The sequence below is a fragment of the Oscillibacter sp. GMB15532 genome (assembly GCF_041020825.1).
Taxonomy (GTDB): domain Bacteria; phylum Bacillota; class Clostridia; order Oscillospirales; family Oscillospiraceae; genus Oscillibacter.
This window is the reverse complement of sequence record NZ_JBEVTO010000009.1, coordinates 1-57671: the sequence shown is the minus strand read 5'-3', so window position 1 is coordinate 57671 and position 57671 is coordinate 1. Positions and strand designations below refer to the sequence as shown.

The 57671-nt window shown below is 55.7% G+C and carries 54 protein-coding genes and 1 tRNA gene (1 of these 55 running past the window's edge); 16 read left to right on the top strand and 39 right to left on the bottom strand.

The genetic code is table 11. The features are described 5' to 3' along the window. The 9 genes from hutH (ABVS15_RS11580) to ABVS15_RS11540 all read right to left on the bottom strand — a co-directional run. On the bottom strand, window positions 1–608 hold the 5' end (the start) of the coding sequence (gene hutH / locus ABVS15_RS11580; RefSeq protein WP_369283835.1) for a histidine ammonia-lyase. It extends 901 nt beyond the left edge of the window; only the first 608 of its 1509 coding nucleotides appear in the window; the start codon lies at window positions 606–608; its stop codon lies beyond the left edge, outside the window. A 29-nt stretch (window positions 609–637) separates the two neighbouring features. Continuing rightward, window positions 638–2146 (bottom strand): histidine ammonia-lyase, encoded by a 1509-nt coding sequence (hutH, locus tag ABVS15_RS11575; protein ID WP_369283834.1) that lies wholly within the window; start codon window positions 2144–2146, stop codon window positions 638–640. Window positions 2147–2316: 170 nt separating this feature from the next. Next, the gene (locus ABVS15_RS11570; RefSeq protein WP_369283833.1) at window positions 2317–2754 is read right to left on the bottom strand and encodes a DUF126 domain-containing protein; all 438 of its coding nucleotides are present in this window, start codon (window positions 2752–2754) and stop codon (window positions 2317–2319) included. Beyond that, a complete protein-coding gene (locus ABVS15_RS11565) occupies window positions 2754–3956 on the bottom strand; it encodes an aconitase X catalytic domain-containing protein (protein ID WP_369283926.1) in 1203 nt (400 codons plus the stop codon). The genes ABVS15_RS11570 and ABVS15_RS11565 overlap by 1 nt, the downstream gene beginning before the upstream one ends. Then, window positions 3956–4864: a 3-hydroxyacyl-CoA dehydrogenase family protein gene (locus ABVS15_RS11560; RefSeq protein ID WP_369283832.1), complete on the bottom strand. Its 909-nt coding sequence runs from the start codon at window positions 4862–4864 to the stop codon at window positions 3956–3958. Before ABVS15_RS11560 ends, ABVS15_RS11565 begins: the two co-directional genes overlap by 1 nt. A gap of 165 nt (window positions 4865–5029) precedes the next feature. After that, window positions 5030–6037, bottom strand: coding sequence for an ATP-binding protein (locus ABVS15_RS11555; protein ID WP_369283831.1), 1008 nt, complete (start codon window positions 6035–6037; stop codon window positions 5030–5032). A 39-nt stretch (window positions 6038–6076) separates the two neighbouring features. Further along, window positions 6077–7600, bottom strand: a complete 1524-nt coding sequence (gene hutH, locus ABVS15_RS11550; protein WP_369283830.1) for a histidine ammonia-lyase — start codon at window positions 7598–7600, stop codon at window positions 6077–6079. A gap of 17 nt (window positions 7601–7617) precedes the next feature. Further along, entirely contained in the window at window positions 7618–8166 is a 549-nt protein-coding gene (locus ABVS15_RS11545) for a hypothetical protein (protein WP_369283829.1), read from the bottom strand. Window positions 8167–8312: 146 nt separating this feature from the next. Then, window positions 8313–10016, bottom strand: a complete 1704-nt coding sequence (locus tag ABVS15_RS11540) for a sodium:solute symporter (RefSeq protein ID WP_369283828.1) — start codon at window positions 10014–10016, stop codon at window positions 8313–8315. Window positions 10017–10432: 416 nt separating this feature from the next. On the opposite strand from ABVS15_RS11540, the gene hutH (ABVS15_RS11535) reads away from it, so the two are divergent. The 6 genes from hutH (ABVS15_RS11535) to ABVS15_RS11510 all read left to right on the top strand — a co-directional run bounded on the left by hutH (ABVS15_RS11535) (window position 10433) and on the right by ABVS15_RS11510 (window position 16560). Further along, a complete protein-coding gene (gene hutH / locus ABVS15_RS11535; RefSeq protein WP_369283827.1) occupies window positions 10433–11953 on the top strand; it encodes a histidine ammonia-lyase in 1521 nt (506 codons plus the stop codon). A 27-nt stretch (window positions 11954–11980) separates the two neighbouring features. After that, window positions 11981–12454 carry a (2Fe-2S)-binding protein gene (locus ABVS15_RS11530; RefSeq protein ID WP_369283826.1) on the top strand — a complete coding sequence of 158 codons (474 nt, stop codon included), beginning with the start codon at window positions 11981–11983 and terminating at the stop codon, window positions 12452–12454. Between the two features lies 1 nt (window position 12455). Then, window positions 12456–14717 carry a xanthine dehydrogenase family protein molybdopterin-binding subunit gene (locus tag ABVS15_RS11525; protein WP_369283825.1) on the top strand — a complete coding sequence of 754 codons (2262 nt, stop codon included), beginning with the start codon at window positions 12456–12458 and terminating at the stop codon, window positions 14715–14717. After that, the gene (locus tag ABVS15_RS11520) at window positions 14714–15673 is read left to right on the top strand and encodes a xanthine dehydrogenase family protein subunit M (RefSeq protein ID WP_369283824.1); all 960 of its coding nucleotides are present in this window, start codon (window positions 14714–14716) and stop codon (window positions 15671–15673) included. The genes ABVS15_RS11525 and ABVS15_RS11520 overlap by 4 nt, the downstream gene beginning before the upstream one ends. 139 nt (window positions 15674–15812) lie before the next feature. Beyond that, on the top strand, window positions 15813–16241 hold the full coding sequence (locus tag ABVS15_RS11515) for a hypothetical protein (protein WP_369283823.1): 429 nt from the start codon (window positions 15813–15815) through the stop codon (window positions 16239–16241). A 1-nt stretch (window position 16242) separates the two neighbouring features. Next, window positions 16243–16560: a hypothetical protein gene (locus tag ABVS15_RS11510; protein ID WP_369283822.1), complete on the top strand. Its 318-nt coding sequence runs from the start codon at window positions 16243–16245 to the stop codon at window positions 16558–16560. Between the two features lie 380 nt (window positions 16561–16940). On the opposite strand, the gene ABVS15_RS11505 is transcribed toward ABVS15_RS11510, so the two are convergent. From ABVS15_RS11505 to ABVS15_RS11475, 7 genes are all read right to left on the bottom strand, one after another. Beyond that, a complete protein-coding gene (locus ABVS15_RS11505; protein ID WP_369283821.1) occupies window positions 16941–17906 on the bottom strand; it encodes a helix-turn-helix transcriptional regulator in 966 nt (321 codons plus the stop codon). Between the two features lie 190 nt (window positions 17907–18096). After that, complete coding sequence (locus ABVS15_RS11500; RefSeq protein WP_369283820.1) at window positions 18097–18522, bottom strand: DUF3788 domain-containing protein; 426 nt, start codon at window positions 18520–18522, stop codon at window positions 18097–18099. A 191-nt stretch (window positions 18523–18713) separates the two neighbouring features. After that, window positions 18714–19058, bottom strand: a complete 345-nt coding sequence (locus ABVS15_RS11495; RefSeq protein ID WP_369283819.1) for a cupin domain-containing protein — start codon at window positions 19056–19058, stop codon at window positions 18714–18716. Between the two features lie 38 nt (window positions 19059–19096). Continuing rightward, entirely contained in the window at window positions 19097–19981 is an 885-nt protein-coding gene (locus ABVS15_RS11490) for an EFR1 family ferrodoxin (RefSeq protein ID WP_369283818.1), read from the bottom strand. A gap of 9 nt (window positions 19982–19990) precedes the next feature. Then, window positions 19991–20239, bottom strand: a complete 249-nt coding sequence (locus ABVS15_RS11485; protein ID WP_369283817.1) for a hypothetical protein — start codon at window positions 20237–20239, stop codon at window positions 19991–19993. A gap of 4 nt (window positions 20240–20243) precedes the next feature. Next, window positions 20244–20831 carry a TetR/AcrR family transcriptional regulator gene (locus ABVS15_RS11480; RefSeq protein WP_369283816.1) on the bottom strand — a complete coding sequence of 196 codons (588 nt, stop codon included), beginning with the start codon at window positions 20829–20831 and terminating at the stop codon, window positions 20244–20246. A 156-nt stretch (window positions 20832–20987) separates the two neighbouring features. After that, on the bottom strand, window positions 20988–21806 hold the full coding sequence (locus ABVS15_RS11475; RefSeq protein ID WP_369283815.1) for a class I SAM-dependent methyltransferase: 819 nt from the start codon (window positions 21804–21806) through the stop codon (window positions 20988–20990). Window positions 21807–22312: 506 nt separating this feature from the next. Here ABVS15_RS11475 and ABVS15_RS11470 point away from each other — a divergent pair. Further along, complete coding sequence (locus tag ABVS15_RS11470) at window positions 22313–23299, top strand: alpha/beta hydrolase (RefSeq protein WP_369283814.1); 987 nt, start codon at window positions 22313–22315, stop codon at window positions 23297–23299. Between the two features lie 909 nt (window positions 23300–24208). Here ABVS15_RS11470 and ABVS15_RS11465 read toward each other — a convergent pair. Next, the gene (locus ABVS15_RS11465; RefSeq protein WP_369283813.1) at window positions 24209–24412 is read right to left on the bottom strand and encodes a hypothetical protein; all 204 of its coding nucleotides are present in this window, start codon (window positions 24410–24412) and stop codon (window positions 24209–24211) included. Window positions 24413–24427: 15 nt separating this feature from the next. Beyond that, window positions 24428–25747 (bottom strand): hypothetical protein, encoded by a 1320-nt coding sequence (locus ABVS15_RS11460; RefSeq protein WP_369283812.1) that lies wholly within the window; start codon window positions 25745–25747, stop codon window positions 24428–24430. Between ABVS15_RS11460 and ABVS15_RS11455 the strand changes: the two genes are divergently transcribed. Then, the gene (locus ABVS15_RS11455; RefSeq protein WP_369283811.1) at window positions 25736–26206 is read left to right on the top strand and encodes a hypothetical protein; all 471 of its coding nucleotides are present in this window, start codon (window positions 25736–25738) and stop codon (window positions 26204–26206) included. The two genes, ABVS15_RS11460 and ABVS15_RS11455, sit on opposite strands and share 12 nt — an antisense overlap. Before the next feature lie 74 nt (window positions 26207–26280). On the opposite strand, the gene ABVS15_RS11450 is transcribed toward ABVS15_RS11455, so the two are convergent. Next, window positions 26281–26356: transfer RNA gene (locus tag ABVS15_RS11450), tRNA-Pro, on the bottom strand. A 162-nt stretch (window positions 26357–26518) separates the two neighbouring features. Here ABVS15_RS11450 and ABVS15_RS11445 point away from each other — a divergent pair. The 7 genes from ABVS15_RS11445 to ABVS15_RS11415 all read left to right on the top strand — a co-directional run bounded on the left by ABVS15_RS11445 (window position 26519) and on the right by ABVS15_RS11415 (window position 32082). After that, on the top strand, window positions 26519–27583 hold the full coding sequence (locus ABVS15_RS11445) for a M23 family metallopeptidase (protein ID WP_369283810.1): 1065 nt from the start codon (window positions 26519–26521) through the stop codon (window positions 27581–27583). Beyond that, on the top strand, window positions 27567–28166 hold the full coding sequence (locus ABVS15_RS11440; protein WP_369283809.1) for a site-2 protease family protein: 600 nt from the start codon (window positions 27567–27569) through the stop codon (window positions 28164–28166). Before ABVS15_RS11445 ends, ABVS15_RS11440 begins: the two co-directional genes overlap by 17 nt. Before the next feature lie 152 nt (window positions 28167–28318). Beyond that, window positions 28319–28795 carry a transcription elongation factor GreA gene (gene greA / locus ABVS15_RS11435; RefSeq protein WP_369283808.1) on the top strand — a complete coding sequence of 159 codons (477 nt, stop codon included), beginning with the start codon at window positions 28319–28321 and terminating at the stop codon, window positions 28793–28795. Window positions 28796–28805: 10 nt separating this feature from the next. Then, window positions 28806–30305 carry a lysine--tRNA ligase gene (lysS, locus tag ABVS15_RS11430; RefSeq protein WP_369283807.1) on the top strand — a complete coding sequence of 500 codons (1500 nt, stop codon included), beginning with the start codon at window positions 28806–28808 and terminating at the stop codon, window positions 30303–30305. A gap of 399 nt (window positions 30306–30704) precedes the next feature. Further along, complete coding sequence (locus ABVS15_RS11425) at window positions 30705–31193, top strand: glutathione peroxidase (RefSeq protein WP_369283806.1); 489 nt, start codon at window positions 30705–30707, stop codon at window positions 31191–31193. Window positions 31194–31222: 29 nt separating this feature from the next. Further along, the gene (locus ABVS15_RS11420; protein ID WP_369283805.1) at window positions 31223–31642 is read left to right on the top strand and encodes a flavodoxin family protein; all 420 of its coding nucleotides are present in this window, start codon (window positions 31223–31225) and stop codon (window positions 31640–31642) included. Continuing rightward, on the top strand, window positions 31639–32082 hold the full coding sequence (locus tag ABVS15_RS11415) for a MarR family winged helix-turn-helix transcriptional regulator (RefSeq protein WP_369283804.1): 444 nt from the start codon (window positions 31639–31641) through the stop codon (window positions 32080–32082). The genes ABVS15_RS11420 and ABVS15_RS11415 overlap by 4 nt, the downstream gene beginning before the upstream one ends. A gap of 298 nt (window positions 32083–32380) precedes the next feature. Here ABVS15_RS11415 and ABVS15_RS11410 read toward each other — a convergent pair whose 3' ends face one another. Together ABVS15_RS11410 and ABVS15_RS11405 are read right to left on the bottom strand one after the other, a co-directional pair. Continuing rightward, a complete protein-coding gene (locus ABVS15_RS11410; protein WP_369283803.1) occupies window positions 32381–32965 on the bottom strand; it encodes a uridine kinase in 585 nt (194 codons plus the stop codon). Window positions 32966–33064: 99 nt separating this feature from the next. Then, window positions 33065–33757 (bottom strand): hypothetical protein, encoded by a 693-nt coding sequence (locus ABVS15_RS11405; protein WP_369283802.1) that lies wholly within the window; start codon window positions 33755–33757, stop codon window positions 33065–33067. A 265-nt stretch (window positions 33758–34022) separates the two neighbouring features. On the opposite strand from ABVS15_RS11405, the gene rsmH reads away from it, so the two are divergent. Continuing rightward, complete coding sequence (gene rsmH / locus ABVS15_RS11400; RefSeq protein ID WP_369283801.1) at window positions 34023–35060, top strand: 16S rRNA (cytosine(1402)-N(4))-methyltransferase RsmH; 1038 nt, start codon at window positions 34023–34025, stop codon at window positions 35058–35060. A 294-nt stretch (window positions 35061–35354) separates the two neighbouring features. On the opposite strand, the gene ABVS15_RS11395 is transcribed toward rsmH, so the two are convergent. From ABVS15_RS11395 to grdC, 18 genes are all read right to left on the bottom strand, one after another. After that, a complete protein-coding gene (locus ABVS15_RS11395) occupies window positions 35355–36794 on the bottom strand; it encodes an aminoacyl-histidine dipeptidase (protein ID WP_369283800.1) in 1440 nt (479 codons plus the stop codon). A 250-nt stretch (window positions 36795–37044) separates the two neighbouring features. Continuing rightward, window positions 37045–38235 (bottom strand): pyridoxal phosphate-dependent aminotransferase, encoded by a 1191-nt coding sequence (locus tag ABVS15_RS11390; RefSeq protein WP_369283799.1) that lies wholly within the window; start codon window positions 38233–38235, stop codon window positions 37045–37047. Window positions 38236–38468: 233 nt separating this feature from the next. Further along, entirely contained in the window at window positions 38469–41066 is a 2598-nt protein-coding gene (locus ABVS15_RS11385) for a DNA translocase FtsK (RefSeq protein WP_369283798.1), read from the bottom strand. A gap of 43 nt (window positions 41067–41109) precedes the next feature. Further along, complete coding sequence (locus ABVS15_RS11380) at window positions 41110–41955, bottom strand: undecaprenyl-diphosphate phosphatase (RefSeq protein ID WP_369283797.1); 846 nt, start codon at window positions 41953–41955, stop codon at window positions 41110–41112. 342 nt (window positions 41956–42297) lie between these two features. Continuing rightward, window positions 42298–42972, bottom strand: a complete 675-nt coding sequence (rnc, locus tag ABVS15_RS11375) for a ribonuclease III (protein WP_369283796.1) — start codon at window positions 42970–42972, stop codon at window positions 42298–42300. A 57-nt stretch (window positions 42973–43029) separates the two neighbouring features. Continuing rightward, window positions 43030–43278 (bottom strand): acyl carrier protein, encoded by a 249-nt coding sequence (acpP, locus tag ABVS15_RS11370; protein WP_293009202.1) that lies wholly within the window; start codon window positions 43276–43278, stop codon window positions 43030–43032. Between the two features lie 70 nt (window positions 43279–43348). After that, window positions 43349–44380, bottom strand: a complete 1032-nt coding sequence (gene plsX / locus ABVS15_RS11365; protein WP_369283795.1) for a phosphate acyltransferase PlsX — start codon at window positions 44378–44380, stop codon at window positions 43349–43351. 41 nt (window positions 44381–44421) lie between these two features. Then, window positions 44422–45729, bottom strand: a complete 1308-nt coding sequence (gene trmFO / locus ABVS15_RS11360) for a methylenetetrahydrofolate--tRNA-(uracil(54)-C(5))-methyltransferase (FADH(2)-oxidizing) TrmFO (protein ID WP_369283925.1) — start codon at window positions 45727–45729, stop codon at window positions 44422–44424. 66 nt (window positions 45730–45795) lie between these two features. Next, entirely contained in the window at window positions 45796–48294 is a 2499-nt protein-coding gene (gene topA, locus ABVS15_RS11355; protein ID WP_369283794.1) for a type I DNA topoisomerase, read from the bottom strand. A 44-nt stretch (window positions 48295–48338) separates the two neighbouring features. Continuing rightward, the gene (dprA, locus tag ABVS15_RS11350; RefSeq protein WP_369283793.1) at window positions 48339–49517 is read right to left on the bottom strand and encodes a DNA-processing protein DprA; all 1179 of its coding nucleotides are present in this window, start codon (window positions 49515–49517) and stop codon (window positions 48339–48341) included. A gap of 13 nt (window positions 49518–49530) precedes the next feature. Beyond that, a complete protein-coding gene (locus tag ABVS15_RS11345; RefSeq protein WP_369283792.1) occupies window positions 49531–50298 on the bottom strand; it encodes a TrmH family RNA methyltransferase in 768 nt (255 codons plus the stop codon). A gap of 245 nt (window positions 50299–50543) precedes the next feature. Further along, complete coding sequence (locus ABVS15_RS11340; protein ID WP_369283791.1) at window positions 50544–51266, bottom strand: hypothetical protein; 723 nt, start codon at window positions 51264–51266, stop codon at window positions 50544–50546. A gap of 128 nt (window positions 51267–51394) precedes the next feature. After that, complete coding sequence (locus tag ABVS15_RS11335) at window positions 51395–52600, bottom strand: murein hydrolase activator EnvC (protein ID WP_369283790.1); 1206 nt, start codon at window positions 52598–52600, stop codon at window positions 51395–51397. 38 nt (window positions 52601–52638) lie between these two features. Further along, on the bottom strand, window positions 52639–53526 hold the full coding sequence (gene ftsX, locus ABVS15_RS11330; RefSeq protein WP_369283789.1) for a permease-like cell division protein FtsX: 888 nt from the start codon (window positions 53524–53526) through the stop codon (window positions 52639–52641). Next, window positions 53513–54211: a cell division ATP-binding protein FtsE gene (ftsE, locus tag ABVS15_RS11325; RefSeq protein ID WP_369283788.1), complete on the bottom strand. Its 699-nt coding sequence runs from the start codon at window positions 54209–54211 to the stop codon at window positions 53513–53515. Before ftsE ends, ftsX begins: the two co-directional genes overlap by 14 nt. A gap of 238 nt (window positions 54212–54449) precedes the next feature. Then, complete coding sequence (locus tag ABVS15_RS11320; RefSeq protein ID WP_293009222.1) at window positions 54450–54743, bottom strand: hypothetical protein; 294 nt, start codon at window positions 54741–54743, stop codon at window positions 54450–54452. Between the two features lie 11 nt (window positions 54744–54754). Continuing rightward, complete coding sequence (grdD, locus tag ABVS15_RS11315; RefSeq protein WP_369283787.1) at window positions 54755–55909, bottom strand: glycine/sarcosine/betaine reductase complex component C subunit alpha; 1155 nt, start codon at window positions 55907–55909, stop codon at window positions 54755–54757. Window positions 55910–55921: 12 nt separating this feature from the next. After that, window positions 55922–57463, bottom strand: a complete 1542-nt coding sequence (gene grdC, locus ABVS15_RS11310) for a glycine/sarcosine/betaine reductase complex component C subunit beta (RefSeq protein ID WP_369283786.1) — start codon at window positions 57461–57463, stop codon at window positions 55922–55924. Window positions 57464–57671 lie beyond the last annotated feature (208 nt).

Here is a 57671-nt window from a genome sequence, read left to right as displayed (position 1 = left end):
ATCCCCTCGCCCTGACAGTTGGAAAGGATGATGGTATGCGCATCCTTTAGCTGCATCCGGCACGGAGGAACCCCCTCCCGTTCCATAGCCTGCCAGGCCTTGATGATTTGCCCCTTATAGCTGACATCCCCGTCTCCCAAAAAGGCAAGCCCCATGTGGGAGATGGTGGTAATATCCGCTTCTCCAACCGCGCCGCGTCTGGGAATACGCGGCGTAATGCCGTGGTTTAGAAAATCGCGATAGATATTGGCCAGTTCGTCCGATGCACAGGACGCGCCGATCAGCATGTTGTTGAGGCGTATGGCCATCATAGCCCGCACCTCTACATCCGTGTTATAGGGCGGAACGCCCAAAGAATGACTGCGCAGAATCATGCGGTTCTGTGTTTCAAAAAAATCTTCATCAATATTCTGGTCCTTGTTCCAGCCCACCCCGCGGTTAAGCCCGTAGATGGGCTTCCCCTGGCGGGACAAATCCTGCATGAGCTGGCGGCCCTTTTTCAGGCGGTCGTATGCCTCGGGCGCAATTTCAACCCCGCGGCCCTGATAGGCCACCTCGTACAGTTCCTCCAGCGTCAAATTACTTCCGGTTAAAATCAGAGAATCCATGTCGCTGACACTCCTTTATCAGAATAGATTTATAGCTTCCCAATCCGCTCAAGGAGTTTTCCTGAGCAAATCAGCTCATAGGAGTTGTTCATATCATCGTAAACTCTGCGCAGTTCCGCCGTTTTGGGAATTGCCTCGCGGATGGCGTCATAGGCCGCCTGCGTGCACCTGCCCAGACGGATATCGCCCCGCAGATCCACCGCCTGCGCCGCGTACATAGCCTCAAGCCCCACCAGACGCCGGAGGTTGTCCGTCAGGCGCTGTGCCTTGGCGGCAGCCAAAGGAAGATTGCTGGCATGATCCTCAATCCCGCCCTCAATCTGAAAAAAGTCTACGGAAGATGGATTAACCAGCATTCGGTTCTCCGCATCCAGCGAGGAGAAGGCGTCCTGAACAATGGCGTATCCGTGGGAACTGCCGTCTCTGGGTGCGAGATAGCGGGTCAGATGGGTGAACTCCGGAGAACTCATTTTAATCATACGATAATTGACCGCCCTTGCCATGTGTCCAAGGGCAATGGTCAGCATTTCAACACCCACGGCCAGCGTGGTGGTTTCAAAATTAGAGTTGACGTACACCTCGTCCTTTCCCGGCATAACGCAGGGATTGTCTGAGGGGGAATTCATCTGAATCTGTAAATAGTCCTTCACATAATTCACGGCGTCCACGACTGTGCCGGTGATGGTAAACCCGCCCCGGAAAGTCAGAGGGTCCTGAAGCGCCCGGTCGGGATGTGGCTCGTGAAGGTAGCTTCCCTCCAGATATTTGCGGCATCGGGCCGCACACTCGATCTGCCCGGGCAGCCCCCGCAGTGCGTTGACGTCCGCCCGGAGAGACTCAATATTTCCGTTAAGTCCTTCGTAGTCCAGGCAGAAAATCAGATCGGACATTTTGACCAGATCCTCTACCTCGTGGACCAGAATTGCCGTCATGGCCTCGCCCTGACTGTTGGAAAGCATCATTGTATGTGCATCTTTCAGTCTGAGGCGATAGGGCGCAATACCCGCTGCCTCCATGGCCTTCCGCGCGGGCATAATCTCCCCCTGATAGCTCACCTCGCCCTGACCTGTAAACGCCAGCCCCATATGCGTAACGGTGACAATATCCGCCTCTCCCACGGAGCCGCGCTGGGGCACGCGGGGCATAATCCCATGATTTAAAAAATCGCGGTACATGTTTGCAAGCTCATCCGAGGCGCAGGATGCCCCAATCAGCATGTTGTTCAGGCGAATCGCCATCATGGCCCGCACCTCCGCGTCGGTGTTATACGGAGGAAAGCCCAGCGCGTGCGCACAGACGATCTTTTGGTTTTCAAACTCCAGTTCCGCCTCCAAAACTGTCTGGTCCTTGTTCCAGCCAACGCCCCGGTTCAGTCCATAGATGGGCTTGCCCTCGTGGGAAAGGCCCAGCATCACCCGGCGGCTATCCGCCAGCCGCCGATATGCCTGCGGCTCAATTTCCACCCTGCACCCATGATAGGCAATCGCATAAAGCGCTTCAAATGTGAGGTCGTGTCCATTCAAAATGACAGGGTCCATAAATCTGCCTCCTTATAATTGTCAGCATCGTCGCTTTCAGGCCCGGTTTTAACGCCGAACCACAGTTTACATCAGATTGTATGGGAAGAACCCAACCGCGTCAACCTCTGCCGCAAAGCCCTGATCAATACCGCAAAAATTCCTGTATGCACATTGCCGCGGCAGTTCTTTTAGTTCACGGAGGGTTCCCCGCCGCTCCGTGCCTCCAGTCGCTCAATGATCTGCCGTCCGGTATCAATTCGAATGCGGTCCCCGTTTCGGATTATCCGGTAAAAGGACTCCTCAACCCGGTCCACCATAGGCAGTTCCATAATGATGGCGCTGGATACCAGCACGGTGTCCGGTTCCCGGACGATGAAGCCAAGCGGGGCGGTATGCCGCTGCTCCAGCTTATAAAGCCCGTCCATCTGAACGACGGAACTGCCTTTCCCACCGGGGAAAATCAGGATTTTATTCTTTATGCTGATTCCCTCCAGCGCGTGTCCGCGCTCTGTGATGATTCCGGTGTCCGGGTCGGTATGATAAAAAAGAATCTGATCTGCGCAAAGGAGGGCTTCTCCCTCCACAACGCCGCCGGATATCTCGCGGCAGGAGAATTTCTGGCCCATCAGCAAATCCTCCCCTTTTTGGCCCACCGAATGCAGGTGGCCATATCCCGCACGGTCAGGCTGATCCCGGCAGTCTGCATATAATAGGCCCCCTTAGGCGAATCAGTCACGCCGCCCTTTCCCGCCAAATGACCCCAGCAGCACGGTTCATCCACGCAGGTGTCGGCAATGATCTCTGCTCCCAGCGTGCGCAGCTCGTCTTCCAGCCCCGCCTCCACCGCCGCCCGCTTCACCGTGGCAGAGGTGAGGATATAGATGGGCACACGGGACGGGGACCCGTCCAAGAGCTGCGCCACCGTCTGAATCTGGCGGTAGGTGTAGTGCGGGCAGCCCAGAACGCAGTAGTAAATGTCGCCTGTCCCACCGGGCGAGAATTCCTCAAGGACCTGTTCCAGATCGCTCTGCGTCAGAGTAACCTCCCGACGGGGAGGTTTCCCGCCAAACACGTCCGGAATGCGGCGTGACTCCGCCGTTACGCCGGGAATGTGGTACAGATCGTAATTACCGGAGACATTTAGTTCGGCGCCCAGAGCAATTAGCGACTCTGTGCCGATTTCTCCGGGCAGACCCACAAAGGCGGGAATTCCCTTTCCAATCCGCTTTCCCGCAAGACCCAGCACCGCATAGTCAAAATCCCCTCGGAGAGGGGGTTCCACAAGAACTGCAATATCGGCAAACCGATTTTCCGCCAGCAGCATCCCGTATTCCGGCACGAAGCCTGTCACTGCGGCGCACAGCGCGCTGGCCGCGCTCTCCCGGTTGGTTCGTGCCCCCAGAACCGCGTTGACATAGACGGTTGCATTGGTTTCCGAAAAGGCAACAATCTCGCCGTACTGCGGCACATTGTCGGCAAGGTAGGGTGTGCAGCTATACGTCAGGCGGGCGCCCAGGGACTGATAGATTTGATGGGTGCTCTGCATATTTTGGATGGCAGCAGGCGTCAGGCGGTCCTGAAAATATTCCAGAGAATAGCCGGGATTGACCGTGGGCGCCACGGCGCAGCGTGCGCCGGCAGCCAGAAGCTTTCCCGCAAACCACACGTCCGCCTCCTGTGCGCTGAGCGCCACATGGGCGCGGGCGACCGGGACCAGACGGGGCGCGTCGAAGCACTTGCCCACGCCAACCTGAATCCGCATGGCCATGGCCTTTCCCCCGCCCTGCGCTCCCGCAAGAATTTCCCGCTGCTCGGCGGTCAGCTCCATCACTTCTGCTCTACCTCCAGATTTCCGGCCTCTGTGTCATAGTCCGAATAGAAGCCCTGCCCGGACTTCATCCCCAAATGTCCGGCATCGATCAGCTCCTTGAGCTTAGCCGGGGGCTTGTCGCGCTCGTCACCACTGGCAGCATAATAAGAATTTTCTATGTTGTAGATCGTCTGCAATCCGATCAGGTCCATCAGCTTGAACGGGCCGATGTTGGTGTTCCACTCAATCATCCACCCCCGGTCAAATTCAGCCGGGTCGGTATATCCATTGGCCCAGAGATAGAGACATTCCCGCTTGACAGCCCGCCACACGCGGTTGATGGAATAGCCCTTAATTTCGCGCTCGGTCACCACCGGCTCAAAGCCCAGCGTGTGATAATGGGCCATCGCAGCCTGCTTGGTCTGTTCCGATGTGGAGGGGTTCCACATCATCTCCAGATAGTTGTTGCGGATAGGATCGTCGTGGTCCACAGAAAAGGTCATGGTCCTGCGCCAGTCGGACACATCCCTGTAAATATCGCTCATCAGCAGCGAGGAGGTATTGGAGTTGAGGCAGCAGTGGGGCGGACACACCTTGTCCAGCTGACGGAACACGTCCTGCTTTACCTCAATCTTCTCCGGCACGTTCTCCACTACCAGATCCGCGTTCTTACAGGCGGCCTCCAGTGTCGTGGCATAGGATATCCGTCCCCGGGCAGCGTCGGCCATCTCCTGTGTCAGGCGGCCCTGCCCGACAAAGTGCGCCAGCCATTTGTCAATTTTCCTGCGGCAGGTTGCAATGGACTCCTCCGACCGGCCATAGCCGGTCACGCGCTTTCCGTAAATCGCGTTGCGGAAAGCAATCATAGACCCCTGCGTGCCAATTCCAACAATGGTAACATTTTGAATGCGATCAATTTCAGACATGAATATACTCCTTAATCTAAAAAAATAAAACCTGAAAGGCGGTCTTAACAAGCTCTGCTCTACGATTCCAAGGTCATTATATAAGGAGAGCGTTGAAAACACGTTGATCATGCTTCGATTTCTCAACGGTAAACACAGCACCGCCGTTTCCGGCGGTGCTGTGTTTTAATGGTGTATGGGTTTTGCCTGACCCTCGCAGTTTGCGCTCCCGCGGGGTGCAAGGGTGATGGCACCCTTGGGGCAATTTGCGCTGCATATGGTGCAGCCCCAGCAGAGGTCCTGATGGAAAGAAACCTTTTTGTTCTCTCCCACAACAAACGCACCAAAATTGCAGATGCGGGCGCAGGCGCCGCAATTAACGCACGTCTCCTCATTCCAGAGCATCTCATAATTAGAACGGGGGTAAATCCCCTGCGCCCCCGCCTTTCGCGCCATTTGCAGCGGATAGCAGGATTGCCCGTCGCAGTTGCAGATGGCAAAATCCTCGCCATTTTGCATCAGTCCTTGGCGATTCCAGTCACGCGTCAGCTCTTTGGCAAACTCCAGCGTGAGTTTTTCGCCGTGTCCGCGATCCGCCGGCGTGTTATCCCCGCTGTCGAAATTGATGCACACGTTACGGGGCTTCTCTGTTACATCCATCATGCATTTGCAGTTGCAGGGAACCCGGTAAATGTTGCCGCGATGCTTTTCCATCAGCTCAAATGCCTCCGGCAGCGTCAAAAAGGTGCTGTTATGGACATAGGTTTCCTCTCCCCGGATTTTTGCCTGCACATCTTTGCCGAAAACATTGTAATAGAGTTCGAAATCCCATTCGTTCAGGCGGTCCTTTTTCTCTCTGGAAAATCGGGCGTACTCCTCGTACTCAAACTGCGCGAAATAGGGGTAGCGACCATAAAAGTTGGAAATTCGGTAGCAAAGGCCGCCGTCCTCGTCCCGGACCTTGTCCAACACAGAGCGGGAATAGGCGCTTTGAATCAAGCGCTCCGGATTTTCCGCGATTCCCGCATGGGCGATCTCCTTTTTCAGGTCTTCGCTGGGAATTATATGTTTTTCCATCAGCAGAATCAGGCTCATCTCCTGCTGGGACAGCATTTTCACCGCTTCCGCACTTAAATCCTCCGGTACTTCAAAAAGGGACAGGAGCCTTTTCTTTTCCTCTGCTGTCAGTGCCATATTTTCAACCGTTCCTTTCTGTCCGCGCCTGCATCCTTTTCAGAACCGCAGCCCGCCTGTCTCCCCCTCCACCGCCTGAATATAGCGACGGTCTATAATCTGCGCCGCCACGGCTTCCATATACGGCTCCAGCGCAGTATCCGCGTTCATTTCCGGGACTTGTGTGCGCAGCAGCCGGTAGACTGCGCCGGTGGCTTTTGAGCAGGCGGGGTCGTCATGGCAATCCAGCGCCTGTCCGTCGCAGATAAGCTCCGATGCGAGAATATACTTGGCCAGATGCATCGCGTCATAGGCCTTTTTTGCCGCGTTATAGCCCATGCTGATGTAATCTTCCTGATTGGCACAGGTGGTCAGATTGTCCACAACCGCAGGATGGGACAGGATGCGAAGCTCTCCCTGCAATCCGGCTGCGGCATATTGAATCATCATCAGTCCGTTGTTGAAATCAGCGTTTTTATTCAAAAATGCCGGCAGTTCGCTGACAAGGTGATTCAGCATCCGGTCAATGCGGCTGTTGCTCATCTTGCACAAATCAGTGATTGCGATGGTCAGCGCATCGCAGGCCAGGCCCACATAGCTTCCGTCGGCATTGCAGCCCATCAGGGCCACTGCATCCTCTCCCTCTTCAAAAATGAGCGGGTTATCCACCGAGGAATTCAGCTCTATGGCCATCGTTTCCAACCCGTCCTTCACGGTCTTTTTCACAGCCCCGTGAAGCTGGGGCATACAGCGAATGGACAGGGCATCCTGCACGCGATGCCCCTGAAAACGAGCGAGAATGGGGCTATCCCCCAGAATCGCGCGGATGTTGGCAGCGGTGTTGATCTGATCCGGATGGGGGCGGGCATCCATAATCCGCTGGTCCATAGCCATCAGGGTACCCTTGAGAACCTCCAGGGAAAACGAACCGGCGATATCTGCGGTGAGGCACAGTGTCTCTGCGTCGTACATTGCCAATGCCCCAAAGGCTGTGACGGAGGTGGTGCCGGAGAGCAGCGTCAGCCCCTCCTTGGACGAAAGTGTCACCGGTTCAAGCCCCGCCCGTTTCAGCGCCTCTCCTCCATCCAGCAACTCCCCCTGATACCACGCGCGCCCCTCGCCAATCAAGACCATTCCAATATGGCCTTCCAGCGTCAGATAGCCCACAGAGCCATGTCCCGGAACCCGAGGTGTAATGCCGGCATTGAGCATGTCTCGGAGCAAGGCCAGCGTCTCCAGCCGGATGCCGGCATGCCCGACGCCGAAGTGGGCCAGCATGACGGCCATCATGGCCCGGACGCACTCCTCCGGAATCGCCTCTCCCACGGCGCAGGTATGGGCATAGATATGATTGCGCTGGATGACGGTGCGGCCCTCCTCGGGTATAAACTTTTTCCAGTTGTCCCCCAGTCCGGTGGTCAGGCCGTAAATTGCCTTTTCCTCCCGGCCAAACCGATCCACATGGGCGCGGCAGCGGTTGACCCGCGTTTCGTACTCCTCAGAAAACGCGGCCTTTGCGTGAAAGCGCGCAATGCCCACAATGTCTTTCACGGTAATCCTGCCGTCAAATACAACAGCTTCCATCTGATTCTCCTTTCTGCTTACAGCGCCCGATCAACCTTGTTTCCATCCGCGGCAATGGGAAGATAGCGCACCCGCTCTCCCATTTTCACCTCGCCGTAAAAGGCGATATAATAGGGCCGGTAAATGGAGCGTATGGAATTCAGCTCCGCGGTGGCGACCCTGCCGATTTGACGGCGGACCATCCTCAGCGCGGGCCGCTTTGCCGCGGCAAAGATTTTTTCATCCGAATATTCCGTTTTTTGCAGGGCATTTTCGTCCTTCACGTCGATTTCACAGGTCTTCAGCGCGTCCTCCGCATAGCTGGCCGTACAGCGCGTCCCCTCCACGATCATCCGAATTTTTTGAACAGCGGGACCGGAAGCGGCACCCTTTCCAAGCCAGCGCATCAAAGGAGCGGGCTGATAATGAAGGTCCAAAATGACCTCCCTGCTCTCCAGATACATCAGCTTGAGCGTAATATCTTTTCCGCCGTACAGTGCTTTTCCGATGACGTTGCCGCCGCCGCGGGCAACTCGCAGTGCTTCGGCCTCGCTCATGGTTTTTGGCGTGGCTGTAATTTTCATCATTCCAATTTCCTTTCGCGAAAAAGTGAATAGAATTCCGGCGTGCATGCGGATGCCTTTGATATTGTATACAGTCGGGATTGCCCGGAAAGGTAAATCCAAGCGGATTTACCTTTCCGGGTTTTCCATAGATCGTGCGGTGGTCCGAATTATTTTAACTGAGTCTCCCGGCTATGGTGCCCCTTGCCAAAGGAAAACACCTCAAACAGGTATCGGCCAAAGATCAGCGTCGTCATGGTAGCCGCAACAATGGGGGCCATCCATCCAATGATCCAATCCACACGGTTCAGGATTCCATAAGTATAGACACAGGCCAGTCCGGCATACAGAAGGCACAGCGCACCGTCCACGCCAAACCACTCGACCTTCGTCTCTTTCTTGTATTCCTCCATACTGATGGCGCTGGTATCAATGGCCGTCCCCATATTGGCTCCGCCGGAAACGGCAAACCCGTGGTTGAGCTCTCTTCCAAAACGGTTTCCAATGAGAAACGCCACAAAGGACAGCGGCAGCGCCACAAGGCTTGCGTCGATGGGCCCGCCCAGCGCGGCGATGGAAATGGGCTTATACGAAAACCAGATCCATGCGCCTCCACCGGCAAACATGCTGGCCAGGCCCGCCATATTGGTCTTTTTGCCCTCATACATAATGGCCGCGATGACAGGGACAAACAGGACAGACATACTCAGGCTGGTGACAAAGATCATCGCGTCATAGACCAGCGCAAACCGGAACGCAACTGCAAGTCCGATCACACCAAAGCCCACACAGGCGATGCGGGCGATCAGAATCGACTGCCGGTCGTTCAGCGGCTTTTTGCACAGCGGGCTGACAATATCGTTTGCGAGAATCTCGCCGCCAATGAGATAATAGGTGTCGACCGTGGAGATGATAGCGCCCATCATACCGAAGATAAACAGGCCGCGAAGCACCACCGGCAGACCGCTGAGCACAAGGGTGATGTAAGCCACCTCGGGCTGAACCGTCAGGAGGGGGTCCTGTGCGCGGATTACGATGGCCGTAAACATTAGGCAGGCATCCATGCTCATCCAAATGGAGAAGCAGGTCAGCATGGCCCGCTTGCCGGTTTTGGGCCCGTTGGAGGCCGTGAACCGCTGATAAAAAGCGGGGTCCTTGTAGACATTGATGCACACCAGTATCAGCATAATAGCCTTTCCCGGAGCGATTCCGCCCAGAGGCGTCATCAGGCCGGGATCAACCGCGTTGAGAATGCCCTCTACTCCCGCGAAGCCGCCCATACTGAAAAACGCTTGCGGAAAGACCAGAGATACCGACATAATCATAAAGAAGAAAAAGATCATATCGGTGATGGCAACCCCCATCAGGCCGCCGACGCAGGTGAGAAGAATGGAGATGGCAATGACGATGGCTGCCACCACAAACTTGTTGGCGCCCCACGCCGCAATCCCGACATAGCCGGTGGCGGCAATTTCAGAGATGGACAGGCAGCTGACAATCAGTACAATGGCTCCGATGAAGGAGGCGATGCGTCCGTAAAAGCGATTCAGCAGTTCGGTCATGGTGGAGTTGACCTTCACGGAAATTTTCGGCGCCATCCACAGCGCCAGGGGGAAACGGACAAGATGTGCGCCGATGGACCAGATAAAGAATGCCGCCAGACCCATTGTGGTGGCGTAGCCCACAGTGCCGATGGTCCCGTTGCCGCCGTACCAGGAAGCCGCAATCGTGCCCACAGCCAGCGACCAGGGCAAAGATTTGTTTGCATGGTAAAAGCTTTCCATGTCCTTGCTCTTTCTGCCCATGATATGGCTGATGGCAAAGACTCCAACGACGCAAAGAATAATCGTAATATTGTCGAGTGTTGTTAACATAGTTCCCTCCTACTTTTTTGGAGCGTCCTTTGAAATGACGCGCGCAGATTTTTCATACATCCTTTCCTTATTCGTTATACAGCGATGCAGCCCTGATCTCCGGTCCGTCCTTCCCCCACCGCCTCCGTCACACACGGGGCAAACCCTTTTTCACGCCGCAGAAAAACAGCGTGGGACCACTGCACCGCTTTAGTTGAGTGACAGTATAGTCATAAAACGTGGAAAAAGCGTTGAACCAATTAGTTAAATATATTTTCTTTAAAACACGCAGCATTTCTTATATCATCCGCATTTTGCAACTTAATGACAATTCAACGATTATTGGACTGTTTTATGTTAAACTTGATTCAACATTCGTCGGCCTGCGCCGCATGACAGCCGCGCGGCCGTCAATTACCGCTTTGGGAGGAATTCGCATGTGTGACACGTTGATGCTGAATGGGGTAAATCTTACGCTTGAGGATCTTTACGACGTCGTATACCGGAGAAGGCGCGTTGAAATTGACCCCGAGGTAGTTCCCAGACTCCATTCATCCCGTCAGGTGCTTTTTGATCTGGCCGCCAAGGGGGCCCCTGTCTATGGACTGAATCACGGCGTGGGCTGGAACAAGGACCGCGAGTTCAGCTCGGAATTTTTTGAACAGTATAACCGAAATCTGATCAACAGTCACTCTTTGGGTATTGCGCCGTATTGCAGCGTTGAAGAGGTTCGGGCGATGCTGTGCATCCGCCTCAATACGGCCCTATGCTGTCGGACCGGAATCTCGCCCGATATTCTGACCATGTATCAGGAATTCCTGAACCGGGGAATTCATCCCCGCGTCCTGCGCCGCGGCGCCGTGGGGGAGGGCGACGTGAGTACGCTGCCGCTGATTGGCCAAACGCTGATTGGTATGGGCGAGGCAGAGTATCACGGAAAGGTCGTTCCGTCTATTGAGGCGCTGACGGCGGAGGGACTGAAACCTGCCGTGCTGGGGCCCAAGGACGGGCTTTCCGTGGCGTCGTCCAACGCGCAGGGCGAATCCCTGGTGACGGTATTGGTCAAGGAGACGGAAGAGCTTTTAAGATTGGGCAACGCCGTTTACTGCATGAGCCTGGAAGGTCTGAACGGCGGCCTTCAGCCCCTCGGGAAACGGGTCAACGAGCTGCGGGGGCTGGAAGGACAAATCCGCTGCGCCGCGGATTGCCGGCGATATCTTGATGGGAGCTATCTCGCCCAGCCCGACCCGAAGCGGGCCTTGCAGGACCCGCTGAGCTTCCGCTGCGGCGCGGCGGTTCATGGGGCGGTTTATGACACTCTGGAGTTTGTAAAAAAATATCTGCTGATTCAGATCAACCACACTGACGACAACCCCTGCATCCTGACCGAGGAACAGACGATTTGCGTCAGCCCTAATTTTGAAACCACCACATTGGCCTTGGGCGTGGACATGCTGGCCGCCGCGCTCTGCCATATGTCCCGCAATATTGTTAACCGCCTGCTGAAAATTGTGGACCCGGTGTTTACGGGCCTTCCCCGGTTCCTGACACCACATGAGGTCAAAACCATCGGCTATTCTACGATTCAAAAGAGCTTTGCCGCGTTGGACGCGGAAAACCGCTGGCTGTCCAACACCTGCTCAACGGACTTTACGCCCTTTGCAGGGGGAATAGAGGACCATGCCAGCAATCTGCCGCTGGCCGCCATGCGCACGCTGCGCATTGTGGACAACCTGCGGTACCTGCTGGGGATGGAGGCTATGCATGCCGCGCAGGCCACGGATATGCGCGGCGGCGTGGACCTTGGGAAGGTTTCCGGCGCGGTAAAAGCCCGGTTTCGTGAGACGATTCCATATCTGAGTGAAGACCGGAATCTAAGTCTGGACATTGCCGCGGCCTACGAATGCATTCGCAGCGGAGCGCTTCTTATGGCGCTGGATGCCGCCGATTCAGAATAAATACGGCGCGGAAAGTGAGAAAACGTCATGACCATCACGGTTCGGCTCAATCATGAACTGCGCACATTCAACACCGACGCACAGGAGACGCTGCTGCACCTGATTCGGGAAAAGGCAAGGCTGACCGGAACCAAGTGCGGATGCGACCTGGGCGAATGCGGGGCCTGCACGGTAATTCTGGACGGAAGAGCAGTCAATTCCTGCTGCGTGCTTGCCGAACAGGTAAACGGCCGCGAGGTGGAAACCATTGAGGGAATCGGAACACTTGAACATCCCCACCCCCTCCAGCAGGCATTTATGGACGCAGGGGCCATCCAGTGCGGTTTCTGCACACCCGGAATGATTCTTTCCGCAAAGGCCCTGCTGGACCACACACCGCACCCCAGTCGGGCAGACATCCAAAAGGCGATGTCCGGCAACCTGTGCCGCTGCACCGGCTACACCAAAATCATTGAGGCGGTGGAGCTGGCGGCAGAGCGCATGGAAAAGGAGCGTGGGTAAGGTGGGGAAACCGTTTCAGGTGTTGAATCACGCTATCCCCCGTTTGGAGTCGATGGAAAAGGCCACTGGGAAAATCGCCTATACCGCAGACCTCGATGCCCACGGTGCGGCGGCGGCGATTGTACTGCGCAGCCCCCATTCCTGCGCCCGGGTTCTTCAAATTGACTGCTCCGAGGCGGAAAAGGTTCCGGGATTTTTGGGCTGTCTTCTTCCTTGCGAGGTTCCGGATATTTTATATAATCCGTCCGGCAATCCGCCGGCAGAGCTGCTGCTGGCAGACGCCCGGATTCTGACGGAAAATCCCCGGTACATCGGCGATCGAATCGTCTGCGTGGCGGCGGAAACCGACGAGGCCTGCCGTATGGCGGCGCAAAAGGTAAAAATCAGATACGAGGTGCACGCTCCCCTGCTCACCCTGAAGGACGCAATGGCAGAAGGAGCAAGGCCGATTCAGCCGCATCTTTCCGCAAGCAACATTGTCAAACGGAGAAATGTCTCTCAGGGCAGTCCGGACCAAAAGGGAGAGGTCCTTTTGTCCGGCCACTTTTCAACACCCTCCATGCAGCATGTGCCCATTGAGCCAACCTGCTGTATCTGTGATTTCAGCGACGGAAAAAATCTGACGGTATACAGCAACTCTCAAACTGTTTTTCAGGAAAGAAGAATCGTGTCCGAGCTTCTCGGGCTGAAAGAAAACGACGTGCGGTTTATCAAGCCCGCTGTGGGCGGCGGCTTCGGCGCCCGCCAGCAGCTTCATTCCCAGCCGGTGATCGCCCTGATGTCGAAAAAACTGGGCCGCCCAGTCCGTCTGGTCTATACCCGGGAGGAGGAATTTACCGCCACGGCTGTACGGCTGGGAACCGAAATCGACATTGAAGTCGGCGCAAACAGGGACGGCGTCTTACAGTACCTCAGCGCCTACTATCTTGCCAACATTGGCCCCTACACCATCCACGGGCCCACCATTGTGGCCGGTGCGAGCCGCAAAATTCAATACCGGATTCCCAACTACTTTTTCGATGGATACAGCATCTTGACAAATGATATCTGCGGCGGCGCTTTTCGGGGCTATGGCAATACGCAGCTGACCTTTGGACGAGAAATCATGCTGGACCGAATGGCACAAAAGCTTGGCATGGACCCACTGGAATTTCGTCTGAAAAATCACGTAAAGGTGGGCGAGCACTTTCCCTGTGTGGATGCGCCGGTCACAAGCTGCGCCATTGAAGAATGCGCCCGCAGGGCTATGGAAATCCGGACGCGCATCGATGTGGAGGAACATCTCACCTTTGACGAAGAAGTCCGACAGGCGTGGGGCGTTGCCTTTGCCTGCCATGGCTCTGGCCCTTCCTCCAGAGAGGGCCTGAGCTCCGCCATCGTCATGCTGAACGACGACGGCACCGCGCGAATTTTAGTGGGCTCCGCCGACATCGGCCAGGGCAGCGAAACCATGCTTAGCCAGATTGCCGCCGAGACATTGGGACTTTCCCTGAGCGATGTGCGTATCAAGGCGGCGGACACACTGCTCACGCCCTACGACACCGGAACCTTTGCCAGCAGCCAGACCTTTGTCTGCGGAAACGCGGTTGCTCTCGCCTGCCGCGACGCCCGGGCGAAGCTCCTGAAGCAGCTGATGGAAACGGTCCCGGAAGCAGTGGTCACGGAGGAGGACGACGGGTTTCTCATTTCCTCCGGGGATAAACGGGAACATCTCAGTGTTCAGCAGGCCGTGCGGCGGGTCGCCTTCCACCAGCACGGCGGCGTGATCATCGGCTGCGGCTCCTATAAGGCCCAGGCCAGCCCCAGCCCCTTCGTCGTCTGCATGGCAAAGGTGGAATACCGCCCAAAGCTGAACACCGTTCGGCTTCTGCACATTATCGAGGCGGCAGACGTGGGCACGCCCATCAACCGCCTTTCGGTAGAGGGGCAGTTGGAGGGCGGAATCGCCCAAGGTGTGGGCTACGCCCTTTTCGAGCGCATGGAGCGCAATCCCCGGGCACAGAAAACCGTATCCACGGATCTTCTCCACTACCGCGTCCCGCAGGCGGCGGATATGCCCAAAACTCATGTCGTGATTGCGGACAGCTATGAGCCCACCGGTCCACATGGGGCCAAAAGCGTGGGAGAAGTGGCCACCGTTCCCGTTGCGCCGGCGATTGTCAATGCCGTAAACAGGGCAGCCGGGACAGAGATCGGCACTCTGCCGCTGTGCGACCGGTTTGTAATCCTGCCCCACAGCGCGGAAAGGGGGCCTCTGTCATGAATCACTTTCCCTCATCGCTCTCACAGGCCACGGAATATCGGGATGCCATCTTTGCGGGCGGCTGCACCGATCTGATGCCGCTCTTTAAAAATCAGGTGCGGGACCACCGGAATCTCGTCTTCCTTACTCAGATTCCGGAGCTGCGGGAGATACGCCGGGAGGGCCCCGGCGTCAGTATCGGCGCTTCGGCAATCCTGGCGGACGTAGCGGAATCAGAGCTGATTCTGAATCATTTTCCCGCTCTCGCCCAGGCGGCAAACGCCGTGGCCTCTCCGCAGATTCGGAACATCGCAACCATGGGCGGCAACATCATGCAGGACCGGCGCTGCATCTATTTCAACCAGAGCGCCGGATGGCGCAGCTCGCTTCCGCCGTGCTTTAAAACCGGGGGCGATGTCTGCCATCAGATTCCAAACTCCCCCGTGTGCAGGGCGCTCTATTATTCCGACGTGGCCACCGCGCTGCTGGTCTATGATGCGCAGGCTGAATATTGGGAAAAAGGCGCACTGCACTGCGCGCCTCTTAGAGAACTGATTCATCGCCACTGCGAGGCCAACGGCACCGCCTGTCGCAACCGCCTGAATATCCTGGTTACACGGTTTTTCATGGATAGTCCACCCAAGGGAGAGCGCAGCGGCTTTTACAAATACGCGATGCGTACCAGCATTGACTTTCCACTCATCAACTTTGCACTTCGCTGCGGCAGAAGCCGATCGGCAAAACTGGTGAGCGGCGCGGCAGCGCCAGAGCCTTTAATTCTGGAGCACACCGCCGCCCTGCTGGACCATGGTGCGGCAGATGATGATATTCTCGCCGCCTGTCAGGCGGAACTGAAAACGCTGGCAATGCCTATCAGGGAAGCCTGCATTTCCCCGGCGCGCAAGCGTGACCTTTATTTACAGGTTTTCTCTCTGCTGTCCCTGCGGGAAGATTGTCCGAAGAGTACGGAACTATGAATTTCCCCGCACTTTTCGTAAAAACGACAGCCGTGCCGCAGCTTATAAAAGTCCGGCAAACGCTGGTCCTTCTGACGTTAACCCAAAACCGACAGGGCATGGGCGCAAAACATATCAAATAAACTGGGGAGGAAAAATTATGGCATGTTTTCTGGTACCGGCCACAGAAGCGATCGTGGTGACCATCGTTACAAAGGCCGTCAAGGCGAAAGAAAAGAAACCCGCTGCGTTAAAGGTCGTCACCGGCGACGGCGGCTTTGAAATACTGGAGAAGCTTCCTTTTTCCCGCAAGCTGAAATGGCTGACAAACATGCTCTGGGGCGGCGCAGCTCTATTGACTTTTGAGCATGTTTGGCACGGAGAGGTGGTGCCATGGTTCCCGTTCCTGACAGCAGCAGGCAATCCGTCAGATGCCGCCGCCATGTTGCATGAAATGTCGACGGTCGGCGTCGGCATGGCACTGCTGGTGACGGTTGTCTGGGGCTGTATGCTCTTAGCCGCAAACATGATTGAGAAGCGAGCACTAACAAATTCGATGCGCCGGCTGCCGGACACCAAGGAGGGGTAACGTGACACTGCTGATCACTGTTTTTGCTGCGCTTACATGCACTATTCTCTGGTATAAAAATGCCCCGAAAAGCACAATGAAAATCGGCATCCTCTGTTGGATGTATTGGGGCGCTTCTATCATGTGGTTCGTGGATGCGATTTTTGAGTATGTGGAATTAAAAGCAGCGTACTTTACTCCCGCTCCCGCCGATATGCTCAATGATCTCAACTTGGGGCTTTCCGTTGTTGCCTTGGGCTTGACCATCTGGCTTGTGATCCTGCTGGTAAAAGACCCCAATGGCGTTGTAAAAGCCGCCTTATTTCAGAAAAAGAAATAAGCTTATATGAAAACGAGGGTCTTGAATTTTCATTCAAGACCCTCGTCAGGCTCTATAAACACCGGGACAATTATTTAAAAAGGAAGGAACCCGCTTTGGAATATGCAGCAGAAGTCCCTAAACTGGAACTTCTGTGGGAAAGCCCCTGCACCAGTACCATCGCATCAGTAAGCAGGCTGTACTCACCAATCCGCTCCGAGCGGAGACGCCCTTCTTTCTGTATCTTGGGCAAAAGAAAGGGCGACTACTACGTGTGTGATCGCTCTTAACGATTAAGCCAAGCATCTGCCAAATTTATTTTTTCCGGGCTTGCATCATTCTCATCACAAGTAATTCAGATCTTTCGCCAAAGAGATTAGTTGATCGAAAGTCGGTTTCACTTACTTCCGCACTGGCCGGATATACTTAAAAAACCGTTCCGGATCGTGATACATATAAATGATTCTGCCGGGAGTTGTATCAAAGGAATACCCTGTGTCTGAAAAGTCAAAAGTAGACATAGCCGTTTCTATCTTTTCCTCCACACTGCGATTTTCCTGTTCATAATCGAATGGTCCGTGTTCAAAGACAAGATACTCGGCCTCGGGAATATCAATCATCAGCATTTGCGGTGGTACTTCGCCCTGATAATCAGCAGGAAGCCGCACACCATAGCATTCTGTGCGCAGAAAGCCCCAATCACAAAGCCTGCCCTCCGGGTCATTGATATACGCCATAATCTGCCCGCTGCCGCTGTTCACTTCGCTCCCGCCATCGTCATCCAGTTTCCCCTTGATACTGTCCAGCAAGCCGCAAATGGTTTCGCAGTCCTGCCCCGGAATCAAACTTTGCTTTTGCCAAAAATCCCAATATCCGTTACTCTCATAGTTTTTAATATGCAAAAACTTGTGCGCGGGAATGGTTACGAAATAAATTTTAAGCTCATTCGTAGATTTCATCATGCCAATCTCTCCAAATCCAAAAAAGTAGCGGTCGAAAGGGTTGATTTTTGTACGAAGAACCACAGGCTCAGGCTTTTCCCGGTATTTACTTGGTGTGACACCATAGGCTCCCTTAAACGCTCTTGTAAAAGCCTCGTGGGAGGAAAACCCATAATCAAAAGCAATATCCAAAAGGCTTCTTTTACTATCCCGAACCTCTTTTAGCGCAAAGGCCAGCTTTCTAAGCCGTAGATAGTCCCGAAACTGCATACCCGATATTTTCTTGAATTTTCTGGTCGTATGAAATTCGGAATAACCTAATTTGCGGGAAAGAAACCGTAATGTTAATGCTTCATCATGATAATGCCTGATACACTCGTCTATTTCATCCACGATGATTTGAATCTGCTTGTGCCACTCGTACATTCGTCTGTTCACCTCGTTTCAACCGCCCTGCATTTACTATAAAGGAATAGAGCGATTGCGGCTTGATTTTACTTGCTCTGATTCAATTTTCCGTTTATTTCAATTATAATTCAGATTTTTTTATCATGATATGGAATACAGGTTCCAACATCTACCCACGTATTATATTTATACAATGGGTGTTCCCTCTTTAATTAGTCCGAGCAAGTTTATTGGGCGCCCGCTTGATTCGCAGCAGTTTCTCCATGTCAGAAAACAATGAAGTATCTGTCAGTTCAAACATGACCCACTTTCCGTCATGGTAAGTGGTGGCTTCGTCATAAGTACGTTGTGTCTCGGACGATAACTCACTGCGAATCGCTTCCACCTTTTCTCGCTCCGCCTTGCCGAAAATAATCATAAAACCAAATACTTTTTCTTTTGCGTACAAGGCGCACAGCGTTTTACCTCCCCCGCGGTATTTATACTCGTATGTCCATTTCTTTCCACCGCTGTTCCAAAGGCAATCCATATCGTATTTTGATTCAATGAACTCAGCCAGCTTCCGCCACACTTCAAATAATGGCTGTCCAATTAACGCAATCATTTCTTCATTGGTTGGTATTTGTTCAAGCATAGCAGCCCCTCCATATATTAAAGATGTCTTCTGTTTTCAAACTTATCCATATTTTCCACTGCCAATCCACGCACAATATAGCCAGCTTTCACCACTTCATAATCCGGTCTGGACGTGAGTCTGCCATTTCATAATTAGGAGTCTGATGCTGTATCACAATACGGTTTTCACCCATATCCAAAGCGGCGGAATTAGTCCTCATATAGTTCACCACTATTTTCTTTGTTCAGCGTGCCAGACAGTTCAATCATCAAAAATTTTGTCAAATCACCCACTACAGGTCGATGCTTTGTTCCTTTGGGGACAATTACAAATTCGCCCGCATTTACTTTCATGTTCTTCTCTTCGGTTTCCAGATAAAAGCTGCCTTCAATGACGTAGAATAATTCATCCGAATGCTCGTGCACATGAAAGTCTAACGTACGGTTTTCCACTTGTACAACACTGAGAACATGCTCATTTAAAAGCCCTATTTTGTTGTAGACATATAGCTCTGAACTTTTATTGACTTCGTCCAACAAATTAATTACCTGCATAAATGTACCTTCCTGTCCTGTTGTTTATAATTTGAAATTTAAGTTTCTAAATCCATCAGATAGTTCTTGACCCCCAGCCAAAAGAATCCCACCTTTAAATCTTGAATATGCACCTGCACGTTCTGCGGAGGCAGCTGTGCGATATCTTGCAAGCAGTACCCCTCTTTTATGACAACGAATTTACAGGTTCCCGGATGCAGCGCCTTGCTTGGACAGCCATAAATGCATTTCAGGCAGAAATGGCAGCCATCACCAAAGGCTGGCTTTCTGTTCGTCATTGTGATATTACCAGCAGGGCAGTGATCTGCACACCAACCGCATTCGGTGCAGTGTTCCATCACCTTAATTCGCTTACCCCAATAATGTCCGCCTGATGTTTCCAGCTTTCCTATCGCCGAGAAGATTCTATCAATCCATAAGGGCTTTGCTTTTCTACAGATCCCGGACAGCAGTTCTCTTGTGATTTGATCGACCACGATGGGTAACGCCTGCATTAAAAGATAGGGTAACGGACTTGGGGCAGGGGCTACCCAATTGGAAGGCATGACAATCATTCTCTCATATACAACGTGGTAGCCTTTCTTAGTTAAGCGCTTGATACTTCCGAGCCGGCAGGCTGTGTTGGGGCAAATCTCACCCGCCCCAGAAACAGAGATAACCGCTGCGGAGACTTGTTCCACAGTGTCCAATCCATCTATCCACCTGTAAACTGCCTCTGGTGCGTTGAACGCATGAACTGGGAACAGCAAGAGCAGCAGGGCGCAGTTGCTTTGGTCTTTTCTGATTATGTGGGTGATTTTTTCAATCGTGCATGTACAGCCTGCCGTTTCCAGATGGCTTTGAAAGCTCTTTGCCGCCAGTTCAGTACCTCCCGTGCCGGAATAACAAGCAATCTTTACGGTGGAATAAATGTTGTTGATCATGCGTGCACCTTATCCCTTTGAAGCCACTGCCTGAGCCAGCCGGTCGACATGCTCCAGTAAAATCCAATCCTTATTTTTAGGAGAAGTGAACGGCGGAATGCCGCCAAACGATTCTATGCATAGGCAACTGTCAGCCAGCTCTTTGGGTATATTTTTCTGCACGGCCTTTTGAAACGCACCGGGATACGAATGGCATAAGTAAATCGCCGTTTTCTTAGAGCGCAGTGTCTGCCCATTTTTCTCTATAAAGCTTTTCATAGCCCTATCCATTCTTCTTTTGTTCCGTGACTGTCAAATTGTTTATCAGGTTCTCTATAAAGCGGCTTCGCTGTTCTTCATTTGACACATCTATGCCGCTGTACATATAAAACGCATCTCTATTTAGGCCGGTTACTTGAATGGGATAGAGTATTTGCAAAGCCAGTATGCGTAACTCCATATCATCTTTTTTGTCTCCGAAAATCTGCTTTAGCAGGGGAATGAGATGCAAGGGTGTCTGCATATTTCCATTCATCATGTCGCTGGATACAATGAAGCGCATCAGCTTTTCTTTTTGATCTGACAGGGCATAAAGCTCCTTCAGCATTGTCTTTAATTTTTGGATGGGTGATAAATCTGCATAACTATGGGAATCAGAAAAATCCAAAATTATTTTCGCCATTGTATCACCAATGGCAATGGAAAGCAGATTGTCTTTGCTCTTAAAATGATAATTGATAAGGCCAATTCCTACATTGGCACGTTCTGCAATTTGGCGAACCGTGATCTTTTCCACATCATCCGTTTCCTCCAGCAGGGCTTTTGCTGTATCAATCATCAGCTGCTGTGTTGCTTGTTCTTTGGAATTCATATCAATATCATCCTAACTGAAGTATAATTGAACGCGTTCAGTATAATTGGTTTTTATCAAGACGTCAATCCGGCAGATCGCTTTGCTTCAAAAAATGATTTCAGTAAACCTGCCGATTTACTTTTGAGCAGGGGCTTATATCTTGCAAAGAGTTCCTCATGATGATTTTTCTAAAACAACTGCAATTGTGGGGCTGTTTTCCGTATAAGACTTTCCTGTAACATCGCTGAACACTTCAAATTTCCCAAACCCGGCTTCACTTGCCTCTTTCAGTAGGATTTCTAAAGTAAAGCAGCAATTCCATATGCAGTATTCCCTGATCCCACTGTTGGTGATTACAGCAGTTTGTTCTAGTGTCACGTTGTCGGGATACTTGTACTGTGCTTTTAATGAAAGATATTTTTCTGCACTCCAGAACCCGCCATGTTCATGAACATTCCAAGTTTTTATTTCTTCAAAATCGTTGTACTTCACCATAGAAAATACATCTAATACAAGCTTTCCGCCGATTTTCAGAGTCTGATATATTTTCCGTAAAATGATCGCCCTGTTTTTGGTCGACAGAGCACCGTAATCGCAGTAAATAAACGTTGCTAAATCAAACATATTGCTGTAATTCATTTTCAGGTAGTCCTGATAAATATAAGTGATATCTAAATCTTGTCTATCCGCAGAATCCTTAGCATACTCGATTGACCGCCTTGAAAAATCAAGCCCCGTTACTGTGTAACCCATCTTGCAAAACCGTTCAGCGTATAGCCCAGGCCCACAGCCAATATCCAACAATCGGGGATGGTTAGAAAACGGTATGGTTTCCGCTATCCATTTTACGGACCGGTCAATAAAGCATAGCTTTCGGCTTGCACCGTCAAAATCCGGGTTAAGGTGGGCAGCGAGCATCTGCTTTGAAATATGTTTATCATTCCAGAAATTCACCTCACTTTGCTGATAGAGCGCAGGGCGCTCCAAACACATAAAAATATTGTTGTACGTAAAACCACTCCTTTAAATTAGTCAAAATAAAAAAGCCGTAGATTTTACTCTACGGCTAATCTCCTTTAGGTGAAGATAAGTTTAAGAGTAACATAAAATCAAATAGCAGGCACAAAAACAAAACCGCTAAACGGTTGCGCTTTACCTGTTGAATTGATTTTATTTACTCTTCTCCAGTCGTATCTACACCACCGATTATGTGGTATCCGACACGCCGGACATGCATCACCTTTTCATTAAATTATGTTTTATTATAGATGATATTATTTCCCATGTCAACGGACATACCATTGCGTCTTGGACGCGGCGCAGGATACTGTTAATTACCTGTATAACAATATCTCAAAAATAACTCCGTATGAGATGGGCATACATATCTCAGTATGAATGGCGAAATGCCCCACGGCCTGATTCACGCTGCCTTGTGCCACTATTATTTTTTTTGCATAAAATAATAAAAATGTATTCTGGCTTGAAAGGAGTACCATATGAAACGCTGTATTCCGCTGGAACTGCCCGCTGTTCAAGTTGCTAACGAAAGCGCCATACCGCCCCTGATCTTTCAAATCCCCCCGGAGGAAGGGCGCGAGCGTCTAAATCATGCTCAGGATTCTCCAGTATTCAAGTGCCCCGCTTCTGTTTCCACTATACAGATAGAAACTGGTAAGTACGGACTTGTGACGGTTAACTGCGTTCGACCCGAAAAGATTGTCGGTGTGCCGACAGTAATCTATTATCTGCACGGTGCGGGGTGGGTGTTCGGGAATTTTCATACACATGAAAAACTAGTGCGAGAATTAGCTTCCCGTACAAACTCTGTGCTTTTTTTCCCAGAATATAGCCTGGCGCCCGAGGCGAAATATCCCACCGCCATCGAGCAGTGCTACTTCATTCTCCAACAACTCCCCCATATCGCTGCAAAGCTGAACTGGCAAGTAAACATGAGCACGCTCACCGTTGCAGGGGACAGCGTGGGCGGAAACATGGCAACTGTAATGACAATTCTTTCTAAATACAGGAATGGTCTGAAGATACATAAGCAGCTGCTCTATTACCCCGTTACAAATGCCGATTTCAATACCTGTTCATACCGCGAATTTGCTTGCTGTTATTACTTATACCGTGCTGGAATGCAATGGTTTTGGAATCAATATACCACTTTTAACAGAGAGCGCTGTGAAATCACCGCTTCCCCCCTGTGCGCCTCGCTTGAGCAGCTCAGTGGCCTCCCCGATGCTATGATTCTAAACGGAGAGGCAGATGTGCTTAGGGACGAGGGGGAGGCCTACGCACGGAAACTCAGAGCAGCAGGTGTGGAAGTGACGGCCATGCGCTTTCAAGCAATCATTCATGATTTCGTTATGTTGAATGCCCTTGACGGGACAAAGGCCTGCCGCGCAGCAATGAATGCGTCAACTGAATGGATCAACCAGAAAAACAAAGGTGCCGAGTTCACCTGCTCCGCCGAAGTGTAGTTCATGCAAAACTTTTACATGGGCGCTGCCTTCTTTCAGGGCATAAGTAACCCACCGTCACGAATAAAGGTGGTTTAATCTACAAGCTTTATCTTTTCTATCTCGCTGGCGTACAGAGGGATACTTTTTCTATCTCAAGGCTTGGCTCGGAAATCCCGATGTGGCATATGAAACCCAGTGAAGATAGATATATCCACGCTTAGCCAAATTTACTCATGACCGCTCTGCACTCACGAGAGCTTTTAGGCTTTCAGTGGATCGTATTACTGCATACAGTGACGGTGCCTCTAAAAAATTATTAAAAAACAACCAAAGTGTGTACTAATGTGTGTACTTGCTAAACAAACGGCCCGTTGCAACCTTAGAGCTGCAACGGGTCTTTTTGGTCGGAGTGTAATTACAAGGCTTGGGAAAAACCAGTAATATCAATAGTTTCCAGGCAATCGGCAAGTAGTATTTGCTTTATAAATTGATAAAGCAACAGTCCATCGGAACCAATTGAAATTCCGATGGACTGTTCTTTACACTTGCTACAATCAGTGCACACAACATATTTTCAATCCACAGATTGCTCTGACATATTGAGAATACAATATTTGAAATAAAGAAAATGTCGAAATTGCACACGAATACTTTAAAAAATGATTTCTATGTTGTGTGTATTGAATGTTAATATTTTTCTAATGCGTAATTTATGATTTTCTCTCTTCATAAATATGATTATGGGGTGAAAATTAATGTCATATATAAGAGGACCGCCAGGATAAATACCAAGGAAAAGACCGTCGACTTTTGTCCACGGTCTTTTCAATGGTCCGAGTGGAATTATGGGACTTGAAAAAAGTCAGTTATATCAATGGACCAGAGGTAGTTGACAAGCTACATTTTTGTCAGGTGAGTTGATAACTCTCATTTTACCAAGCCCCAGAGCTTATTTTGATAATCAAGAAAAAGCGTGGTGGAATATGACGCATCCCTCATGACCCTCTCTGCATCCTCTTTGGTTATCTCAAATTCCCAATATTGAGATAAGTGTGCTCCATCTTCACCTCTGAAATAGTATTTTTCATCTCTTAAAATAATTTGATCTCCACCATTTTCAAAGATAACCATTATCAAATTCTCCTTTTATTGAACGGGAATCACGGTATAATCGCCTGGCTGAACCTGATCGATCACAGCCTCCGGAATCCCACCAGAAGTATATCCGCCTGGAATCCAGTATGGATTTGCACCGCGCTCGTTTCCAGTTGGCATTCTGAGCCCATGTGGCTTTAAAACATCGATCCGCACTGGAGCGTCACCTAAATCTCCCGGGTCAAAGCCCAGTAGCTGCTCCAACACTCGTGTATCCCCGTTCGCCTGCTTTATCATGTCATCTGCGTACGATGAAGGGAATACAAACGTTTCTTCTCGCGGGCCAACTGTTCCTGTGGGTGCTTTCGCATAAAACTTTGTCACACCGTCCTTAAACTGAGACAAATGATGGTTAATGTACTCCTTTGAGAGATAGGTGTTGGGGTCCGGTCTCTGTCCCCTTGGCATCTTAATTATATCATCAATTTGCGTGCGTGTCAGCCCCGCGCTTCGGGCAACATCATCCACATCGTCTGCCAATGTGCCGCCTGCGCGCAGAGCGTCGTCCCCGCTGCCGGTGAGAATGTTTTTGACGTTGACCGCCGTTTGGTAGGCCGCGTAGACAGTGAGCGCCGTGCCGAGGATATCCAGCCAATGCTCCAGTGACCACGGCTCCTCGGGTGTAACGGCCCCCTTGAGCGTATCTAAAAATCCGCCGGTAAGGGCATTGACAATGTTATAGAGATTTGGATTGGCTACCATCTCCTCATGACGGTCAACAAATCCCCGCCATGTGCCGCTGACAATTCCCAATGTCAGCCAGTCCATAAAGCTGCCAAGGCTATTCCACTTATTTTCACCCCGTGCCGCCTGCGCATTCAGCAGATATCCGATGAGGTCCCTTGCATCTTGCGCCAACCCTGTAAAATAGGACGCGGCCGCAGCAGCCAGATCGTAGCCTCCGGAGCCGTCCCAACTGTTCGGACGACTGAGATCCACCACCATATGCCCGCTGGGCAGCGTGATTCTGGTCAGATGATCCGGGGTAATGCTCACCGGGAAAGCGTCATGATCCAGAAGAAAGACTCCGCCGTCTTCGTCGCCTTTTGCCCGCTGAAACGCCTCCATGAATCCCTGCGGGCTGGCGCGGTAAATCGCTTCCATGCGGGAATCCATGGCCAGCAACTCACATCGGCAGTTTCCGTGGATGGGCGGGATCGGGACATCTCCAAGAGTAAACATCTGCCCATGATAGGATAGGCACCGTTCACAGGTATTCGGCCCCCGCTCGCTGAGGAACAGATAGCGCGAGTAGCCCTGCCTTTGCAGGGACTCCAGAGCCAGCCAAGCGGAGAACTCTTGGGGCTGCAATGGGGTGATATCACCGAGGACCGGCTCACAATTCATCGTGCGTTGAATGATGATGGGGATATCACGCCGGGGAAAAACGAAAATGCGCAGCGCCCCTTATCTATTAAAGGTATGGCAAAAGCGGAGTTGGATGCTCAGAGGGCAATGCTGAATCGCGAAGGGATTATTTCGAAATTTGTATTCGCCGATGTTAACGCAAGTTTCACTCGGCAAAAACATTTCCGAAAAGCATGGGAACGATATTGCGAACACAACGATATCCCCAAAATAACTCCATACGAAATGCGGCACACATACGTTAGCATCAATGATGAGATGCCGGACGGGCTTAAAAAACAAGCGCTTGGGCATTCGGCCAACATGGATACTGAGGGCGTTTACGGACATATGAAAGCCGGAGATTTGGACCGGATTTCGGTTTACAGCGATAATGCCATCAAAAAAATTATTGAGAAATAAGCAAAATGTGTACTAATGTGTGTACTCGATAAATGAAAGACCCGCTACGACCTTAGAGCCGCAGCGGGTTTTCTTGGTCCGAGTGGCGGGAGTCGAACCCACGGCCTCATGGTCCCGAACCATGCGCGCTACCAACTGCGCTACACCCGGATCTTTAATTTTCAGCATACCCCAAGCCCCCACGTGGGGCCACGGCAGTCTGCTGCAACAGATTGTATTATAGGAAAAAACCATCCCTTTGTCAAGGGAAATTGTTCATACTCTTCCCCAAATATGCATACAGTAAGAAAAATGCGAGGGGAGGCGGGACGGATGACGTCGCGACAGTCCGGACAGAAAATCAATCAACTCTACGGTAATCGGACAGGGTATCGCACAAAGCGGCGGAAGACTTCACAACCGTTATCCGCAGTGGAAAAGCGACGTCTGGTCCAGTTTTTGGTTTGCGGGACGGTATTTGTGTTGCTGGTGGCGGTGAAGCTGCTGCTGCCTGACCGCAGCCAGTGGCTCAGCCGCCATGTGGGCGGCGCTCTTTCGCGCAGCGTGGATGTGACGGAGGTGTTTTCCGCCGTGGGCCGGGTATTTTCCGGCGATACGTCCGAGGGCTGGGATGACCTGTATCAGTCCGTCTTCCGCCCGGAGGACGACGATGCGATTCCCACCGGCGCGCCCGGAACTCCGACGGACGGCGCGACGGAAGACGACCCGGCAAACAGCGTGGCAGTTTCCGCCGCGGGAGCTTCCCTGATTCACAGCCGCCTTTCTGCCAGTGACGGCTGGCTCACCGCCCCACCCATGGAAAAAACACCGGGGGCCTCCCCCGTCACGGAGACTCCGCCTGCGACCTCTTCCTCCCCTGGCGAGACAGCGACCAATGCAGACGCCAATCCTGAACAGACCATCGCCGGGACTCAGCGCCTCTCCTATGTATTATATTCCAATCAAACACTGCCCGACAACGTCAGTCTGGAACAAAAGGTTCTCGGCTTTGATTACTGTACCCCAGTGATGGGAACACTGTCGTCGGATTTTGGCTATCGGGAGCACCCCATCGAGGGGGACGAAAAGTTTCACTACGGTCTGGACATCGCCGCGGACGAAGGCACACCCATCTCCGCCTTTGCCGACGGGACAGTAACAGCGGTGGGTGAAAGCAGCAGCTACGGCAAATACGCCATCGTGTCCCACGACAGCGGCTTTTCCACGCTGTACGCCCATTGCAGCCGTATCTATGCCTCCTCCGGCGCGCAGGTGAAGGAAGGGGATAAAATCGCGGCGGTGGGCCAGACCGGAGAAGCCACCGGTCCCCATCTGCATTTTGAGCTTCACTCCGGAACCACCTATCTGGACCCCATCTACTATGTTTCGCTACCCTAGCAGCCCGGTACGCATCTCCGGCGGCTTTCTGCTGCTTACGGCGTGGTTTGCCCTGGAGAGCGGGCCAAAACCCCTGCTATTGATTTTATTTGCGGCAACAATGCATGAATTGGGCCATTTTGTCGTTTTGCGCCTTTGTGGCGCGCCGGTGGGCCGTGTACAAATTGGTCTTCTGGGCGCCATGATGGAGGCGGATCGCAGCGGACTTAGCTACGGAAAGGAGCTGTCCGCCCTACTAGCGGGTCCCTTTGTAAATCTCCTGTGTGCCGCCGTGCTGATTTCTCTTGCCGCCCGGCATCCGGAGCTTTACGCCGCCGCAGGCGCGCATCTGGCTTTGGGCGCCTTTAACCTGCTGCCCATCCGCCCGCTGGACGGCGGGCAGGCGCTGGAGCTTTTGATAGCCTGGCGCTTTGGCCCGGCGGTGGGAGAACTGACGGCGCGGATCGTGGGAGTTTTATGCGCGGCACTTTTGCTTGGCGGGCTTGTGTGGCTGATGCGGGAAAGCCGGGGCAACCTCTGGCTGGCCCCACCGGCCGCGGGACTGCTGGCGGCGGCGATTCGGGAGCTGCGGGGCGGAAAATGACCGCCCCGCAGCCGTTTTTCAAGCTGGAGTTTCCGGCGGAAGCGCTTGACATTGTGGTTGGAAAAATCTATAATGTTGTGTCATGACTAAGCTGGAGTTTTTATGGACAACCATAAGGAAAATATATAGGAAGCAGAAAGGACTTATGAGCGATGAGCAACGAATACAGAATGAGCCAAGCCCGCCTGGACGAGCTGCAAACCGAGTTGAATTTTTTGAAAACCACCCGCAGCGACGAGGTTGCGGAGCAGATTAAAATTGCCCGGGGCTTTGGCGACCTCAGCGAGAACAGCGAATATGACGAGGCAAAAAATGAACAGGGCAAGCTGTACTCCCGCATCGCGGAGCTGGAAGAGATTTTGCAGCACGCCGTGGTGCTGGACGAAAATGCGACGGACAACGACGCCGTGACCATCGGCTGCAAGGTAACCGTGGCAGACGAGCAAGGAAACATTTTGCCGGTGGCCTATAAAATTGTCGGCTCGCAGGAGTCAGACCCCATGCATGGGGTCATTTCGGAGGAATCCCCCTTTGGCAAGGCCCTGATGGGCACAAAGGAGGGGCAGACCGTCACCGTGGACGCACCCAGCGGGAGCATTTCTTACACGGTGAAGAAAATCGAGCGGTAAGGAGATAACTATGGCTGAACAGAAGACAACCCCCCAGCCCGAGCAGGATCTGGGCGAGCAGACCAGAATCCGCCGGGAGAAGCTGGCGGCCCTTCAGGCTGCGGGCGAAGACCCCTTCCGGCAGACCCGGTTCGACTGGAACGCAACCAGCGAACAGATTAAAGCCAATTTCGACGCCATGGAGGGCCAATCCGTGAAAGTCGCGGGCCGTCTCATGAGCAAACGGGGCATGGGCAAGGTCAGCTTCTGCGACTTGCAGGACCGGGACGGCCGCATCCAGCTCTACGCCCGGCAGGACGAGATGGACGAGGAAGTTTACCGGACGTTTAAAAAATACGACATCGGTGACATCGTGGGTGTGGACGGCGAAGTGTTTCGCACCCAGCGGGGCGAGATGAGCGTCCGGGTGAAGGACATTGTGCTTCTCAGCAAGGCGCTGCTGCCCCTGCCGGAAAAGTTCCACGGCCTGACGGACAAGGAGCTGCGCTATCGCCAGCGGTATGTGGACTTGATTGTAAATCCCGAGGTGAAGCGTGCTTTCCTTCTGCGCTCCAAATTCATCCAGCACCTGCGCAGGTATCTGGATGATCTGGGTTATATCGAGGTGGAGACGCCTGTTTTGAACACCATTTCCGGCGGCGCATCCGCCCGCCCCTTTATTACCCACCACAACACGCTGGATTTGGACATGTACATGCGCATTGCCACAGAGCTGCCCTTAAAGAGGCTGATTGTGGGCGGAATGGACCGGGTGTACGAAATCGGCCGCATCTTCCGCAACGAGGGCATGGACCCCAAGCACAATCCGGAGTTCACCACCGTGGAGCTGTATCAGGCGTTCACGGATTTCCACGGGATGATGGACGTGGCCGAGGGACTGGTTTCCTCCGCCGCCAAGGAGCTTTTGGGCACCTATGAAACGGAGTGGATGGGCGAGAAAATCGACCTGACCCCCGGCTGGCCCCGCCTGACTATGGTGGATGCTGTGAAGCAGTATGCGGGTGTGGATTTTGGAGCCATCACCGACGATGCGGAGGCCGTCGCCGCCGCGAAATCCATTGGTGTGGAGCTGGCGGACAGCGCGGAAAAAACCTGGGGCAACGCATTGTATCAGTGCTTTGACCAGAGGGTGGAAGAGCATCTCATTCAGCCCACCTTTATCACCATGTACCCCGTGGAGGTTTCTCCGCTCACCAAGCGCAGCCCGCAGGACCCCCGGCTTACTGAGCGGTTTGAGTTTTTCATCTGCCGCAGTGAGATGGGCAACGCCTATTCCGAGCTGAACGACCCCATTGACCAGCGCACGCGCTTTGAAAAGCAGGCGGAGCTGCGGGAGCGGGGCGATGACGAGGCGGAGATGCTGGACGAGGATTTTCTCACCGCTATGGAATACGGCATGCCCCCCACCGGCGGCATGGGCATCGGCATCGACCGGGTGACTATGCTCCTGACCGGGTCGGACACCATCCGGGATGTAATTCTCTTCCCGACCATGAAGCCCATCGACTGAAACAGTCATTGCGGAATAATGGAAGGCTTTTTACACCTTTTGACCTAATAAGCCTGCACCTATAACACGCTTAACAGCCGCTCTTGCACGATGCAAGATCGGCTGTTTTCCTTTTCGTCTATTTTCTTCGCCATCTTTTCCCGCTTTTCTTCAAGTTTCTTTGTTTTGAAGGCCCACGTTAAGGAAGTTTCAAAATTTTGAGATTCCGGGTGGTAAATGAAGCAGCAATCAGTCTCGGGAGCCAGGGTGTTTTTCCTTAAGCCCTTAAAATCAGTTTTTTCCTCAATAAATGGTATGCAGGCAAGCATAAAGCATCTAATTGGATTTAAAATACTCTTGACAGGCAAAATTTAATTTGATACAATTTAATTGTTTAAAATATTCATTAAGAGGTGGAACATGAAACTCTATGATTTAACAGTAAAAGACGCAAAAGGCAGCAATGTAAACCTTTCTGATTATCAGGGAAAAGTAATGCTGATCGTTAACACGGCAACAGGCTGCGGGTTTACGCCGCAGTACAGCGGACTGCAAGATCTCTATAACAAATACAAAGATAAGGGATTTGAGATTCTTGATTTTCCCTGCAATCAATTTGCAAATCAAGCTCCCGGAACCAATGAAGAAATCGGAAGTTTCTGTACAGGCCGATTTGGTATTACTTTCCGTCAATTTGATAAGATTGATGTCAACGGACAAAATGAAAGCGCCTTGTATACTTGGCTTAAATCCCAAAAAGGCGGCCTCGGCAGTTCAACTATCAAATGGAATTTTACAAAATTCCTTGTGAACCAGCAGGGTGAAGTTGTGGCCCGGTATGCGCCCACCAAGACACCTGCGGCCATTGAAAAAGATATCGCAGAGGTTTTGGCAGTTGGAGAAGCGTAAGATGCTTTAATTACGAATGGAGGTATCATATGAACCGCGTCGTTTACTTTTCAAGAGGCGGAAATACGAAAAAATTGGCCGAAGCCATTGCCAAGGGTGCGGGCGCATCTGCCATTTCGGTGGAACAGTTTCATGAAAGCGAGTCCGCAAATGTGCTTTTTGTGGGAGGCGCCATCTATGCAGGAACCATGGACGGCAGGCTGCGTGAATTTCTGCTAAGACTCGCGCCGTCTCAAGTAAAACAGGTCGTTTTATTCAGTACGGCGGCAGGCAGGAAGCTGTTGTTGCCCGAGGTGAACTCTATTCTTGACCCCAAGGGAATTTCTGTGCTGGACGATGAATTTCACTGCAAGGGTTCCTTTCTGCTTGCCAATCGCGGAAGACCGAACGAAGATGATTTAAAGCAAGCTGAAGCCTTTGCAAGAAAGATCTGCGGTAATCTGTCATGAATGATGAAATCCTGAAGCTTGAAAACCAGCTATGCTTTCCGCTTTACGCCGCCGCAAAGGAAGTCGTTAGTCAGTATAAGCCCTGGCTGGACAAGATCGGCCTGACCTATACGCAGTATATTGTCATGATGGTGATGTGGGAATACAAAACCATCGGTGTAAAGGAACTGGGACAGCACCTGTATCTTGACTCCGGGACATTGACGCCCCTTCTGAAACGCCTTGAAAGCAAGGACCTCGTCCGACGGGAACGATCCAAGGAAGATGAGCGTGCGGTGAATATTACAATTACCGAGGCCGGCGAGGCCCTAAAGGAAAAAGCAATTGAAGTTCCTATGAAACTGGCCAGCTGCATACCGCTTTCCCCGGAAGAATCCAGAACGCTTTATGCGCTTTTATACAAGCTGCTGAAACAGTTGGATTGTGGGAATGCAGGATAATCTGCTCATCTGAAGAAACTCACCCCATGTTCCAAATCATTGGGGGTTCCTTCACTTCAGTATAAAACCCTGTATTCAAAGCGGCATACATTCAGCTTCAATTACCTGCGCCGCAGGCTTTTGAAGCATTCTCTTTCTCAGGCCAAAAAGCTGGCCGCCGGATTTCCGGCGGCCAGCTTTGTCTGTTCTCTTTTCCACAAACGCGATACGGGGCAAGTTTACTTTTCTCCCAGCACTCGGCAGGAACCGGCGTAATTCCCTGCCTCACGGATCACTGAGAACCCCGCGCATCGCCCGCTTACCTCTCTCCGTGAGTTTCAAACCGCAAATCGCAGCAGTTTGCCACTCCGCAGGCCGCAAAATACCGCTCCTCCAGCGGAATCCACCTCTCACGGAACTGAACGGCCGCCTCCGGGCCGTTACGCCGCTGGATACGGCGAAGCTGCTCTTCCCTCTCCACCGTCAGAAATACCTTCAGGTCGTAGTATTCCCGCAGGGACGGGTGGCAGGCATAGGCCCCCTCAATCACCGTAACCGACCCAGCAACCACCTGAACGGCCTCTTTAAGCGCTTGCGTCCTGCAATCATAGGGACGGTAGGAAATCGGCTCCTCCCGGCTGAGGGGCAGCAACACCTCCTGCAAAACCCTCTCGCGGTCCACGTTGCCGCCTGGCGTGTTCAGCCGTTCCTCCGTGCGCTGCTCGGGCCGCAGAAAAAAATGGTCCATGTGAACCACGCCGCCGCCAAACAGCTCCCGCAGTTCCTCCGCCAGCGTAGTCTTCCCTGCCGCGCACCGTCCGTCAATCGCCACCAGAACGGGCCGCTTTCTCTGAAGAAGCCGCCGGATTTCCGATTCTATTTGCTTTACCGCCGTAAGGTCCATGTCAGCCTCCTATTGTATGTGTTTGCGTCTACGTTTCCGCGCTCGTCCAGCGCGGTACAACGTCTCCGGTCTTCCTTTGCGCCTTTTGCGCTCACTCATTCACGGCGTCTTTTGGTTCTCTGCACTCTCCGTGGCCAACTGTGCGGCAGAAGCCGGACCTTCCGTAAAATATGCCAGAGCGCCGCGCATGGGGGTGGTCAGATACCACAGCCGCAGGTCCAGTTGAAGCAGCCGCCCCTCATCGGAAACGGTCACCAGCAGTTGATCTTCCCCAAACTCCGCCGCCACAATTGTGACCCAGTGCCAGCTTTGCAGGTTTTTTTCCTTGCCCCTGTGCAGGTTCAAAAACCCCACAGGGCAGTCGGACATCAGTCCGGCCTTTATAAACTCCGCCAGACGGGAAACGGCGGGACGGCCTCTCGTTATCCGTCCGGGAAGTGAAAGTGCGTGGGGCTCCAGCAAAATCCCCCGCTCCCAGGCATATGCGGCAACACCGTCCGAAAACATCTCCACCCGGTTCAATCCCGCGCTTCCGGGGGTGAGATGGGGGTATACGTCCTCCATGTGCCGGGAAAAATCCGCGCGGCCCATGCTTCCATGCCCGTACAGGGGCAGCAGCGCGGGACGGGTCAAGGACAGATAAGCCAGAATATTGGACGCGCAGGTAGGCCCACAGCCCGCTCTGCGGCTCCACTCCGTGGAATACCACTCCTGTGCGCCGCCGAAAAACGAACGGCCCGGTTCTTCGTCCGAAATGGTCAGCAGCGCAGGGTGGGAAATAGACAGTTCCATGGTTAAGCCTCACATACTGATTAAATGATAGGGACAGTATAGCTTATTTTCGCGGAAGAAACAAGTGCGCACCGTGCCAACCCCCCGCCGGTTCGACACCTTCTGTTTTTGGGGAAATCCCGCGGCGCAACGGTTGGCTCTTCTCTTTTTGCCGGTTTTGTGCTATGATAGCCTGAATATAGCCGTTCCGAAATGCTTTTCCGGAACCGGCACAGGTTGGGGGGCTGAGAACCGCCAGCTCAAAAGACAAACAAGGAGCCGCGCCATGGAACAGGAACACAAGCGCCGCCCGCGCTATCAGGGCACCCATCCCCGGAGCTTCCGGGAAAAATATAAGGAGCTGAACCCGGAAAAATACGGCGGCGACGTGGAAAAGGTGCTCCAGAGCGGGAAAACCCCCGCCGGAATGCACATTCCCATCATGGTGGAGGAAATTCTGGACTTTCTGAACGTTCAGCCCGGACAGACCGGACTGGACGCAACGCTTGGTTACGGCGGTCACTCCCGAAAAATTTTGGAGCAGCTTCAAGGGCAGGGGCATCTGTACGCCACCGACGTGGACCCCATCGAATCCGAAAAGACCCGACTACGTCTGGAAACGGCAGGCTTTGGCCCGGAGCTTTTCACCCTCCGGCGGATGAATTTCTCTCAGCTGGGCGCAGTGGCCCCCGGCGTTCTCTTTGACTTTGTGCTGGCGGATTTGGGCGTTTCCTCCATGCAGATTGACGACCCTGCCCGGGGTTTTACCTTTAAATACGACGGCCCGCTGGATCTCCGGCTTGACCCCACCTCAGGTATTTCTGCGGCCCAGCGCCTGGGGGAGCTGGACGAGGAAGAGCTGACCGCCCTTTTGGAGGAAAATGCCGATGAGCCCCACGCGGCCCGCATTGCGCGGACGGTGCTGGGCGAGCTGCGCCGGGGCGGGACGGTGGACACCACAAAGCGCCTTGCGGAGCTGGTGGGTCAGGCTCTCTCCTTTCTCCCTGCCGGGGAGCGGGAGGATGAGGTTAAGAAATCCTGCCAGCGGACGTTTCAGGCTCTACGCATCGACGTGAACGGCGAATTTGAGGCGCTGTACAGCTTTCTTGAAAAGCTTCCCGGCGTTCTGAATCCCGGTGCCCGCGTGGCCATTCTGACCTTCCATTCCGGCGAGGACCGAATGGTAAAAAAGGCCTTTCGCCAGCATTTGCGGGAGGGCGCATTCAGTGCCGTGGCGGACGAGGTACTCCGCCCCTCTGCGCAAGAGTGCTTTCAAAACCCCCGGGCGCGGTCGGCCAAGCTGCGCTGGGCCGTGCGGGCCTAATCCCCCACACGGGAGCGCGAGTGCACTACCTGTAAAAAGCACGGCAGACGCGACGGAATATAGGCAGTCACGGTGAACAGGCGTGGGAGTTGCCTGAGAACACCCGCAGGGGAATTCGTCCCGGAATCTAAATCGCGCATGCACTGCCCCCCGTGCCATTTCTGCCGGGGCAAGCATTGCGGCATAATCGTCAGAACAAGAGAGGACCGGCCATTGGCCGGTCCTCGCTCTTGTTAATCCTTGTTTTCTAGCCAAATTCTCTTCAAAAAAGCCATTAACAGGATCGGGACGCACTTATTTGGCCCGCCCCAGGACTTCAACGACAAATCCCCAAAGCCGCCCGGTGGAGGAAACACTCATCCGCTCCCTGGGCGTGTGGATGTCTTTCAGGTCCGGGCCGATGGATACGCAGTCCAGCCCCGGCAACTTGCCGCAGAATAGTCCGCACTCCACCCCCGCGTGAATCGCCTCAACCTTGGGGGCTTTGCCGTACAGGTCCCGGAAAACCGCCGTCATCAGCTCCCGCAGGGGTGACTCCGGGCGATACTCCCACGCGTCGTACTCTCCGATAAATTCCGTATTCCCGCCGAGCATCGCCGTCAGGCAAGCCAGCCGGTCCTTCAGCATCTCTTTTTGACTGCCCACACTGCTGCGCACGCAGAAGGACGCCTCCATGGCCTCCTCCCGTGTAGCCAGAATTCCCAGATTCAGCGAGGTTTGCACCAGCCCAGGAATTTCAGCGCTCATGACCTGCACGCCGTTTGGCGCACAAGCGAGAAAGCATAGACACTGGGCGGTGGACTCCGCATCCATCGGCACGTCTTCCAATTGGGCCGGTGCCACCGTCAGGGCGACGGCCTTATCTGTCGCGCGGTATTCGTTTTTCAGCTCTCCTGCAAGCCGCTCCACGGCAGCCCGGGCCGCTTCCCCGTCCGCCGCCAGCACGGTGGCCGTGGTTTCCCGGGGAATAGCGTTGTCCTTCAATCCACCGTTCACCGCCGCAAGGCGCACCTCCGTTGCCCGGCTCATCGCCAGCAGTGCACGGCCCATCAGCAGGCTGGCGTTTCCCCGGCCTTTATCAATCTCCTGCCCGGAATGTCCTCCCGCAAGGCCGCTCACCGTGACGGTAAGGGCCGTCCCCGAAAAGGGGCCCCTGCGGACAGGAATCGTACATTTGGCCATGCAGCCCCCCGCGCAGCCCACGGTGAACACCCCTTCGGCCTCGGAGTCCAGATTTAAAAACCGTCGGCCTTTCAGGGGCGACGCATCCAGCGCCGCCGCACCCAGCATCCCGATTTCCTCGTCCACGGTAAACACCGCCTCCAGGCGGGGGTGCTTCACGTCGTCCGCATCCAGAAGCGCCAGCATGATGGCCACGGCGATGCCGTCGTCACCGCCCAAGGTGGTTCCCTTTGCCGAAATCCAGTCCCCCCCCACCGTCAGGTCCAACCCCTCCCGGGCCATATCCTTGCCGCAGTCGGGGTCCTGCTCACACACCATGTCCAGATGCCCCTGTAAAATCACCGGCTCCGCCTGCGCATAGCCAGCAGTTGCCTCCTTGATGATAATGATGTTGTTATGCGCGTCCTGATGATATACAAGCCCTCTCCGCTTCGCAAAGTCGGCACACCAGTCGCTCACCGCCTTTGTGTTGCCGGAGCCGTGCGGGATGGCGCACAGCTCCTCAAAAAACTGAAAGACTTTTTTAGGCTCCAAATCCTCCAAAACCGCCATGTAACCCTTCCTTTCTGATTGCGCGGACTGATCTGCAAGTCCGCTATCAAGACTGCCTGTTTTGCATTGCACGATTCCTTCGCAGCGGACAAGTTCCTTCGCCCCGCAAAACAGCGGGGCTGGGGTCCTGCATGTCCGCAATGCGTAAAACCGGGAGAGGCAAGCCTCTCCCGGTTTTTAACGATTCCGGTCATTTCCGGCACGTGCCTGGACGCTAATTTATGTACAGCAATATACGCCTACACGCGCTTTATCGGGCGTTATATGCCCGAATGCCCAGCGCCAGCAGCTCCATGGCCCGCTCCAGATCAGCCTGTTTCAGCACGTAGGCAAGCCGCACCTCATCCCGACCCTTGCCGGGAGTGGCATAGAATCCCTCGCCGGGGGCAAACATCACGGTGTCGCCCTTGTCCTCAAACTCCTCCAGCAGCCACTGCTGGAAGGTGTCTGTATTGTCCACAGGGAGCTTTGCCATGATGTAAAACGCGCCCTTGGGGCATTCGCACACCACGCCGGGGATTTTTGCAAGCCCCTCCATGCAGGTGTCGCGGCGCTTTTTATACTCGTCCCGCACAGAGGCGAAATAGTCCGGCCCGACGGTGTACAGCGCGGCAGCGCCTATCTGGTCCAGCGTGGCGGAGCACAGGCGGCTCTGACAGTATTTCATGGCGTGTGACATCAGCTCTTTATTGCGGGAAATGAGGACACCCACACGGGCGCCGCAGGCGGAAAACCGCTTGGACACGGAATCGATGACAATGACGTTCTCCGCCGCGTCCTCAAACTCCAGCATGGTGGCAAGACCCTCGCCGCCGTAGACAAACTCGCGGTACACCTCGTCCCCGATGACAAACAGATTGTGCTCCTTGGCAATGTCCACAATCAACCGCATCTCGTCGTGGCTCAACACCACGCCAGTAGGGTTGCCGGGATTTGTCACCATGATGGCACGGGTATGCTCGTTGATCTCCGCCTCGATTCTGCTCCGATCGGCGTAGCGGTAGCCCTCCTCCGGGGTGGTGGGGATGGGATGAATCACCCCGCCGGTGACCCGGGTGAAGGTATTGTAGTTGGGATAGAAGGGCTCCGGAATCAGGATCTCGTCCCCGTCGTCCAGAATGCACTCCAACACCATTTCCAGCGCCTCGCTGCCGCCGGTTGCGGCCAGAAGATCGCCGGAGGCCAGCTTGATGCCCAGCTTTGCATAATAGCCGCGGACAGCCTCCAAAAACGAGGGAATGCCGGGAGAGGGGGCATACTCCAGAACGGGCTGAGTAAAGCCCTTTACCGCGTCAAAAAAGGCGGTGGGAGTTTCAATGTCCGGCTGACCGATATTCAGGTGATAGATTTTGTGTCCCTTGGCTTCCGCCGCCACTGCGAAGGGGTGGAATTTCCGAATGGGGGACAATCCGCACTTTTCGATTTTGCTCGAAAATTTCATGACGGGATACCTCCTTTTCATTTTCCAATTACCGCTGCGAGTTTCCTGATTCTCTCATTCTATGCGTCTTTTTCCGGGATGTCAACAGCTACCTGTCCTTTCCGAGCCTCCAAATCATTAAACATTTTGCACAGCGTCGCACTCTAATCGCAGATTCTATTTGTGCAATATTTAACAATTTGGCAATTTCCTGCGCAGCGGAGAAGTTTCCCGTCCTCCGCCCATTTGTGCCGTCAGCCCTCGTCCTCGGGGCCCTCGTCGAAGGGCGGCTCATCAGCCGTCGGCAGGGCGGCTGCGCCGCCCATCTGCTGCTCCTGCCACGTCTGCCTGCTGATCAAAAGCTGCCGGGGCTTGGACCCCTCGAAGGGGCCCACGATTCCTCGCTGCTCCATTTGGTCCACCAGACGGGCCGCCCGGGAATAGCCCAGCTTCAGCCGTCGCTGGAGCATGGATACGGAAGCTTGTCCCGTCTCCAGCACCACATCCACGGCGGCGGGCAGCAGTTCGTCGCCCTCGTCCTCGGCGGTGTCAGGCGCGGATGCGCCCTTACTGCCCGTGAATTTTTCCTTCTCCTGCACGTTCTCTTCGATTTTCTGCATGACCTCGTCGGAGTAATGGGCCTCACCGCTCTGCTTGGCAAATTCCACCACCCGCTCAATTTCCTCCGGGCTGATGAAGCAGCCCTGCACTCGGGTGGGTTTGCCGGAGCCAAGGGGCGCATACAACATATCGCCCCGGCCCACCAGCTTTTCTGCGCCCTGCGTATCCAGAATAATGCGGGATTCCAGAGCCGACGCCACCGCAAAGGCAATGCGGCTGGGGATGTTGGCCTTCATAATGCCTGTAATCACATCGGCGGAGGGGCGCTGGGTGGCGATGACCAGATGCATTCCGGCGGCACGGCCCATCTGGGCCACGCGGCAGATGGATTCCTCCACCTCCTTGGCCGCCACCAGCATCAAGTCTGCCAGCTCGTCGATGACCACCACCACAGAGGGCAGGGCAGTCAGTTCCTCGCTGGCGCGGGCCAGCGTGTTATAGCCCTTCAAATCCTTTACGTTGTGCTCTGAGAAAAGCTTATACCGCTTCATCATCTCATACACGGCCCACTGGAGCGCGCCCGCGGCCTTTTTCGGGTCCGTCACCACGGGAATCAGCAGATGGGGAATGCCGTTGTAGGGGGCCAGCTCCACCATCTTGGGGTCCACCATGATAAAGCGCACCTCGTCAGGGCTGGACTTGTACATCAGGCTGACAATGAGAGAGTTGGTACATACGGATTTACCGGAGCCGGTGGTTCCGGCGATGAGCACATGGGGCAGCCTTGCAATATCTCCCACGATGCAGTGTCCGCCGATGTCCTTGCCCACGGAGAAGGCCACGGAGGACTTGTGATTCGCAAAGGCGTCTGACTCCACCACATCCCGGATCAGGACGGAGGAGACATGGCGATTGGGTACCTCGATGCCAACCACGGAAATTTTATTGGGAATGGGGGCGATGCGCACACCGGAGGCGCCCAGCGCCAGCGCGATGTCATCCGCCAGATTGGTGATTTTGGAAAGCTTGACCCCCTGATCCAACACAAATTCGTACCGGGTGACGGTGGGGCCGTGAACCACCTCGCCCGGTGCGGCCTCCACGCCGAAGCTCTTCAGCGTCTCGCCAAGTCGGCGGGCGTTGTTCCGCAGCTCGGCTCCCGCCTCCGTAAAGTCGCCGCCTTGGTTTTCATCCAGCAGGGTGATGGACGGGAATTGGTAGGCCCCCTCCCCGGAGGAAAGTGCGTCCTCAATCTGGGCCGTGACCTCTGCGGTGGCAACAGCCACCTCCTTGGCGGCAGAGCCGGGTTTTTCAGCCGCAGGGGCAGGCGTGGTGGACACAGCCGGCGCGGGGGGCGCAACCGGCGTGGACACAGGGGTGAAAACCGCAGCCACAGCGGGCGCGGCTGCCGGTTCCGGCACGGCAATCGGCTCCGGGATCGCCACGGGGATTGGTGACGGGATCTGCACCGGCTGGGCCTGCGGCTTGGCGGTCTTTGCCGCCTCCTCCGTCAAAAGCTGGTCGGGCGTAAGCTGCTGCTCGGATTTCTGGCGGAAAAAGCCATGGAGCAGACCGGGCTTTTTCTCCGGTGCAATGCGCTGCTCGCCGTCCAGCGGAATGTCGATGGAGCGGCGCGCTCCGCCCCTTTCTCCCTGCCCTTCGGCGGGAATGGCGGGGACAGGCCGGGGCGCAGGCTCCGGCTCCGGCTCATACCGGAGGCGGCTACGGCGCTTTTCCATCAGGCTTTTGGGTGTGATGCGCAAAGCGGTCATCAGCACGACAAGGAAGCACACCGCAAACATCACAATCGAGGCGGCTCTTGAAAAGGCCGTCACCGCCCCCACGGCAAGAAAGCCCGAAACTGCGCCGCCGGATTTAAGCGCTCCGCCGGAGCTCCAAAGCAGCTTCAAAAGGCCCTTCACTATCTCATAGCCGTCCTGCAACAGGACCATATGAGCCAGAGCGCCGAACAGGAGCGGCAGGAACAGGGCGCAGGTGGTCCGCAGGGTCACGGGCCGCCCGTGGTGAATGAGCAGGATAAGGCCCGCCAGCACCAGCGCCGGGGCGCAGAGCCAATAGCCATAGCCAAACAGCCCCTTCAGCAGCATGGCAAACCAGTCGATAAAAACGGCGTCGGCGCCAAAATAGCTCACCGCCGCGCACAGCGACAGCAACAGGCAGACCGCGCCCCCCACCTCCCGGCGGATGGGCTGCTTTTCTGTCCGGGCCGGTTTTTTCCGGCCTCCCGAGGATTTTTTCGTCCCGCTTCTTTTTGTCGTGGTAGTGGCCACACTGGTACCTCCCCTTGCTCAGTCTTTTGTAAACGTGTTGAAATCAGGCAGTGGCGTTGTTGACAAACACAAAAATCAGCGTCAAAAGGCCAGCCGCCCAGCAATAATACGCGAACCATCCGAATTTGCCCTTATCCGCAATCATTTTCAGCAGGCGGATGCAGGCGTATCCCACCAGAGCCGCAACCAAAACACCCGCCAGATATACCGGCACCTCGGCCCAGACAACGCCGGTCTTCACCGCGTCCCGCAACGTCAGGATATTGGCCCCCAGAACGGCGGGAATGGACATCAGGAAGGAATACCGCACGGCAAACTTCCGCTCAAAGCCCAGACAGCACCCTGCGGAAATGGTGGTTCCGGAGCGGGAAAGTCCCGGGCAGGTAGCCACAGCCTGTGCAATGCCCACCAGCAGCACATCCAGCATGGTGGCACTGCGCTCCGCCTTGCGCCCCCGGCGCACCCTGTCGCTGGCAAACAGCAGACAGCCCGTGACAAGCAGGGCCCCCGCCACAACGTAGATATTGTCCGACAGGCCCTCAATCCAATCCTTCAGGGGAAGCACCGCAAACAGTGGAAGGGTTCCCACGATAATCAGGAAAATCATCCGCCGGGCGGGGGGCAGTGGCGTGGGCGTGGTACGGTGGACCAAATCCCCCACTCCGAGGAACAGCTCCCTCACCATGGCCTTGATCTCTTCCCAATAGGCCGCGAACACAGCGGCCAGCGTGCCTAAATGCAGCAGCACGTCAAAAAAGTCCGGTGGGGTTCCGATGCCCGCCTCTCCCAGCAAATATTCCGCGATGGCCAGATGGCCGGAGCTGGATATGGGCAGAAATTCCGACACGCCCTGAATCAGCCCCAGGACGACAGATGTCAGCAGTGACAAAAGCTCACTCTCCTTCTATGTATGGAAACGTTTCTTTCTGATTCCCGCGCTGCCCGCGGGAGGGCGGCTCTCAGGCGCGCCGCTTTTCAACGCCGCCGGAAACCCTATTTGGAATTATAAGTATACCACGCTGGTCCGAAAAATTCCAGTCATATTTGCGCCCTGTCTGGACAGACGCATCCGGGAAATCCGGGGATAATTTCTTCGGCGCTTCTCTGCCTCCCCTTCCAACCCCCTCTGTAAACGCTTTCAAGCCCATGCCGGGCGCCTCGGGCAAGCCGGGGCGGCGGGTTGCCCCGCCGCCCCGTATGCTCTTTGCGCAGTTTTCAAAAGTCTGACTTCTTAAAGCTTCTCTAAAGCGGCCCGGGCGGCGGACTGTTCCGCCTCCTTCTTGCTGTGGCCGCCGCCCTCGCCCGCCACAGCGCCGTTGAGCAGCACCTCTGCCACAAAGGTCTTATCGTGGTCCGGGCCGCGCTCGGCCACCATCCGGTAGACAAGGGTCTGGTCCGGCTTGCGCTGAATCAGCTCCTGAAGCTCCGTCTTAAAGTCGCGCCGCCGCTCCTCCACGGCCTCCTCCCGCTCGGCGTCCAGGAGGCACCTGTGAATCAGCGCGGAGGCCGCCTGAATCCCACCGTCCAGATACACGGCGGCAAACACCGCCTCGGTGGCGTCCGCCAAGATAGAGGTCCGCTCCCGGCCCCCTCCGGCTTCCTCTCCCTTTCCCAGCCGCAGATAACGGCCCAGCCCCAGCTTCCCCGCCACCTCGTACAGGCTCTGCTCGCACACAAGGGCCGCCCGGATGCGGGTCAGGTCCCCCTCCGGCAGGTCAGGATGCTGCAAAAACAGAAACTCCGCCGTCACAAAGCCCAGCACCGAGTCGCCCAGAAACTCCAGCCGCTCGTTGCTGTTCATCTTCCGGCCCCGGTGCTCGTTGGCGTAGGAGCTGTGGGTCAGCGCCTCCTCCAGCAGCGGCGGGGCCCGAAAGGTGTAATTCAGTTTTTTTTCCAATTCCTTCATATAAGCGCACCCACTCTCTCCCAAAAGGAAACCCCGCTCCGGGCGGGGTTTCCTCTTTTATCTGTTCAGTTTTGCGGCGATATAGCGGACAGCATCCCCCACGGTTTTCAGCTCGCTCAGATCGTCCTCCTGAATTTCGCCCACGTCAAACGCCTCTTCCATGGCCATCACCAGCTCCACCAGGTCCACGGAATCCGCGCCCAGATCCTCCTCAAAGGAAGTCTCCATGCTTACCTCGTCGGCCTCTTTGGCAAATTGCTCGGCCACCAGATCACGCATTGTCTGAAATACCTCTTCATTCGACATACCAGTCACTCCTCAGGTCACAATTGTTGGAGTAATCATACGGCAGCGCCGCATATCTGTCAATAGGGTATCAGATTTTTTCCGCCATATCCATCTGCATCTGCGCGACATTGGCCTCAACATCGGCGATAAACCCGCTTGCGGCAAATTCCGCCGCGCGGCGCACCGCGTTTTGAATTGCCCGCGCGTCGGACCCGCCGTGGGCCTTGATCACCGGCTTGGTAATGCCGAGGAACGGCGTTCCGCCCACCTCGCCGGGGTCCATCATCCGCTTGAATTCCGCCATCTTATCCTTCATCAAAAGCGCGGCCAGCTTTGTCTTCGTCCCGGACAAAAACAGACCTTTCAGCTCCTTGGACATGAGCTTCGCCGTCCCCTCCAGGGATTTGAGCATCACGTTTCCGGTGAAGCCGTCCGCCACAATCACATCCGCCCCGCCCAGCATGGCGTCGGACGCTTCAATATTCCCGATGAAGTGCAGAAGGCCCCCACGGCCCGCCTCCTCCAGCACGGTATAGGTTTCATGGCGCAGAGAATCGCCCTTTTCGCTCTCGGCGCCAATGTTCAGAAGCCCCACCCGGGGGCGCTCCATGCCCATGACCTTTTGGGCATACAGGCTGCCGAGGAATGCAAATTGAAGCAGATACTCCGGGGTGCACTCCGCGTTGGCCCCCGCGTCGCACAGCACGGCCTTTCCCCCCAGCACGGGGATTTGCGGGCAAAGTGCCGCCCGGCGCACGCCCCGGATGCGCTTCACCACAAGCGTCGCCCCGGCCAGCAGCGCCCCAGTGGACCCGGCGGAGACAAACCCGTCTCCCAGGCCCTCCTTCAGCATGTTCAGGCCCACGGTGAGGGACGAGTCCTTTTTCTTTTTAAATGCCGTGGCGGGGTCGTCGGCGATTTCCACCACCTCCGACGCGTCCTTGATCTGCACGCCGGCGGGCAGGTTCTTCTCGCCGCAGCCTTCCACGGCCCCCAGCACCTGCGCCGCCCGGCCCACCAGCACGATTTCCGTGCCGTAAGCCTTGTGGGCCGCCAGCGCACCCTTCACAATTTCAACCGGGGCATTGTCCCCGCCCATTGCATCCACGATGATTTTCATGCAGCCATCCCTTTCGCCGCGCCCGCGGGCGCAAAATCTCTCTAACGAAGCGCCTCTTCCCGCAGGTCGTCTATGATATGCAGCGACCGGAGGGAAATCTCTGTGTTTTTATCTCGTTTCCCCTTGACCCGGTGATCCAAGGGCGGCATAATCCCGAAGTTGACGTTCATTGGCTGGAACCGGACCACTGACTGGTCGCAGACATACAGCCCCAGCGCACCAATGGCGGTTTCCCGGGGAAAGTCCAACGGCGGCAGTCCCCGCAAGCGGCGCGTCAGCTCCACCGCCGCCAGATACCCGCTGGCACAGGACTCCACATAGCCCTCCACGCCGGTCATCTGTCCGGCAAATGTAACGCGGGGTTCCTTTTTCAGCCGGTAATAGCGGTCCAGCAGCCGGGGCGAGTCCAAGAATGTATTGCGGTGCATCACGCCATAGCGCAAAAACTCCGCGCGATGCAAGGCGGGAATCATGGAAAACACCCGCTTCTGCTCCGGAAATTTCAAATGGGTCTGGAAGCCCACCAGATTATAGACGCTGCCGTCGGCATTGTCACGGCGCAGCTGCACCACCGCGTAGGGCCAACGCCCGGTGCGAGGATCGTCCAGTCCCCGGGGTTTCAGCGGCCCGTAGAGCAGCGTGTCGTGCCCCCGGCGGGCCATAACTTCCACGGGCATGCACCCCTCAAATACTTTTTGGTCCTCAAATCCGTGGACTGGCGCCTCCTCGGCGGCGGTAAGAGCCTGCCAGAACGCGTCGTACTCCTCCTTATTCATGGGGCAGTTAACATAGTCCGCAGAGCCCTTCCCATACCGGGACCCCAGCCACGCATGGTCCATATCCACACTGTCCGCTGCAATCAGCGGCGCGGCGGCGTCGTAAAAATGCAGAGCGGTGTCCGTGCCCAGAAGCACTTGCAGGCGCTCTGCCAGCGCGTCCGATGTCAGGGGACCGGAGGCAACCAGCACCTCACCCTCAGGCAGCTCCGTTACCTCGCCGGGAATCACGGTGATATTGGGGCAGGCTTTAATCCGCTCTGTCACCAGCGCGGAAAAGCCCTGACGGTCCACCGCCAGCGCCCCGCCTGCCTCCACCCGGGTTTCGTCGGCGCAGGCAATCACCAGCGACCCCAGTCGACGCAGCTCTTCCTTCAAAAGGCCGGCGGCGTTTTCCAACTGGTCACTGCGCAGAGAATTGGAGCAGCACAGCTCCGCGAAATCGTCCGTCACATGGGCGGGATTTTTCTTTTGCGGCTTCATCTCCAAAAGCGTCACATGGGCGCCCCGGCGGGCCAGCTGCCAGGCGGCTTCGCTTCCGGCAAGGCCCGCTCCGATGACCGATACGTTCATACGTGTGTCCTTTCGCATGCCCGGCCCCCGCGTGGGGCGCTTCGCGCCGATAAGGCGCGGGGCAAATCAGATTTCTTCGTCCGAGACGGCTTTTTTCCCGGCGGGTTTTTTCGCCGTTGCCTTTGCAGCCGGTTTCTTTGCTGCCGCTTTCTTGGTAGCGGGTTTTTTCACCGCCGCTTTTTTCATAGCCGTCTCCTCCGCCTCAGCGGCCTGATCAACAGACTTTTTGACGGTTTTCACCGGGGCCTTCTTTTTGGCCGCGGCAGTCCCGTCCACCGTCTTTTTGGCGGTTGTTTTCTTCGCTGCCGTCTTCCTTGCCGCGGGCTTTTTGGCAGCTGCCTTTGCAGCCGGTTTCTTCGCGGCAGGTTTCTTTTCCGCACCCCCGGCTTCCCCGGCTTGCTCGCCGCCCTCATCGGCGGTTTTCTTGGGATAGCCCCTCTGGTCCTCGGGCAGAAAATTGGAGCAGGCAGGATTGACGCAGTAGGGCCGCTTATAGCCCCGTCCGGACCGCTTGAACATGGTCTGGCCGCACACGGGACAGTCATCCTTCACCGGCACGTCCCAGGTCATAAAGTCGCACTTGGCGGCCTCGTCCTTGGCGCTGCGGTGCTCACAGCAATAGTAATTATACTGCTTGCCCGACTTTTTGCTCACGCCGCTGCGCTTCATAATCCGCCCGCCGCACTTGGGGCAGCGGCCCGGCATCACCACCACCAGCGGCATGGTAAAGCTGCAATCGGGATAGCCCGGGCAGGCCAAAAAGCGCCCGAACCGCCCGGACTTTACCACCAGATTCCGCCCGCACTCCGGGCAGATTTCTTCGCTCACCTCATCGGGCACCTTGATACGGGTTCCCTCCAGAGCCGTCTCCGCGTCTTGCAGGCTCTTTGCAAAGTCCCCGTAAAATTCCCGCAAAACGCCCTTCCACGGGGTCTTCCCTTCTTCCACGGAGTCCAGCTTCCGCTCCATGTGGGCGGTAAACTGCAAATCCGCGATGTCGGAAAAGCGCTGCTTCATCAAATCCGTCACCACCCGGCCAAGGTTGGTGATTTTGAGGTATTTGCCCTCTTTCACCACATATTCCCGGTCGAGAATGGTGGAAACAGTGGGCGCATAGGTGGAGGGGCGGCCAATGCCCTGCTCTTCCATGGCGCGAATCAGCGTTGCGTCGGTATAGTGGGCGGGGGGCTGGGTGAAGTGCTGGTCCCTGCGGAACTCCTTCAGGCCCAATGCCTCTCCCTCCCGCAGGGCAGGCAGGGGAGATTCCTTTTCTTCCTTCTCCTCGTCCTTACCCTCTTCGTAAACGGCGGTATAGCCCGCAAATTTCAGGCCCGAGGCGGTGGCACGGAAAATGTGCTCCCCGGCGGCGATGTCCACAGACACGCTGTCGTACACGGCGTTTTCCATCTGGCTTGCCAAAAAGCGGCTCCAAATCAGCTTGTACAGCCGATACTGCTCCCCGGTGAGGTCGCCCTTTACCTGCTCCGGCGTCAGCTCCACGCTACTGGGACGGATGGCTTCATGGGCGTCCTGTGCGTTGGCCTTGGCCTTATAGTGGCGAACCTGCGCGGGGTAGTATTCTTTTCCGTACCGACTGAGAATGAAGCTCTTGGCGGCTGCCTGCGCTTCCTCGCTGATACGCAGAGAGTCGGTTCTCATATACGTGATGAGGCCCACTGCGCCCTCGCCCGCGATGTCCACGCCCTCGTAGAGTTGCTGGGCAATGGCCATGGTGCGCCGGGGCGTCATGCTCAGTTTCCGGGACGCATCCTGTTGGAGGGTGGAGGTGGTAAACGGCGGAGAGGGGCTGCGCTGCTTATCCGTCCGCTTCACGGACTTGACCGCGAAGGCCTGGTTCTTCGTCTCCTCCACCACGGACTCTACTTCATCCGCGGATTTCAGTTCCACTTTTTTGCCGTCTCTGCCGTGATAATGGGCGGTAAATTCGGTCTTCTTCCCGTCGTCGGTGCGTAAAAATGCGTCCAGTGTCCAGTATTCCTCGGGCTGAAAAGCCTCGATTTCCCGTTCACGGTCGTCCACCATCCGGGTTGCCACGGACTGGACCCGCCCGGCGGAAAGACCCCGGCGGATTTTCTTCCATAAAAGGGGGCTGAGCTGATAGCCCACGATGCGGTCCAGAATACGCCGGGCCTGCTGAGCGTCCACCAGATTCTGGTCGATGTCCCGGGGCCGCTGAATGGACTCCTGCACCACCTTTTTGGTAATCTCGTTAAAGGTCACCCGGCGGGTCTTTTCATCCGGCAGGTTCAAAAGCTGCTTTAAGTGCCAGGAAATCGCTTCGCCCTCCCGGTCGGGGTCGGTTGCGAGATACACGGTGTCGGCGGACTTGGCGGACTTTTTAAGGTCCCCGATGATGTCCTCCTTGCCCTTGATGGGCTGATACACCGGGTCAAAATCCCGCTCCACGTCCACGCCCAGCGTGCTCTTGGGCAGGTCCCGCAGATGACCCATAGAGGCCTTCACACGGAAATCCTTTCCCAGATATTTTTCAATGGTCTTGGCCTTCGCGGGAGATTCCACGATGACCAGGCTCTGCTTTGCCATAGCTACCTCCAAAACTTTGCGGGGGTTGAGTGATAATCAAAAATTTACGGGGTCAGCGTCACGGCGCGGACATACCGCTTGCCGTCCCGCTGGGTTACAAATTGGTCGATTTCCAGCATGGTCAGGGCTGAGAGCACCCGCCGCACGGGCAGCACTGTCAGCTCCGCCAAATCGTCCACCGCCATGGGCTCCTCCGTCAGCGTCTGCAAAATCATCATCTGATCGTCGGTCAGCCCCGCGTCTTTGACGGAAAGGACGGGCAATGCGGGCGTCGCAGCCTCCACAGGTTGTCCCGGCTGCTTTTCAGGGCTGGGCGGTACAACGCGGGCCTGCCCGCGCAGTTTACCCGGAAACAGCGCCTCATACTCCCGAAGAATATCCCACGGCTCCGCCGCCACCATGGCTCCATCCCGAATCAGGCGGTTGCAGCCTTTGCTGTTTTCCGCGTAAATGGGACCGGGGACGGCAAACACGTCCCGCCCCTGATCCAGCGCCATCCCTGCGGTAATCAGCGCACCGCTGCGAAGCGGGGCCTCCACCACCAGCGCTGCTACGCTCAGGCCGGAGATCATGCGATTGCGGACGGGAAAATGACCGGGCAGCGTCTCCGAACCCGGCGGATACTCGGAAATAAGGCAACCGGCGGCGGCCACATCGTCATATAGCCAGCCGTTTTCCCTTGGGTAAATCACGTCGATTCCGCCGCCCAGCACGCCGATCACCGCGCCGCCCGCCCGGAGAGCGCCCTGCGCGGCCACGGAGTCGATGCCCCGGGCCAGGCCCGTCACCACCACCGCTCCGGCCTCCGCAAGACCGAAGGACAAATCCTCCGCGCAGCGGATACCGTAAGGTGAAGCCTTCCGCGTCCCCACCACGGCGACGGCAGGCAGCTCGTCCACTGCGGGAAGCCTGCCCCGAATGTACAAAAGACAGGGCGGGTCGTAAATACTGCGCAGACGGACGGGATAGGCCGCGTCATGAAGCGTCAGCAAATGCAGGCCCAGCCGCTCACAGTCCGCCAGAATCCGGTCTGCATCAGACAAATCCTTCCGCCCCAAAGTCTCAGCCTCACGGAGGGTAATGCCCTCGGTGAGCAGCAGCTCATCCCGGTCGGCATAATAAATATCCTCCGGCGTGGGAAAGCGCTCCAGCAGCGAGAGCTTCGTCTGGCTGCCAACACCCTCCAGCCGGGAGAGCCAGACCCAGTATTTCAGCATGGACATGTTCGTCCCTCCTCTATCCCCGGCTCCGGGCCATCTCCCACAGCAGCGCGGCGGCGGCCGCCGCCGCGTTCAGGGATTCACAGCGCTCATTCATGGGGATTTTCACCGTGGCGGTGCAAAGAGCAAGCAGTTCCTGAGAAAGGCCCCGGCCCTCGCTGCCGATGGCGGCAGCGGCGGGGGCGTAGTCCAACTCGCGGATATCCCGCGTGTCCGATTGCAGCGCCGCGCCATACAGCGGAATGCCGCTTTTTTTCAGCAAGGAGGCAACCTCCGCCGCACCACAGGTCCACACAGGACAGCGGAACGCCGCGCCCATTCCGGCGCGCAGGGTTTTGGGATGATAGAGGTCGGCGCAGCCGTTCACCAGAAACAGCCCGTCCGCCCAAAATGCATCCGCCGTGCGGAGAATGGTGCCCACGTTGCCGGGGTCCTGCACTCCGTCCAGCACCACGTATCGGCTGCCGGAAAGCGTTTCAGGCAAGGCCGTCTCCCGCATCCGACAAATGGCCAGAACGCCCTGCGGCGTTTTGCTGGGGGCGACGGCTTCCATCACGTCCTCCGTCACCTCCACCGTCCTGACAGAGGGCGGCAAACCTTCCAAGGCCCGCCCCGGCGTGGTCACCACGGTGTCCACCGTCTCGCCCGCCCAGCGGAGGGCCTCCTCTACAAGCTTTGGACTGTCGCAGAGGAAGAGGCCTGTCTCTCGGCGAAAGCCTCCGTCCGCCGCCAGCTTTTTCAGCTTCAGGCAAAGGGGATTTTTTCTGCTTGAAATTTGCTCCACGGCCCCGCTCCCCTTCCTCAAATTTCAAAACGGGAAGCCGATACATTAAATAGGTAGGCCCCGGATTTTGATGTGAAAGTGAGTATATCATACGCCGTCAAACAATTCAAGTCAACGATTTTGCGCCAAAACGGGGTTTTTTGCCGCTCTAACGCCCTTGAAAAGCCCGGAAAAATCCCGTCTGCACCAAAGTAAAACGGGCCTCGCCCGGTTGGCGCGCGCTCCTGCTCCAACCGGGCGGACGGTCAGCTTACCCGCACCTCAATCTGCTCCGCGCGCAGCGCGCCGGCAGAGCATAACGCGGCAAACAACTGGTCCCTGCGGCAGTCATGCGGCGTCCGTTCCTCCTGAACGGGGACGTTCAAAGCTACGTGAGCGGGAATGGGCGCACCGTCGTACAGCGGAAGTGTCACGGCGCAGTGCAGCTCCGGTCTGGGGGCAAACAGCAGCAGCGCTTCCGCCGCTTCCACCTGTGCAGTGGCGGGCCGCAGCAGCAGTGACACGCCAAATTCCCGCCGAAGCTGACGGGCCAGTTCTTCCCCTCCGTCGGGAATGTCCAGCAGCACATAGCGATACCGCAGGCACAGCTCCGTCACCGCCCGCACCAGCTCTCCCGTAAGATGATCGGCACACACCGCCACTCTGGTTGCCCCGGAAATCCCCCGGTTTGCAAGCTCCGCGCGAAGCCATTCTCCCGCGATGCTGCGGTACAGGCGCATCACCTCCACGGGAAACACGCCATATTTCGCAAAAATCGCCTCATAGGGAAACGCCTCCGGAAATACCGCACGGGTAACGCCCACTTTTTGAAGCTTTTTCGCGGCCCCCGCCGCCCTGCGGCGCAAAACAGCGGCCGGAGTATTTTTCCGGCGGAGCAGCCGCACCTCCAGAAACCGCATTCGTAAAATCGCAGATTCGCCCGCCCGGCGGGGCGCTTTTTCCTCCGTCCATGCCACAAATCCAATCATGTCAACCTCCCTGCCCTCCCGTGGGAATCTCGGAGCGGCCCTTTTGTGCCGGAGCAAATCGCTTCGGCAAGCGCAAAAGCCCTCCCGTCCCATTTCTATGGGACAGGAGGGCTTCTTATGCTGAGAAATCAACGGGAGAGCGAATAACCGGTGAGATAATTCAGGGGATTGATGCGCACGCCATTTTCCGAAATCTCGAAGTGGAGATGGGGCCCGGTGGAGTTGCCGGTGGACCCGGTGACGCCGATGGAATCCCCCTGATTCACATAGGACCCGGCGGTGGTTCCAAGGCTGCTCATATGGGCATACAGGGTGGTATTGCCTCCGCCGTGGGAAATGACCACGTAATTGCCGTAGGAGCTGGAGCGCTGGGCCACAATTACGGTGCCCGCCTTGGCGGCGTGGATGGTGGTGGTATAGCCCACCCGTCCGATGTCAATTCCCTTGTGGTTTGTGGAACCGATTCCCCCGGGAGACGAGCGTCCGCCGAAGGTGGAGGTGATATATCGGCTGTCCACCGGCCAGATATACCCTCCAAGGGCTGCGTTGGAGGGCGTTCCGCCGTTGGCGGCGGCCTGCTCCGCCGCAAGCTTGCGGCTCAGCTCCTGAATTTCCTTCTGGATGGCCTCCTGCTCCTCGGCAAGGCCGTCGATCTCAGCCTCCGTCTCGTTCTGGTCGCTGGCAAGCTGGCGAATCAGATCATTGGCCTCTGAGCGCTGGGCCTCCAGCTCGGATTTCTTGGCCACAAGCTCTTTCTTTGCAGCCTCTGCATCCGCCTTGGACGCGGTAAGCTGGGCCTCCTTCTGGGCAATCTCATCCTGAAGGGCCTTGAGCTGGTCAATCACCGCCTGATCCGCGTACATAATCTCATTCACCGCGTTCAGCCGGTCTAAAAGGTCGGTAAGATTGTCGGCCTTGAAGAGAACGGACCAATAGCTGACGGTTCCTCCCTCCTCCATGGCCCGCACCCGGCGGCAAAACAGCTCGTACTGGGCCGCTTCCCGCTCCTGCGCATCGGCCAGCTCCGCCTGCGTCTGGGTAATGAGGTCGGCATAGGTGGAAATCTGCGTCTCCACGTTACTGATTTCCTTTACCTGCACGGCGATTTGCTGATCCAGCAGCTCCTTCTTCTTCATGACCTGCGCCTTGTCGCTGGACAGGGCCGAAAGCTTTTCTTTCAGCTCCTTTTTCTGCTTGTTCAAATCGGTGGCGCTGCTTTTCAGCGCATCGATATCCGCCTGCTTCACGGCGGCCGCAGGCTGGGGCAGCATCACCGCAGTGCAGATTACCAAAAAAGCCATCAATCCCGCCGTAAGGCGCTTCATCCGTCTCATAAATGTTCCACCCTCCCGCATGTTTCGTAAGACACGGTTTACACCTGCAAAAACCGCCGGATGGCGGACAGGCTTCCCCCGACGCCCACAAGGATTCCGGCCACCAAAAACGTCGCCGCCACAGGGAGCCACAGCTCCCCAAAGCTCATCACATTGATGAGCTGGAGCGTATCGCTGCTTTCAACTCCCCGGGCCACCGCCTCATACAGCGTCCATTGCAGCAGGAACGCCGCCACCGCGCCGGTGACGCCCAACATAAAGCCCTCATACACAAATGGCCAGCGGATAAAGCCGTTGGTGGCGCCCACCATGCGCATGATGGCGATTTCCTCCCGCCGGTCAAAGGTGGTGAGCTTGATGGTGTTGGACATGATGAACACGGACACCACCAGCAAAATGACAATCAGCGTCACGCACACCACCGTGGCGATGTTCCGCACGGTAATCAACCCGTTGGAAAACTCCTCGTAGGCGGTGACCTCCGCGATACCCTCCACCTTCTCCACGGCGGCCTTTGTTTCCCCTGTCAGCCGGATGTCCACGGTTTTCACGGCGAAGCGGTCCCGGAAAATCTCCGGGTCCAAGTCCTGAAATGCCGATTCGTCGGTGTATTTCTCCTGAAAGTTCTTGGTGGCTTCTTCCTTCGTGATAAAGGTGGCGGAGGCCACGTTTGGCTGGGCCTCAATCTTGCTCTGGAGCATTCGGGCCTGCTGGGTGGTGTAGCTCTCGTCCACATACGCGAGGATTTCGTTGTCCCGCTCCATATCGCGAAGCTGCTGGTTGGCGTTCACCGCCACCAGAGAAAACGTGCCCATAATCAGAAGGCAGGCCACGGTGACGCCCACAGCCGCAAAGGACATAAATCCATGGCTGAACATATTGGAAACGCCCTCGTGGAAAAAATAGCGGAAATTATGCCTTCCCATGGATATGTCCTCCCACATAGCGCCCTACGGAATCGTTGATGATACGGCCGCCGTCGATGGTGATAACACGCTTTTCAAAGCGGTCCACCAGATCCTTTTCGTGGGTGACCACCACCACGGTGGTTCCCAGCGTGTTAATTTTTACCAACAATCGCATCAACTCCAGCGACCGGTCCGGGTCCAGATTGCCGGTGGGCTCGTCTGCAATAATTGTGGTGGGATTGTTCACCAGCGCCCGGGCAATGGCAACCCTCTGCTGCTCGCCGCCGGAAAGCTCCGTCGGGAAATGGGAGGCCTTTTCATCCAGCCCCACCAGCTTCAATACATAGGGAATCCGCTTGCGCAGCTCCTTCTCCCCCATACCCACAGCCCGCATAACAAACGCCAGATTGTCATACACCGTTTTCTTCTCAATCAGGCGGAAATCCTGAAAAATCACGCCCACCGTCCGCCGCATCAGGGGCAATTGCCTGTCGGTGATGTTGCTGACGGAAAAGCCGTTGATCATCACCCGGCCCCGAGTGGGCTCCACCTCGCCGGTAAGCAGCTTGATAATCGTGGATTTACCTGCGCCGGAAGGGCCGACCAAAAAGATGAACTCGCCGTCCTCAATGGTGAGTGTAATACCCCGGATGGCCTGCGTGCCGTTGTCATACTCCATTTCCACGTCCTTTAGACGGATCATATACGCACCTCGCTCCGATCCGGCAGGACCGCCGGAATTTCCAATTTTCTGGGATGGTAGACATAAATCTACAATCGCTTGTATTATATATGCTTTTTCCCCATCATGCAAGGGAAAATATAAAATGTATCCCGAAAATTCCAAGGTCCGCAGTATTTTTCACGCCGCGCCTTTTTCCGGACCTGCCGCCCCGCAAAAAAAGAGGACGGCACGCAGCCGTCCTCCCTAATGTACGGCTTTAGTTCAGCCGTACTTCCTTTGCCGATTCGGGCTGAAAACAGCCCTTCATGTCGTATTTGTTATACCCAGAATAGTCGGACAAGGCCCGGCCCTCCAGAGAATAGCTGCGGATGAACCGCTTGCCGTCCACCGAGGTCCAGTTTTCCGCATCCCATGTGAGATAGCCGTCCTCGTCGGTCTGCTTTTCGGCAAACAGCAAATCCACCTGCCGGTTGTGGTTGGCCACAAGGTCCACCAAATCGTCCCAGCTTAACTCCTTCTCGCACTTTTCAATCAGGTCATTGACTTTCATTTTCTTCCCCCTCAGCCTACATAGCCGGCCTTTCTCAGAAGTTCCATGGACCGCTCGCTGTTGGCCTCGCTCATCATTACCAGCGGGCCGGTGCAGCCCATGCCGCTCTCGGCGTAAATCCCCGCCTTCCACAGCTCGCGCACCGCGTCCTCCAAGTCCATCACCTCGATGCCCGCGATGCTGGCGGTGACCGGCTCGGAGGGCGGGGCTTTTATCTCCTCCGTTTCGGCGGCAGGCTTGAGGCAGGCGGTTTTCCGGGCCTCCAAAAGCTTGTTCAGCCCAGCCTTTTCCGCTTTGGCAAATTCCTCCCGCGCCACGTCAAATACCTTGCCCCGCACAAGCTGGGCGGCAAATTCCAGCGCGTTTGCAATCAGCGGCGCACCGGAAGCACGGGAAATAATTAAAATCAGCTTTTCATAGCCCTTGCCAATACCGGGGCCATACCCGTACCCGCTGGATTCAAAGCTTCCGCCGGTGGTGTAGGCCGAGAGCATTTTAATGAGGACGTTTCCGGTCAGCGGGTCCGTCACCAGCACGTCCGGCGTGCCCTGAAGCACGTCGTTCCCCCGTAGCACCGCGCCCCCGTCGGACCGGGCGGACTCCGCGAACCGGAAGGAATACCCGTCCGCCTGAAGCTGGCGGAGGGCCGTCTCCGTCTGGCGCGCACCGTCCACGTTCAGGATGCCAACGGTGGGATCAGCAATGCCGCTGGCCTTGGCGGCAATGATGCCATAGACCGCGTTTTTAATCATGCCCTCCACCCGGTCGGCGCTGGAGGTGCCGGTGGTGGTGGCAACAAACATTTCACGGCCCTTGGCGGGCGTTACGACCCTGCCCACGGTGGACACACCGATGGGGAACGGGAAGTGCATGGTCACAGCCCCGTCCACCGCGCCGCTGTCCACCAGCTGCTCCATTTTTTTGTGGCCCTCGTCCTCGTCTGATACCTTCACGGTGGTAACGCCGGGAGCCTCCAGCGTGCCGATATAGTACACATCCACGCCCCGCTTTACCGCCATTTGGGCGGCGGCCATGGCGTTTTCCTCACCGTGCTCACTGCCCATTCCCGTCAGGGCAATTTTGGGACGAACCCCGTAAGAGCCGCTTTCCAGCCCCTCGGCCATCTCCAAAAAGGTTTTGGCGATGATTTTTTGAAGATTACTCATGCCGCACCCCGCTCAATCTGCCTGCGCCAGCAATGTGGCCGCAAATTCCTTCATCGCCTTGGCGATCATCTCCCGTACCTGCTCCTCGCCTACGCCGGTCTGTGCGTCCTGCGTTCCGGCGTTTTTCTGGACGACAAAAGACACACCGTCGAACAAATTGGTCATGCGCCCAAGGAACAGCGAGCCCTTGCCCACAATCATGACCCGGCTGATGTCCCCCGCCAGCAGCTCTTCCCGGGCAAAGCCCAGATAGGGCACACCGGAGGGAATGTGTCCCTGCGTGGGCGCCCAGCCAGTCAGTCCATGCTTCACCGTGAAGTTTGCCAGCTCCGCCTTTTCCAGCTCTCCCCGCTTCACTGCCAGCGCGGCGATCATCTTATAGTTGGAAAGGGGCACGTCGCCCGCTCCGGCAGGCTTTGTGATGTCGGGGTTTTGCATCTCAGGGGAGTATTTATCGATATCAGTAATTTTCAGCCCCGCCCGGTCCAACGGGTCAGTGACAAGGCTGGAAATCACCGCCTGGGGTGCGGAGCCGGTGCCCACGCTGTGGCGGCCCAGCAAGTCCAGATTGATTTCGGGATTCACGCCGTCGTTCTCCGTGACCACCACGGCAAAACCCGCCACCATATCCTCCAGAATGGGCAGACCCTTTTTCACGTGGTCCTTACCGTTCATGCCAAGCTTCGCCGTGCAGCCCCCGGCGGTAACCACCACAGTTTTATATGCCCCGGCCTGCACCAGAGCAGCGGCCTCGATCATCGCGTGGGCGGGGGCGGCGCAGAAGCTGCGCAGGTCGGAGCCGGTGGCTCCGGAAAGGCCCGCAATTTCCGCGGCAGCCTTGGCAAAGTTGCCGCCGCCCCGCTGGTTCATGTCGCCGCAGGCTTCCTCCGCGCAGTCGATGACGTAATCCACCTGAGACTTTTCAATCCCCGCGTTTTTCACGGCGGTGAGCAGCGCCAAAACGGAGGACGCCTTGGACACCAAGTTTTCCATCATCACATGGGCGGAGAGGTTTCCGTCAATGTCGTGGGCGCGGTTTACGCAGCCAACCAATTTGTCGTGGTGATACAACCCCTCGGAATGCTCCTGCTCCACCAGACGGGCAATCTCCGCGCCGTCGATTCCGTCACGAACGCGGGCCAGAATCGTCTCATCCATCAGGGGATTTGCGGCAAGGTCCGCCTTATGAGCGGCCACAAAGTCCCGGTCCAGCTTCACAAGGTCGAACACGTCGCAGCTTTGCAGCAGCAGGAAAAACTCCTCCTGCGGCATCATCTGTCCGAATTTGCCGAAGCGCCCGTTTACGTCGCAGGTCTTGTCATACCACGGCTGCTCCACGGCGGCAAGCTCCGCAGGGGTTTTGTTTCCGATGTAGACCTGATTGGGCCAGTAGGACAGGGCCTGCTCAAAGCTGCGCAGGTGGGCGGGCAGCGCCTTTAAATACTCGCTCTCCGGGTTGACGATGCGCTCCGTGGTCTGGGTGGTGCCGCTGCGCAGCACCATGTCCGGCGTGTGGGCCAGAATGTAGCCCGCGCCCTTGATGACACTTTTCATGGCAAAATACCGTCCTCTCTGCACTTTCAAATCAATTTTTGCGTGTTCCCGGCGCTGTGGCTTTTGGGGAAATCTCTTCATTAGGGGAAATCTTACATTAAATATAACGACGCACGTTTTATAAGGTATGACGCAGCATTTGCAGACAGCCGCTGCGGAGAGACGCAAGGGCATGGCGCGTTCGCGCCTCTCCCCGGCGGCCGCCGGG

Coding starts and splice junctions, on each gene's coding strand:
- hutH (WP_369283834.1), bottom strand. CDS start 2,146: ATGGACCCTGTCATTTTGAATGGACACGACCTCACATTTGAAGCGCTT.
- ABVS15_RS11570 (WP_369283833.1), bottom strand. CDS start 2,754: ATGGGCCAGAAATTCTCCTGCCGCGAGATATCCGGCGGCGTTGTGGAG.
- ABVS15_RS11565 (WP_369283926.1), bottom strand. CDS start 3,956: ATGGAGCTGACCGCCGAGCAGCGGGAAATTCTTGCGGGAGCGCAGGGC.
- ABVS15_RS11560 (WP_369283832.1), bottom strand. CDS start 4,864: ATGTCTGAAATTGATCGCATTCAAAATGTTACCATTGTTGGAATTGGC.
- ABVS15_RS11555 (WP_369283831.1), bottom strand. CDS start 6,037: ATGGCACTGACAGCAGAGGAAAAGAAAAGGCTCCTGTCCCTTTTTGAA.
- hutH (WP_369283830.1), bottom strand. CDS start 7,600: ATGGAAGCTGTTGTATTTGACGGCAGGATTACCGTGAAAGACATTGTG.
- ABVS15_RS11545 (WP_369283829.1), bottom strand. CDS start 8,166: ATGATGAAAATTACAGCCACGCCAAAAACCATGAGCGAGGCCGAAGCA.
- ABVS15_RS11540 (WP_369283828.1), bottom strand. CDS start 10,016: ATGTTAACAACACTCGACAATATTACGATTATTCTTTGCGTCGTTGGA.
- hutH (WP_369283827.1), top strand. CDS start 10,433: ATGTGTGACACGTTGATGCTGAATGGGGTAAATCTTACGCTTGAGGAT.
- ABVS15_RS11530 (WP_369283826.1), top strand. CDS start 11,981: ATGACCATCACGGTTCGGCTCAATCATGAACTGCGCACATTCAACACC.
- ABVS15_RS11520 (WP_369283824.1), top strand. CDS start 14,714: ATGAATCACTTTCCCTCATCGCTCTCACAGGCCACGGAATATCGGGAT.
- ABVS15_RS11515 (WP_369283823.1), top strand. CDS start 15,813: ATGGCATGTTTTCTGGTACCGGCCACAGAAGCGATCGTGGTGACCATC.
- ABVS15_RS11505 (WP_369283821.1), bottom strand. CDS start 17,906: ATGTACGAGTGGCACAAGCAGATTCAAATCATCGTGGATGAAATAGAC.
- ABVS15_RS11500 (WP_369283820.1), bottom strand. CDS start 18,522: ATGCTTGAACAAATACCAACCAATGAAGAAATGATTGCGTTAATTGGA.
- ABVS15_RS11495 (WP_369283819.1), bottom strand. CDS start 19,058: ATGCAGGTAATTAATTTGTTGGACGAAGTCAATAAAAGTTCAGAGCTA.
- ABVS15_RS11490 (WP_369283818.1), bottom strand. CDS start 19,981: ATGATCAACAACATTTATTCCACCGTAAAGATTGCTTGTTATTCCGGC.
- ABVS15_RS11485 (WP_369283817.1), bottom strand. CDS start 20,239: ATGAAAAGCTTTATAGAGAAAAATGGGCAGACACTGCGCTCTAAGAAA.
- ABVS15_RS11480 (WP_369283816.1), bottom strand. CDS start 20,831: ATGAATTCCAAAGAACAAGCAACACAGCAGCTGATGATTGATACAGCA.
- ABVS15_RS11475 (WP_369283815.1), bottom strand. CDS start 21,806: ATGTGTTTGGAGCGCCCTGCGCTCTATCAGCAAAGTGAGGTGAATTTC.
- ABVS15_RS11470 (WP_369283814.1), top strand. CDS start 22,313: ATGAAACGCTGTATTCCGCTGGAACTGCCCGCTGTTCAAGTTGCTAAC.
- ABVS15_RS11465 (WP_369283813.1), bottom strand. CDS start 24,412: ATGGTTATCTTTGAAAATGGTGGAGATCAAATTATTTTAAGAGATGAA.
- ABVS15_RS11445 (WP_369283810.1), top strand. CDS start 26,519: ATGACGTCGCGACAGTCCGGACAGAAAATCAATCAACTCTACGGTAAT.
- ABVS15_RS11440 (WP_369283809.1), top strand. CDS start 27,567: ATGTTTCGCTACCCTAGCAGCCCGGTACGCATCTCCGGCGGCTTTCTG.
- greA (WP_369283808.1), top strand. CDS start 28,319: ATGAGCAACGAATACAGAATGAGCCAAGCCCGCCTGGACGAGCTGCAA.
- lysS (WP_369283807.1), top strand. CDS start 28,806: ATGGCTGAACAGAAGACAACCCCCCAGCCCGAGCAGGATCTGGGCGAG.
- ABVS15_RS11425 (WP_369283806.1), top strand. CDS start 30,705: ATGAAACTCTATGATTTAACAGTAAAAGACGCAAAAGGCAGCAATGTA.
- ABVS15_RS11420 (WP_369283805.1), top strand. CDS start 31,223: ATGAACCGCGTCGTTTACTTTTCAAGAGGCGGAAATACGAAAAAATTG.
- ABVS15_RS11415 (WP_369283804.1), top strand. CDS start 31,639: ATGAATGATGAAATCCTGAAGCTTGAAAACCAGCTATGCTTTCCGCTT.
- ABVS15_RS11410 (WP_369283803.1), bottom strand. CDS start 32,965: ATGGACCTTACGGCGGTAAAGCAAATAGAATCGGAAATCCGGCGGCTT.
- ABVS15_RS11405 (WP_369283802.1), bottom strand. CDS start 33,757: ATGGAACTGTCTATTTCCCACCCTGCGCTGCTGACCATTTCGGACGAA.
- rsmH (WP_369283801.1), top strand. CDS start 34,023: ATGGAACAGGAACACAAGCGCCGCCCGCGCTATCAGGGCACCCATCCC.
- ABVS15_RS11395 (WP_369283800.1), bottom strand. CDS start 36,794: ATGGCGGTTTTGGAGGATTTGGAGCCTAAAAAAGTCTTTCAGTTTTTT.
- ABVS15_RS11390 (WP_369283799.1), bottom strand. CDS start 38,235: ATGAAATTTTCGAGCAAAATCGAAAAGTGCGGATTGTCCCCCATTCGG.
- rnc (WP_369283796.1), bottom strand. CDS start 42,972: ATGAAGGAATTGGAAAAAAAACTGAATTACACCTTTCGGGCCCCGCCG.
- acpP (WP_293009202.1), bottom strand. CDS start 43,278: ATGTCGAATGAAGAGGTATTTCAGACAATGCGTGATCTGGTGGCCGAG.
- plsX (WP_369283795.1), bottom strand. CDS start 44,380: ATGAAAATCATCGTGGATGCAATGGGCGGGGACAATGCCCCGGTTGAA.
- trmFO (WP_369283925.1), bottom strand. CDS start 45,729: ATGAACGTATCGGTCATCGGAGCGGGCCTTGCCGGAAGCGAAGCCGCC.
- topA (WP_369283794.1), bottom strand. CDS start 48,294: ATGGCAAAGCAGAGCCTGGTCATCGTGGAATCTCCCGCGAAGGCCAAG.
- dprA (WP_369283793.1), bottom strand. CDS start 49,517: ATGTCCATGCTGAAATACTGGGTCTGGCTCTCCCGGCTGGAGGGTGTT.
- ABVS15_RS11340 (WP_369283791.1), bottom strand. CDS start 51,266: ATGATTGGATTTGTGGCATGGACGGAGGAAAAAGCGCCCCGCCGGGCG.
- ABVS15_RS11335 (WP_369283790.1), bottom strand. CDS start 52,600: ATGAGACGGATGAAGCGCCTTACGGCGGGATTGATGGCTTTTTTGGTA.
- ftsX (WP_369283789.1), bottom strand. CDS start 53,526: ATGGGAAGGCATAATTTCCGCTATTTTTTCCACGAGGGCGTTTCCAAT.
- ftsE (WP_369283788.1), bottom strand. CDS start 54,211: ATGATCCGTCTAAAGGACGTGGAAATGGAGTATGACAACGGCACGCAG.
- ABVS15_RS11320 (WP_293009222.1), bottom strand. CDS start 54,743: ATGAAAGTCAATGACCTGATTGAAAAGTGCGAGAAGGAGTTAAGCTGG.
- grdD (WP_369283787.1), bottom strand. CDS start 55,909: ATGAGTAATCTTCAAAAAATCATCGCCAAAACCTTTTTGGAGATGGCC.
- grdC (WP_369283786.1), bottom strand. CDS start 57,463: ATGAAAAGTGTCATCAAGGGCGCGGGCTACATTCTGGCCCACACGCCG.